Source organism: Caballeronia sp. LZ029, from assembly GCF_031451275.1.
GTDB classification, from domain to species: Bacteria; Pseudomonadota; Gammaproteobacteria; order Burkholderiales; family Burkholderiaceae; genus Caballeronia; species Caballeronia jiangsuensis.
This window is the reverse complement of record NZ_JARUXO010000004.1, coordinates 1,337,081-1,394,149: the sequence shown is the minus strand read 5'-3', so window position 1 is coordinate 1,394,149 and position 57,069 is coordinate 1,337,081. Positions and strand designations below refer to the sequence as shown.

54 protein-coding genes and 1 pseudogene (2 of these 55 only partly in view) are annotated in these 57,069 nt (G+C 57.6%); 27 read left to right on the top strand and 28 right to left on the bottom strand.

Going from position 1 to position 57,069, the window contains the following annotated elements; genetic code table 11:
• From QCE73_RS32395 to QCE73_RS32385, 3 genes are all read left to right on the top strand, one after another.
• Window positions 1-625: the 3' portion of a benzaldehyde dehydrogenase gene (locus QCE73_RS32395; RefSeq protein ID WP_309885091.1), read on the top strand. 839 nt of this gene lie to the left of the window's left edge; 625 of the gene's 1,464 nt are visible here — the last part of the coding sequence; the start codon falls outside the window, past its left edge; the stop codon is at window positions 623-625.
• A gap of 93 nt (window positions 626-718) precedes the next feature.
• Window positions 719-2,290 carry an indoleacetamide hydrolase gene (iaaH, locus tag QCE73_RS32390; protein WP_075583950.1) on the top strand — a complete coding sequence of 524 codons (1,572 nt, stop codon included), beginning with the start codon at window positions 719-721 and terminating at the stop codon, window positions 2,288-2,290.
• A gap of 248 nt (window positions 2,291-2,538) precedes the next feature.
• Complete coding sequence (locus QCE73_RS32385; RefSeq protein ID WP_309885090.1) at window positions 2,539-3,744, top strand: porin; 1,206 nt, start codon at window positions 2,539-2,541, stop codon at window positions 3,742-3,744.
• A gap of 222 nt (window positions 3,745-3,966) precedes the next feature.
• Here QCE73_RS32385 and QCE73_RS32380 read toward each other — a convergent pair whose 3' ends face one another.
• Window positions 3,967-4,626 (bottom strand): XRE family transcriptional regulator, encoded by a 660-nt coding sequence (locus tag QCE73_RS32380; protein WP_309885089.1) that lies wholly within the window; start codon window positions 4,624-4,626, stop codon window positions 3,967-3,969.
• A gap of 96 nt (window positions 4,627-4,722) precedes the next feature.
• On the opposite strand from QCE73_RS32380, the gene QCE73_RS32375 reads away from it, so the two are divergent.
• The 5 genes from QCE73_RS32375 (at window position 4,723) to QCE73_RS32355 (ending at window position 10,557) form a co-directional block, all read left to right on the top strand.
• Complete coding sequence (locus QCE73_RS32375; protein WP_309885088.1) at window positions 4,723-6,009, top strand: MFS transporter; 1,287 nt, start codon at window positions 4,723-4,725, stop codon at window positions 6,007-6,009.
• A gap of 21 nt (window positions 6,010-6,030) precedes the next feature.
• Entirely contained in the window at window positions 6,031-7,560 is a 1,530-nt protein-coding gene (locus tag QCE73_RS32370; protein WP_309885087.1) for an amidase, read from the top strand.
• A 2-nt stretch (window positions 7,561-7,562) separates the two neighbouring features.
• Window positions 7,563-7,916 carry a RidA family protein gene (locus tag QCE73_RS32365; RefSeq protein ID WP_035509096.1) on the top strand — a complete coding sequence of 118 codons (354 nt, stop codon included), beginning with the start codon at window positions 7,563-7,565 and terminating at the stop codon, window positions 7,914-7,916.
• Window positions 7,917-7,978: 62 nt separating this feature from the next.
• A complete protein-coding gene (locus QCE73_RS32360; protein WP_309885086.1) occupies window positions 7,979-9,211 on the top strand; it encodes an FAD-binding oxidoreductase in 1,233 nt (410 codons plus the stop codon).
• Window positions 9,212-9,399: 188 nt separating this feature from the next.
• Window positions 9,400-10,557, top strand: a complete 1,158-nt coding sequence (locus tag QCE73_RS32355) for a branched-chain amino acid ABC transporter substrate-binding protein (protein ID WP_309885085.1) — start codon at window positions 9,400-9,402, stop codon at window positions 10,555-10,557.
• A 119-nt stretch (window positions 10,558-10,676) separates the two neighbouring features.
• Here the strand turns inward: QCE73_RS32355 and QCE73_RS32350 are convergent, their stop codons facing one another.
• The 10 genes from QCE73_RS32350 to catA all read right to left on the bottom strand — a co-directional run bounded on the left by QCE73_RS32350 (window position 10,677) and on the right by catA (window position 20,065).
• Window positions 10,677-12,014: an MFS transporter gene (locus QCE73_RS32350; RefSeq protein WP_309885083.1), complete on the bottom strand. Its 1,338-nt coding sequence runs from the start codon at window positions 12,012-12,014 to the stop codon at window positions 10,677-10,679.
• Window positions 12,015-12,080: 66 nt separating this feature from the next.
• Entirely contained in the window at window positions 12,081-13,634 is a 1,554-nt protein-coding gene (locus QCE73_RS32345) for a dynamin family protein (protein WP_309885082.1), read from the bottom strand.
• Window positions 13,631-14,641, bottom strand: coding sequence for a hypothetical protein (locus QCE73_RS32340; protein WP_309885081.1), 1,011 nt, complete (start codon window positions 14,639-14,641; stop codon window positions 13,631-13,633). Before QCE73_RS32340 ends, QCE73_RS32345 begins: the two co-directional genes overlap by 4 nt.
• Window positions 14,622-14,816: a GTPase gene (locus tag QCE73_RS39480; RefSeq protein ID WP_404989833.1), complete on the bottom strand. Its 195-nt coding sequence runs from the start codon at window positions 14,814-14,816 to the stop codon at window positions 14,622-14,624. Before QCE73_RS39480 ends, QCE73_RS32340 begins: the two co-directional genes overlap by 20 nt.
• 103 nt (window positions 14,817-14,919) lie before the next feature.
• The gene (locus QCE73_RS32335) at window positions 14,920-15,318 is read right to left on the bottom strand and encodes a RidA family protein (protein WP_035509083.1); all 399 of its coding nucleotides are present in this window, start codon (window positions 15,316-15,318) and stop codon (window positions 14,920-14,922) included.
• 31 nt (window positions 15,319-15,349) lie between these two features.
• A complete protein-coding gene (gene benD / locus QCE73_RS32330; protein WP_309885080.1) occupies window positions 15,350-16,126 on the bottom strand; it encodes a benzoate diol dehydrogenase BenD in 777 nt (258 codons plus the stop codon).
• A complete protein-coding gene (benC, locus tag QCE73_RS32325) occupies window positions 16,107-17,144 on the bottom strand; it encodes a benzoate 1,2-dioxygenase electron transfer component BenC (RefSeq protein WP_309885079.1) in 1,038 nt (345 codons plus the stop codon). The genes benD and benC overlap by 20 nt, the downstream gene beginning before the upstream one ends.
• Window positions 17,145-17,180: 36 nt before the next feature.
• Complete coding sequence (benB, locus tag QCE73_RS32320; RefSeq protein ID WP_309885077.1) at window positions 17,181-17,669, bottom strand: benzoate 1,2-dioxygenase small subunit; 489 nt, start codon at window positions 17,667-17,669, stop codon at window positions 17,181-17,183.
• The gene (locus tag QCE73_RS32315) at window positions 17,666-19,024 is read right to left on the bottom strand and encodes a Rieske 2Fe-2S domain-containing protein (protein ID WP_309885076.1); all 1,359 of its coding nucleotides are present in this window, start codon (window positions 19,022-19,024) and stop codon (window positions 17,666-17,668) included. Before QCE73_RS32315 ends, benB begins: the two co-directional genes overlap by 4 nt.
• 105 nt (window positions 19,025-19,129) lie before the next feature.
• Window positions 19,130-20,065: a catechol 1,2-dioxygenase gene (gene catA / locus QCE73_RS32310; protein ID WP_035509065.1), complete on the bottom strand. Its 936-nt coding sequence runs from the start codon at window positions 20,063-20,065 to the stop codon at window positions 19,130-19,132.
• A gap of 175 nt (window positions 20,066-20,240) precedes the next feature.
• On the opposite strand from catA, the gene QCE73_RS32305 reads away from it, so the two are divergent.
• The 4 genes from QCE73_RS32305 to QCE73_RS32290 all read left to right on the top strand — a co-directional run bounded on the left by QCE73_RS32305 (window position 20,241) and on the right by QCE73_RS32290 (window position 23,968).
• Window positions 20,241-21,164 carry a LysR family transcriptional regulator gene (locus QCE73_RS32305; protein ID WP_035509063.1) on the top strand — a complete coding sequence of 308 codons (924 nt, stop codon included), beginning with the start codon at window positions 20,241-20,243 and terminating at the stop codon, window positions 21,162-21,164.
• Between the two features lie 104 nt (window positions 21,165-21,268).
• A complete protein-coding gene (locus QCE73_RS32300; protein WP_309885299.1) occupies window positions 21,269-22,396 on the top strand; it encodes a muconate/chloromuconate family cycloisomerase in 1,128 nt (375 codons plus the stop codon).
• Window positions 22,397-22,467: 71 nt separating this feature from the next.
• A complete protein-coding gene (gene catC, locus QCE73_RS32295; RefSeq protein ID WP_035509151.1) occupies window positions 22,468-22,746 on the top strand; it encodes a muconolactone Delta-isomerase in 279 nt (92 codons plus the stop codon).
• A gap of 16 nt (window positions 22,747-22,762) precedes the next feature.
• Window positions 22,763-23,968, top strand: a complete 1,206-nt coding sequence (locus QCE73_RS32290; protein WP_404989845.1) for a benzoate/H(+) symporter BenE family transporter — start codon at window positions 22,763-22,765, stop codon at window positions 23,966-23,968.
• Between the two features lie 106 nt (window positions 23,969-24,074).
• Here the strand turns inward: QCE73_RS32290 and QCE73_RS32285 are convergent, their stop codons facing one another.
• Window positions 24,075-25,118 carry a helix-turn-helix domain-containing protein gene (locus QCE73_RS32285; RefSeq protein ID WP_309885074.1) on the bottom strand — a complete coding sequence of 348 codons (1,044 nt, stop codon included), beginning with the start codon at window positions 25,116-25,118 and terminating at the stop codon, window positions 24,075-24,077.
• Window positions 25,119-25,441: 323 nt separating this feature from the next.
• Between QCE73_RS32285 and QCE73_RS32280 the strand changes: the two genes are divergently transcribed.
• The 4 genes from QCE73_RS32280 (at window position 25,442) to QCE73_RS32265 (ending at window position 29,579) form a co-directional block, all read left to right on the top strand.
• Window positions 25,442-26,485, top strand: a complete 1,044-nt coding sequence (locus QCE73_RS32280; protein ID WP_309885298.1) for a carbon-nitrogen hydrolase family protein — start codon at window positions 25,442-25,444, stop codon at window positions 26,483-26,485.
• A 384-nt stretch (window positions 26,486-26,869) separates the two neighbouring features.
• Entirely contained in the window at window positions 26,870-27,349 is a 480-nt protein-coding gene (locus QCE73_RS32275) for a porin (RefSeq protein WP_309885073.1), read from the top strand.
• A 1,157-nt stretch (window positions 27,350-28,506) separates the two neighbouring features.
• Window positions 28,507-29,016, top strand: a complete 510-nt coding sequence (locus QCE73_RS32270; RefSeq protein WP_081818362.1) for a PRC-barrel domain-containing protein — start codon at window positions 28,507-28,509, stop codon at window positions 29,014-29,016.
• 245 nt (window positions 29,017-29,261) lie between these two features.
• Window positions 29,262-29,579, top strand: a complete 318-nt coding sequence (locus QCE73_RS32265) for a hypothetical protein (protein ID WP_029672548.1) — start codon at window positions 29,262-29,264, stop codon at window positions 29,577-29,579.
• A gap of 156 nt (window positions 29,580-29,735) precedes the next feature.
• Here QCE73_RS32265 and phoU read toward each other — a convergent pair whose 3' ends face one another.
• From phoU to QCE73_RS32235, 6 genes are all read right to left on the bottom strand, one after another.
• Window positions 29,736-30,443 carry a phosphate signaling complex protein PhoU gene (gene phoU, locus QCE73_RS32260; protein WP_029672547.1) on the bottom strand — a complete coding sequence of 236 codons (708 nt, stop codon included), beginning with the start codon at window positions 30,441-30,443 and terminating at the stop codon, window positions 29,736-29,738.
• Window positions 30,444-31,054: 611 nt separating this feature from the next.
• On the bottom strand, window positions 31,055-31,261 hold the full coding sequence (locus tag QCE73_RS32255) for a hypothetical protein (RefSeq protein ID WP_029672624.1): 207 nt from the start codon (window positions 31,259-31,261) through the stop codon (window positions 31,055-31,057).
• Between the two features lie 254 nt (window positions 31,262-31,515).
• Window positions 31,516-32,640, bottom strand: coding sequence for a VIT1/CCC1 transporter family protein (locus QCE73_RS32250; protein ID WP_309885072.1), 1,125 nt, complete (start codon window positions 32,638-32,640; stop codon window positions 31,516-31,518).
• 229 nt (window positions 32,641-32,869) lie between these two features.
• A complete protein-coding gene (locus QCE73_RS32245; RefSeq protein WP_309885071.1) occupies window positions 32,870-33,403 on the bottom strand; it encodes a cytochrome b in 534 nt (177 codons plus the stop codon).
• 301 nt (window positions 33,404-33,704) lie between these two features.
• Window positions 33,705-34,181, bottom strand: coding sequence for a hypothetical protein (locus QCE73_RS32240; protein ID WP_145944660.1), 477 nt, complete (start codon window positions 34,179-34,181; stop codon window positions 33,705-33,707).
• Between the two features lie 313 nt (window positions 34,182-34,494).
• A complete protein-coding gene (locus tag QCE73_RS32235) occupies window positions 34,495-36,171 on the bottom strand; it encodes an ATP-binding protein (RefSeq protein ID WP_309885069.1) in 1,677 nt (558 codons plus the stop codon).
• Window positions 36,172-36,637: 466 nt separating this feature from the next.
• Here QCE73_RS32235 and QCE73_RS32230 point away from each other — a divergent pair, with 466 nt between their 5' ends.
• The gene (locus tag QCE73_RS32230) at window positions 36,638-37,015 is read left to right on the top strand and encodes a PleD family two-component system response regulator (RefSeq protein WP_062255550.1); all 378 of its coding nucleotides are present in this window, start codon (window positions 36,638-36,640) and stop codon (window positions 37,013-37,015) included.
• A gap of 897 nt (window positions 37,016-37,912) precedes the next feature.
• Here QCE73_RS32230 and QCE73_RS32220 read toward each other — a convergent pair.
• The 3 genes from QCE73_RS32220 to QCE73_RS32210 form a co-directional block, all read right to left on the bottom strand.
• Window positions 37,913-38,419 (bottom strand): YetF domain-containing protein, encoded by a 507-nt coding sequence (locus QCE73_RS32220; protein WP_309885297.1) that lies wholly within the window; start codon window positions 38,417-38,419, stop codon window positions 37,913-37,915.
• 56 nt (window positions 38,420-38,475) lie between these two features.
• A complete protein-coding gene (locus QCE73_RS32215; RefSeq protein ID WP_309885068.1) occupies window positions 38,476-39,069 on the bottom strand; it encodes a ParB/Srx family N-terminal domain-containing protein in 594 nt (197 codons plus the stop codon).
• 674 nt (window positions 39,070-39,743) lie between these two features.
• A complete protein-coding gene (locus QCE73_RS32210) occupies window positions 39,744-41,525 on the bottom strand; it encodes a hybrid sensor histidine kinase/response regulator (RefSeq protein WP_051627279.1) in 1,782 nt (593 codons plus the stop codon).
• 378 nt (window positions 41,526-41,903) lie between these two features.
• Between QCE73_RS32210 and QCE73_RS32205 the strand changes: the two genes are divergently transcribed.
• Window positions 41,904-43,493 carry an ATP-binding protein gene (locus QCE73_RS32205; RefSeq protein ID WP_309885067.1) on the top strand — a complete coding sequence of 530 codons (1,590 nt, stop codon included), beginning with the start codon at window positions 41,904-41,906 and terminating at the stop codon, window positions 43,491-43,493.
• A 696-nt stretch (window positions 43,494-44,189) separates the two neighbouring features.
• Here QCE73_RS32205 and QCE73_RS32200 read toward each other — a convergent pair.
• On the bottom strand, window positions 44,190-44,573 hold the full coding sequence (locus tag QCE73_RS32200; RefSeq protein ID WP_035511334.1) for a hypothetical protein: 384 nt from the start codon (window positions 44,571-44,573) through the stop codon (window positions 44,190-44,192).
• Between the two features lie 222 nt (window positions 44,574-44,795).
• Between QCE73_RS32200 and QCE73_RS32195 the strand changes: the two genes are divergently transcribed.
• The 3 genes from QCE73_RS32195 to QCE73_RS32185 all read left to right on the top strand — a co-directional run bounded on the left by QCE73_RS32195 (window position 44,796) and on the right by QCE73_RS32185 (window position 45,960).
• On the top strand, window positions 44,796-45,236 hold the full coding sequence (locus tag QCE73_RS32195) for an Hsp20/alpha crystallin family protein (protein WP_309885066.1): 441 nt from the start codon (window positions 44,796-44,798) through the stop codon (window positions 45,234-45,236).
• A gap of 9 nt (window positions 45,237-45,245) precedes the next feature.
• Complete coding sequence (locus QCE73_RS32190) at window positions 45,246-45,653, top strand: Hsp20/alpha crystallin family protein (protein WP_035511321.1); 408 nt, start codon at window positions 45,246-45,248, stop codon at window positions 45,651-45,653.
• A gap of 175 nt (window positions 45,654-45,828) precedes the next feature.
• Complete coding sequence (locus tag QCE73_RS32185) at window positions 45,829-45,960, top strand: hypothetical protein (RefSeq protein WP_309885065.1); 132 nt, start codon at window positions 45,829-45,831, stop codon at window positions 45,958-45,960.
• 587 nt (window positions 45,961-46,547) lie between these two features.
• Here the strand turns inward: QCE73_RS32185 and QCE73_RS32180 are convergent.
• A complete protein-coding gene (locus QCE73_RS32180; protein WP_238295087.1) occupies window positions 46,548-46,691 on the bottom strand; it encodes a hypothetical protein in 144 nt (47 codons plus the stop codon).
• 231 nt (window positions 46,692-46,922) lie between these two features.
• Between QCE73_RS32180 and QCE73_RS39475 the strand changes: the two genes are divergently transcribed.
• Window positions 46,923-47,345: a response regulator gene (locus tag QCE73_RS39475; protein WP_035511736.1), complete on the top strand. Its 423-nt coding sequence runs from the start codon at window positions 46,923-46,925 to the stop codon at window positions 47,343-47,345.
• 165 nt (window positions 47,346-47,510) lie between these two features.
• Here the strand turns inward: QCE73_RS39475 and QCE73_RS32175 are convergent, their stop codons facing one another.
• The 3 genes and pseudogenes from QCE73_RS32175 to QCE73_RS32165 form a co-directional block, all read right to left on the bottom strand.
• Window positions 47,511-48,476, bottom strand: a complete 966-nt coding sequence (locus QCE73_RS32175) for an alkaline phosphatase family protein (protein ID WP_309885064.1) — start codon at window positions 48,474-48,476, stop codon at window positions 47,511-47,513.
• A 475-nt stretch (window positions 48,477-48,951) separates the two neighbouring features.
• Window positions 48,952-49,155 carry a cold-shock protein gene (locus QCE73_RS32170; protein ID WP_309885063.1) on the bottom strand — a complete coding sequence of 68 codons (204 nt, stop codon included), beginning with the start codon at window positions 49,153-49,155 and terminating at the stop codon, window positions 48,952-48,954.
• A gap of 241 nt (window positions 49,156-49,396) precedes the next feature.
• Window positions 49,397-49,870: pseudogene (locus tag QCE73_RS32165) on the bottom strand (DUF29 domain-containing protein).
• A gap of 1,422 nt (window positions 49,871-51,292) precedes the next feature.
• On the opposite strand from QCE73_RS32165, the gene QCE73_RS32160 reads away from it, so the two are divergent.
• Window positions 51,293-51,691, top strand: a complete 399-nt coding sequence (locus tag QCE73_RS32160) for a hypothetical protein (protein WP_309885062.1) — start codon at window positions 51,293-51,295, stop codon at window positions 51,689-51,691.
• 246 nt (window positions 51,692-51,937) lie between these two features.
• Here QCE73_RS32160 and QCE73_RS32155 read toward each other — a convergent pair whose 3' ends face one another.
• Both QCE73_RS32155 and QCE73_RS32150 read right to left on the bottom strand, forming a co-directional pair.
• On the bottom strand, window positions 51,938-52,600 hold the full coding sequence (locus QCE73_RS32155; RefSeq protein WP_309885061.1) for a TetR/AcrR family transcriptional regulator: 663 nt from the start codon (window positions 52,598-52,600) through the stop codon (window positions 51,938-51,940).
• Window positions 52,601-53,170: 570 nt separating this feature from the next.
• Window positions 53,171-53,569, bottom strand: coding sequence for a response regulator (locus QCE73_RS32150; protein WP_309885060.1), 399 nt, complete (start codon window positions 53,567-53,569; stop codon window positions 53,171-53,173).
• Between the two features lie 248 nt (window positions 53,570-53,817).
• Here QCE73_RS32150 and QCE73_RS32145 point away from each other — a divergent pair, with 248 nt between their 5' ends.
• The 4 genes from QCE73_RS32145 to QCE73_RS32130 all read left to right on the top strand — a co-directional run.
• Window positions 53,818-54,255 (top strand): Hsp20/alpha crystallin family protein, encoded by a 438-nt coding sequence (locus QCE73_RS32145; protein WP_062255562.1) that lies wholly within the window; start codon window positions 53,818-53,820, stop codon window positions 54,253-54,255.
• 12 nt (window positions 54,256-54,267) lie between these two features.
• The gene (locus QCE73_RS32140; RefSeq protein ID WP_309885059.1) at window positions 54,268-54,675 is read left to right on the top strand and encodes an Hsp20/alpha crystallin family protein; all 408 of its coding nucleotides are present in this window, start codon (window positions 54,268-54,270) and stop codon (window positions 54,673-54,675) included.
• Window positions 54,676-54,963: 288 nt separating this feature from the next.
• Window positions 54,964-56,559 carry an ATP-binding protein gene (locus tag QCE73_RS32135; protein ID WP_238295083.1) on the top strand — a complete coding sequence of 532 codons (1,596 nt, stop codon included), beginning with the start codon at window positions 54,964-54,966 and terminating at the stop codon, window positions 56,557-56,559.
• A gap of 423 nt (window positions 56,560-56,982) precedes the next feature.
• Window positions 56,983-57,069 carry the start of a DUF6723 family protein gene (locus QCE73_RS32130; RefSeq protein WP_309885058.1) on the top strand. 237 nt of this gene lie beyond the right edge of the window, so the window shows 87 of its 324 coding nt (coding positions 1-87); its start codon is at window positions 56,983-56,985; the stop codon falls past the right edge of the window.

Sequence of the window (57,069 nt, the reverse complement as noted above, 5' to 3'; positions counted from 1 at the left end):
GTTCCTGCATCAGGGCCAAATCTGTATGCAGACGGGCCGGCACCTCGTGCATCGTTCTATCGCCGAGAAGTACGCACAGCGGCTCGCCGAGCGTGCTCGCAACCTAGCGGTTGGGAACCCTGCCAAGGAGCAGGTACATCTGGGGCCGCTGATTAACCAGAAGCAGCGTGACCGAATCGACAACATCGTACAAACGAGCGTGAGCGAAGGGGCGACCGTTCTGGCTGGCGGGTCTTATAGCGGCCTCTTCTACGAGCCGACAGTCCTGGCAGGTGTCAAACCCGGAATGCCCGCTTACGAACAGGAAATATTCGGACCCGTGGCACCTATCACCGTCTTCGATAACGACGAAGAAGCGGTGGAACTTGTCAACTCATCCGAGTACGGGCTAGCCGCCGCCATTCACACGCAATCGATGTCGCGTGGCCTCGCAATCTCGTCGCGTATCCGTGCCGGGATGGTCCACGTCAACGACCAAACGGTGAACAACGAATTCCACGTTCCGTTTGGCGGGATGGGCGCGTCCGGCAATGGTGGACGCTTCGGCGGACCGGCAAACGTGCACGAGTTCACCCAAACGCAATGGGTCAGCCTCACCGACAAGCCCATCCAATACCCGTTCTAAACCCGCTTGTGAAGCATGGCAACCCGCCCGGACCTCGACGCCTGAGGCGGGACAAACAACACAGCTTGAAAGCTGTAGACTTGGAGACGGTCAATGAAGAAGTCCACATCGATGAGCCGGCGTACCTTCGTCGCCCGCGTGGGTTCGCTCGCTTTAGCACCTGCCGTCGGGGCGGGCTTCTCGGCATGCGGTGGAGGAAGCGACTCGTCGCCCCCCTTGTCGACCGACCAATCACAGCAGTTGTCATTGACGGCAACGCAAGCCGTCTCTGCGATGGCATCCGGCCAGCTTTCTGCTGAGACGTATGTCCGTACATTGCTGGGAAGGGCCAGTTCCCTGTCCAACCTTCACGCTTTTATCACGCTCAATCAAGGTGCAATCGCCTCTGCACGCGCGGTCGATGCCGCACGTGCTGCTGGGCAAAAGCTGCCGCCATTGGCCGGCCTGCCAATCGTCGTCAAAGACAACATCAACACAAAGAATCTTCCGACGACCGGCGGCACGCCGCGTTTGCAAAACTTCCAGCCGAATAACGACGCGGTCGTTCTGCAACGGCTACTGGCTGCGGGCGCTATCGTGCTCGGCAAAGCCAACATGCATGAACTCGCGTTCGGCATCACGACCACGAACTTCTCACCATTTGCTGGGTTCGCGCGAAATCCCTATGACACGAATCGGATGGTTGGCGGCTCTTCGGGTGGAACCGGCGTCGCAATCGCCGCCAGAATGGCGCCAGTAGGTTTGGGCACAGATACGGGCGGCTCTGTCCGTATCCCTGCAGCATTGAACGGAATCGCGGGACTGCGGCCCTCCGTTGGCAACGGCGGTACGGAGCGTCGTTATGACGGGACGGGGGTGATTCCGCTGAGCCATACTCGTGACACAGTGGGCCCAATGGGCCGAACCCTCGAAGACGTCGCGCTTCTCGACGCTGTCATCACCGGCACCGACGTGCCGGCGGCGACTTCGCTGAGCGGATTGCGATTCGGTATCCCGGCGACGTACTGGGACGTTGTGGACAACGAGGTGCTGCAAATAATGAATGCAGCAAAAGCGAAACTTCAGGCTGCTGGCGTGACCTTCGTCTCTGTCGACCTGCCCACCATTCGCGACTTGGGTGCGAAGGTTGGTTTCACCGTGGTGTTCCACGAAGCCTCCCTCGAGATTCCCAGTTACCTCGCAGCCAGTGGTGGCAGCGACATCACGCTCGCCCAAATCTCCGCAGCGATTGCCAGTCCTGACGTCAAAGGCGGATTCGCGAACGTCGGTTCCGCTGAATCGGCAGCAGCATACCCGGACGCTGTGAACGTTTACCGTCCTCAGATGCGTTCATTGTTTGATGCATATTTCGCTTCGAACCAAATTGACGCCATCTTCGCGCCGATGACACCCTTGCCCGCTGTGCCCATCGACCCCGTAAACGGGTCGTCGACTGTCAGCGTCAATGGCGGGCCTCCGGTCGACGAGTTCGGCACCTTTATCAGAAATGCCGACCCTGGCAGCATCACTGGCATACCGGGTGTCACGGTTCCCGCTGGACGCACCGCCTCAGGCCTCCCTGTCGGATTGGCCCTGGACGGTCCCGTTGGAAGCGATAAGAGACTGCTCTCCATCGGCATGGCCGTCGAGAAGTTGCTCGGCGTCTTGCCGGCACCAAACGTCTAAATTCCCGTCCTTGGGATGAGGACCCCATTGCGACGAGGCCCGCCCTCGTCGTGATGCACGATGCATTTCTACCGCCGGCGAAACGCGTAGCGGCTAGTCACGCAAGCGACGCTGAGCTTAATGAACCTTCCCTGATTGGACTTTGGGAAGGCGGCTCGCGGGTACTCCTGCGTCGAACCCTTTATCGAAAAACTCTAGCCGTACTCGACGGCGGGACCAGCATTTATTTCTTTTGGAGACTAGATGTGATGAAGAAGATGGCACTCATAGTTGGCTGCTTGACCGTGTTCACCGCGTCTGCACACGCACAAAGTAGCGTCACCTTGTACGGCATCCTCGATGAGGGTTTCAATTGGAACTCCAACGCTGGCGGCAAGAACCTGTACAACCTGACGAGCGGAGTGATGCAGGGTAGCCGTTGGGGCCTGAAAGGTGCGGAGGACCTCGGGGGTGGCTTCAAGGCCATCTTCGTTCTCGAAAACGGCTTCGATGTGAGTAACGGCTCGCTCGGGCAGAGAAACTATCGAGGGAGCACACAAGGTCTAATGTTCGGCCGGCAAGCATACGTCGGCGTATCAAGCACCTATGGAACGGTCACACTCGGACGTCAGTACGAGTCCATCGTGGACTATGTTGGTCAGTTCGAAGCCGCAACGCAGTGGGGAGGATTTATCTCCTCACACCCGGGCGACCTTGATAACTTCAACAACCTGTATCGAGCGAATAACGCGGTCAAGTTCACTAGCGTCAATTACGGCGGATTGACCTTCGGCGGACTTTACAGTCTCGGTGGTGTCGCGGGCGATACGACTCGCAATCAGGTTTGGTCGGTCGGTGCAAATTATGCGCGAGGCCCAGTCTCGTTCAGCGCGGCGTATTTGAACGCGCGAAACCCGAACGTTGGATTCTTCGGCGACAACGGTGCGAGTACAGCGGTGACGCCTGCCGCATCCACTATCGCATCGCCGGTCTACAGCGGATATGCATCTGCTCATACCTATCAGGTCATCGGCGCGGGTGGTTCGTACAACTTCGGCGCGGCCACCATCGGCGCGACGTACTCCAACATCCAGTTCAAGAACCTCGGCGATACGGCCACATCGGGCCCTAATCCTCTTGGGTACCAAGGCAATGCGAAGTTCAATAACGCAGAGGTGAACTTCAAATACCAGTTCACGCCGGCCCTTCTCGTGGGCGCAGCATTCGACTATACGAAGGGCGACAGCGTAGCGACGGCGGCTGGCTCGACAGGCGGCGTCAAGTATTACCAAGGCGCTCTGGGCATAGATTACTTCCTGTCGAAGCGCACAGATATCTACCTGATTGGGGTTTATCAAAAGGCGTCGGGTACAGATTCGACTGGCGCGACGGCAGTGGCGTCCATCACTAATCTGACGCCGTCGACAAGCGACCGACAGAGTACCGTGCGTGCGGGTATCCGTCACAAGTTCTAAGGTCGCCGCGCAAGTGGACAACGGGCCGGCGTCGCGACGTTCAAAGAGTCGCGACTGCGAAGCGACGTTGGACTGCAGAGGGTGGAATCGTCAACTGATACTCGGATGGAGTGGGCTTGATTGCGGCAAAACGAACGTTCTGCCGCAATTCTTTTTATCGAAATCACTTGGCCGTCCAGCTTCCGTTTCGCCAAGGCACGCCGGGGAATCCAAACGGCACGTTCAGAGCGTTCGCGGCGGACGATGGTCGTCGGTGTCGACGCAACACACGAGAACCTCGGCGTCTTTGGCTCCGGTGCTGATGTAGACATGACCCTGGGCGCTGTCGAAGTACAGACTGTCGCCTTGTTCAAGCTTGAAGACGGACCCGTTCTCGAAATGAAGTTCGAGCTTTCCCTGCAAAAGGAACACAAACTCTTCCCCGCTGTGCCGGATGTAGTCAGGGAAATCGTCGAGCGCATGGGCGCGGATATGTGCACGCATCGGCACCATGCGTTTGCCGACGAGGTCGTTGGCAATCATGCCGTATTCGTAGTTGGGTGTGTCGTAAATCAGCTGCTTCCCGGAGCGGGTCAACGTAGGCTCAATCGGTCCGGCCTCTCGGCTGAGCGCGCGCCCGAAAATCGTGTCGAAATCGAGATTAAGGGCGTGCGCAAGCGCGACGAACTTGTCGTAGGTGAGAGCAATGTCGCCGCGTTCAGCTTTCGAGATGGTCGAGACCGCGATTCCCGAACGCTCGGATAGCTGCATCAAGGTCAGCTCGCGAGACTTGCGTGCTTGACGCAGTCGCGTGCCGACGGCCTTGTGGTCGATATGAAAGGAAGTTCCTTCCGTTTCGGTCGAGGGGGCCGCGTGATTGCGGTGTGCTCCGGACTTTTGCATATGTCGTCCTGAATTCGGGTTTTGTCGTATACGAGAATTATTTTTTTCTCGTATATGATAACTCTCATACCGTCGTTCATCTGAAGGAGCAGCATCGTGGCATCACTCGCACTTGAGAAGGCTGGTCTCTCGAAGACTCAGGTTGTTGCTGCCACTACCCTTGGGACAGCCCTTGAGTACTACGACTTCACCATCTATAGCTTCTTCGCAATCCAGATTGGGAAGCTCTTTTTCCCATCCGCATCCCCGGTCAATCAGTTCCTTCTTTCGATTGGGGTCTTTGGCGTTGGCTTCGTAGTGCGTCCGCTTGGCGGCGTTGTCATCGGCGCCTATGCTGACCGCGTGGGGCGAAAAAAAGCGATGGTGCTGACCATCATGCTGATGGCGCTGAGTTGCGCGCTCATCGCGTTTGCGCCAACGTACGCAGTGGCGGGCATCTTTGCACCGCTTGTTGTCCTTGCAGCTCGTCTCATTCAAGGCTTTGCTGCCGGTGGGGAGTTCGGTCCGGGGACGACACTGCTCGTGGAATACGCCACCGACAATACGCGTGCGTTCTTCGCTAGTTGGAATTTCGCAGCGACCGCTCTCGGTCTCGCGCTCGGTGCCGTGGTCGCCACGCTGGTGAACGTAACGATGCCCAAGGAGGTCGTTGACGATTGGGGATGGCGCCTTCCGTTCTTGCTGGGAATCTTCGCGGCCCCCGTCGGAATGCTAATCCGGCGCCGTCTCGAAGAAACCCTCAGCGGTGCGTCGACTCATGGTCAAAAGAAGAGTAGCGCGCTGAAAGCGGCGCTCACGACTCACCTCAAGCTGACCATCCTGGGAACGTTTGCCGAGCTGGGTGGCTCGGTGTCGGTGTATATCACAGCGTTTTTTCTTCCGAACCACGCGGTGCGGACGCTACATCTGTCACCGACCGCATCGGTCATCTCGGGAGTCGTCAGCTCATTAACGCTATTCATCGCGGCGCCTATCGCGGGCAGGCTGGCAGACCGCTTTACCCGCAAGCGTGTGCTGGTTATCTCGCGGGTCATCCTGCTGGCAACGGTCTATCCCGCGTTTTTGCTCCTGAGCGCGCAGCCTTCGATACTCCTACTCTGCGCGGTCTCCGCCTTTCTCGCCATCTTCGTTGCCGGACAGATTGTTCCAGTGCTGGTGATGATTCCGGAGCTGTTCCCGCGCGAAGTGCGTGCGACAGGAATCGCATTAACGTACGTGGTAAGTGCATCGTTTTTTGGTGGATTTTCTCCTCTGATTGCAAGCTGGATTGTCGAACGTACAGGCAATCCCCTGGCACCAGCATGGTATGTGGCAGCAGCCTGTGCGATTTCGCTGGTCCCGGTCATCTGGCTGCGCGACCGCACTGGCGAAGCCATCAACTGACGCCGAATTCAGGAAAAGACAATGACCTCCGCTAACGAAGAACTGGTGACCCAGTCTGCCGAAGAGCTCCGAAGACTCATCGGCATCAAGCAGATTTCGCCAGTCGAATTGGTCGACGCCTGTATCGACCGTATCGAAACGCTCAATCCAGCCGTGAACGCAGTCACGGCGACCTGCTTCGATGCGGCGCGACGCGAGGCGAAGGTCGCCGAACAACGCGTGATGGATGGACAAGAATTGGGACTGCTCCACGGCCTGCCCATGGGCGTGAAAGACCTTGAAGACACGGCTGGCCTACTCACCACCTACGGTTCGCCCATGTCTCGGGGCAACGTGCCGACGCGCGATGTGGTGCTGGTCCAGCGCCTGCGCAAACAGGGCGCAATCCTGCTGGCAAAGACGAACGTGCCGGAGCTGGGTGCTGGTGCGAACACCCGGAACCCAGTATGGGGTGCGACGGGCAACCCGTTCAACACCGCGCTGAACGCGGGGGGTAGCTCGGGCGGTTCGGCGGCAGCGCTCTCGTGTGACATGTTGCCGGTCTGCACCGGGTCCGATACCGGTGGCTCGCTGCGCATTCCAGCGTCAAAGTGTGGCGTGGTCGGCTTTCGACCATCACCTGGCCTTGTACCCAACTCGCGCCGTTTATTGGGATGGACGCCGATTTCGGTGGTCGGTCCGATGGGACGTACCGTCGCCGAGGCCGCGTTGCAGCTCGCAGCGACAGCAGGCGAGTCGGTGGGCGACCCATTGAGCTACTCGGTCGATGCACCGGGATTGAATCGGACTGGGCACATCGACCTTGCCAAACTCCGAGTCGGCTATACCGAGGACTTCGGCTGTTGCGACGTTGATGAGTCGATTCGAGAAACGTTCAGGTCGCGAGTGACTGCCATCAGAGGCATGGTTCACACGTGTGAGCCTGTCGATTTCAAACTCGGCGAAGTGCATCGGTGCTTCGACGTCATTCGGGCCGAAAGCTTCGTCGCCGGTCTACGCACGGCGTACGAGCGCGACCCGAGCGCCTTGGGTCCAAACACACGCGCGAATTACGAGATGGGCGCGAAAATGTCGCTTGCGGATTCCGCATGGGCCCAGTGCGAGCAGACCCGAATCTTCCAGCGTTTCCAATTGGCGTTCTCTCATTACGACGTCATCGTCTCGCCGACAACGCCGGTGTCGCCCTTCCCGTGGACGGAACTTTACGCTTCTACCGTGCAAGGCAGACCGCAGGAAAATTACTACCGGTGGCTCGCGCTCACCTATGTCGTCACACTCGCGACCAATCCAGCACTTTCCCTGCCGTGTGGCGTGGACGAGGCAGGTATGCCGTTCGGGCTGCAGATAGTCGGACCGTTCCGTGGCGACTCGCAGACGTTGGCGATTTCCCATGCGTTTGAACAAGCATTTTCCGGGTCGTCGACGCTGCGTCGTCCCCGCCCGAACCTGTCGCATCTACGCGAAGCCAATCCAGCGCTCAAGTCTCTCGTCACCTCACCTCCGATTTTTAACCCGTCCGGAAGCGATGCATCCGGCTTATCAATGGTGTAACTATGAGCCAAGAAATCAAACGCCTGCAGACCAACGCTCGCATGAGCCAGGTCGTGGTGGCCAACGGTGTTGTCTATCTGTCGGGGCAGGTTCCTGACACGGCGGGCGCCGCTATCGATGTGCAAGCTACCGAAATCCTCACCCGCATCGACAGACTGCTCACGTCGGCAGGAATCGACAAAACTCGCTTGCTCACGGCCAATGTGTGGCTGAGCGACCCGAAGCACTTTGATGCGTTTAACGCTGTGTGGGACGCATGGGTCGAAGAGGGGCACGCTCCGACACGTGCGTGTGTCACGTCGATTCTAATGAAACCGGGTCTCGATGTTGAGATTGCAGTAACGGCGCTCGCCTGACCGCCCCGGTCATCGATGGACAATCAAGCAACTCGCATGGTGCGTACGAAAGGAATATCGAGATGAAGTTTGATGCAATGGTTCTCGGCGGCGGCATCGTCGGCACGTCTGTCGCTCTGCAGTTGCAGCGTCGGGGCGTCAAAGTCGCGCTTATCGACCGCAAGGCGCCAGGCAACGAGACTTCACTCGGCAACGCTGGACTTATCCAACGCGAGGGCGTGTATCCGTACGCGTTCCCTCGCGACTTTGCGTCGCTCGCGCACTATGCGGGCAACCGCGCGACGGATGTGCGCTATCACCCGACGGCGATGCCGAAACTGACGCCGTTCCTCTTGAAGTATTGGCACAACTCCCGGGCAGACCGTCATGCACAGATTGCGAAAGCCTATTCAACGCTGATAGAGCACAGCGTTTCGGAGCACCGAGACTTGATTGAAGCAGCTGAAGCACAAGCCTTGCTCAGAACAACCGGCTGGATAAAGGCGTTCCGTACGGGAAGTGCCTTTGACGGCGCCGTCGCAGAAGCGTCGCGCTGGAAAGATGAATACGGAGTCGAGTTTGAAGTTTTGGAAGGCGACGCGCTCCACCAAACTGAGCCCTCGTTAAGTTCAGTTCTTCGCGCAGCAGTTCGTTACTCGTCGTCTAACTCGGTGAGTGACCCGGCCGGCCTCGTCGGCGCGTATGCGAAGCTTTTCGAGCGACTCGGCGGCAGCGTGCTGATTGGCGACGCTTCTACGCTGGAAGATGGCTGGCGCGTTTGGACCGAGACTGGTCTCGTGGAGGCCGAAACAGGCGTCATCGCCATGGGCCCCTGGTCCGGCGACCTGACCAAAAGGCTCGGCTATGAGCTGCCACTCGAAGTGAAACGTGGCTACCACATGCACTACGCGGCCAAACCAGGTGCGACGCTGAATCAGCCAGTGCTCGATGCCGAAGTCGGTTACATGATTACGCCCATGGCTCGAGGAATTCGACTCACGACGGGTGTGGAGCTCGGATTGCGCGATTCGCCCAAGACGCCGGTACAACTGGAAGCGGTGGAACCTGTGGCGCGCGAAGTCTTTCCTCTCGGAGAACGGGTCGACGCGGAACCGTGGCTCGGCTGCCGTCCGTGTACACCGGACATGATGCCAGTCATTGGGCCCGCACCGCGCCATAGAAATCTTTGGTTCGCGTTTGGACATGCGCACCACGGCCTGACGCTTGGACCCATCACGGGACGTTTGATTGCGGAGTCGATGACGGGGGCTCACCCGACAGTCGACCTGACACCGTTTCGTGCTGACCGATTCTAATTGGCCGAGGCCTGAGATAATTATTCTCAGATACGAGAATTTATTTTGACTCGCATATGATGTTCTGCACATAGGACGCGGACGGGGAGTCAAGTGACAGAGCTGCTACTGGCTTTTAATTAAGGACACCGAAACGTAGTTCCATTCAGATGTTTACTGAAACGGCTGGAATCTCTTGGAGAAGCAACATGTCTCACCAATCTCGCCTTCACACTTCACTCGCGGCTACGTGTATCGCTGCCGTCTCGGCATTGGCAGCAACGACTTCATATGCAGATGACGTGGTAGCAAAGATTGCCGTCGCGGGGCCGACCACTGGGCAACTGGCAAGCCTAGGAAAAGACGTTCAGAACAGTGGCGAACTAGCGATTGACGCGCTCAATTCCAAGAACATCGTGGTTAACGGTAAGCGCGTTCGCTTCGAGCTTGTCGCGGCGGACGACGGAGCCGACCCTCGAGTTGGCACCATTGTCGCCCAGCGGCTGGTTGATGACCATGTCATCGCCGTCATAGGCCACATCAACTCCGGCGTCGCGATTCCCGCTTCGCGCATTTATAGCCAGGCTGGGATTCCGTTCATTTCGAGTGGCGCATCAAATCCCACGCTGACTGCACAGAACCTCAAGAACACGTTCCGCGTCGTTGCCGACGACAACGCACAAGCTGCGGGGATGGTGCAGTTCCTCAGTCGTCGATTAAAGGCGAAGCGCATTGGGCTGGTGGACGACCGCACCGCATACGGGCAGGGCTTGGGCGACCAAGTGGCGAAGGATGCAGGTGAGTCGGGCATTGCCGTCACCAGAGAGTTCACGAACGATAAGGCCGTCGATTTTCGGGCCATTCTCACATCCCTTAAATCGAGCCAGCCAGACGCCATCGTGCTGGCCAGCACCGACGCCATAGCGTCACCCTTCGTCAAGCAGATGAAGTCGCTTGGTATGACCCGCGTTCACTTCGTCGGAGGCGATGGGATTTGCACGGAGAACTGGGTTCGCGTCGCGGCCTCTGCTGCGGAGGGAGAATACTGTACACAAACTGGCGCGCCGCTCGACCAACTGCCGGGTTCCAAGGATTTTGTTCAAAAGTATCAAGCGCGCTTCAACCAGCCGCCGCAATACTTCGGGCCCTACACATATGACAGCGTGATGGTGGTTGGTGAGGCAGTACGGAAAGCCGGTTCGCTCGACCCGCTGAAGGTCATCGACGCGCTGCATTCCGTCGACTACACGGGCGTGACGGGGAGAATCGAATTCGATAGTAAGGGGGACCAGAAGTACGCTGCAGTCTCCGTCTATCAGGTTAAGTCGCAAAAGATTACGTCGCTGGGCGTTATTGGAAAGATGTAATGCTTTTAGCGCGTCGTTGAGACGCGCTTGAATGCGCGCGGACCGATACCGGGACAGACTATCGGTCCGCGCCCTGTTACTGGGAGCGAGCGACGAGTCAACGAGTGCTTCGACGAATCTTAATGCACGGGCGCGAAGTCCTTGTCCTCTGCGCTATTCGACGAGCGAATCAGCATGACAGACAGCAGCGCAACGAGCAGAGGCAACGCAAGGGCTGCGTAGAATCCGGCCGGTCCGCCGAATTCGAGAACACTTCCGCCAATCGCGGAGCCAAATATCGCTCCAAGCCGTCCCATCCCAATTGCCCATCCAGTTGCAGTTGCGCGCAGTGTCGTCGGGTAGGCTTCAACCGTCAAATAGTTAAGGACGATTTGCTGTCCGCCGATGCCCAGCCCTGCGGCACCGACCAACAAAAAGACGGCGGTCCACGACGCCCCAGAGACCGAAAGTCCAATCGAGAGCGCAATTCCCAGCGCCATGAGCGCAACCAGAATTAGCCGCGTGCTTACCCTAGGTAAGAGGAGCGACAGCGGGACGGCACACACGATGAATACCGCGTTCACCGTTACGGTTCCCATCGGAGCTTGGGTTGCCGGAAGCCCCGTCGCCTTCAGAACCGTCGGCAGCCAGGAAAGGAACATGAACCATGCGACCCAGTTGCAAAAGTAGACGCACCAAATTGCGACGGTATTGCGCGACTTTCCATCGCCGAACAATGCTCGCACGCTCGCTCGGGCCGTGTTGGCAGGAACGGCGAAAACCGTGTCGGCAGGAACCTGGATTTTCAGAACCCTCGAAACCAACCTGCGCACAGAATCGGTGTTTCGGCCTCGCACCTGACTGATGGAGAAGCTCAGTGATTCGGGCAATACGAAGAACAGCACGACGAGCAAGCACAGCGGCGCTGCACCGCCCGCAATGAAGACGCTTTGCCAGCCGAGGGACGGCATCATTTTCGATGCGAGGAGAGCTCCGACCATGGCGCCTGCGGGAAGTCCCAGAAGTACGCCAGTCATGACCGCACCACGGTGACGAGCAGGCCAGAATTCAGCTGCAAGGGCCAAAAGCACGGGCGTGCAACCACCCATCCCGAGACCTGCGACAAATCGAAGAACAAGTATGAGGCTGGTGCTCTTCGCAAAAGCTGTGAGCAGCGACGCCACGCTGAACAACGCGACTCCGCCCAGCAAAGCGGGGCGTCGCCCGACGCGGTCGCCGAGCAGCCCCAGCGTCATGGCTCCCACGGTCATTCCAAGTGTGCCAGCAATGAGTATGGGCGCCAGTTCGCTCGGGCGGAGGCCAAATGCGGCAATGATTGCGGGACCTGTGTACCCAATCGCCTGCGTGTCGAACCCATCGAACAGGGTCGTCAGGAAACACAGTGCGAATATAACCCACTGAAATGGGCGTACAGGCTCCTTATCGATAAGGGAAGGAATGTCACACGTTGCGCTCATGGAGGCTCCTTTTTCTATTTAGGCAAACCCAGTCGTTCGGGCATCACCCCTTGCTCAAACTTAAAATCAATCGAATTCAGACCGCAGGTTGCGCTTCAAGAAAAGCAACGTTTCCTCATGCGTAAGGAAACATGCCTCTAGGCCCTGCGTGAGCTTCTCAAAGCGCGATAGCGCAGTCCGGCACTGACCGACTACCTCGCCGCTCAGCCGTAGCACAAGATTGCCAATTGCTTTTGTGAGCGCTTCGTGAAGCCGCTGATAGTCGAGCGCAAAACGCTCGTCGCCGTCTCCGCTCCAGACCGGAACATCGAGTTGCAATTCCAGTTTCGAATTTATGACGCTCAAGTCAGCGACGTACCCGGGCAGAAGCGTGCGCACCTCTAGCGAGAGGGCATCTCTCGTCGATTCAGACAGTAGATTGACGAGCCCTCTGAGGTCGCGGGTCGCGGAGTACTTCTCGAGCAGCCTGGGTAGCTCTGGCACGACTGCACGCCACAGGGCATTGGCGAGCCGCTCTTGCGTGGCTTCCAGCATGTCTCTTTCAGCCTCGGACGCGGAACCAATCTCCTGCAGCAAGGACGCGACCTCACTATTGAGGCCGCCAATGACGCTCTCTTCTAAATGATGCAGCAGGACTTCCGCCTGTTTGCGACGCTTGTATGCAAGTGTCGGCTCGGCAATGGCAACGAGTGTGGCGAAGAGTCGGTCGAACCCGGCTTCATTCATCGCCGCTTGCGTTTGGCCCTGCTCGCAAGCCAGATATGTGGAGATGGATACGGGTGATTTCAGCAGGTCAACTGCAACTCCCATTTGCTTGAGCTTCTCGGCTGCGCGTGCGTTGACGTCACCCTCTTGCTCCGCACGGTTCACTGGCGATTTGCTGCGCAGTACCTTGCAAATCTCGCCGTCGACCTCGTCTTCTTCATAGACGTCGCTGCGAGTGATGACCGGAAGCAACGGTTTGTTGCGATGCAGTTCGCGTCCAAGCTCGTCTAGCTCCTGGACCTGTCCCGGCGACGTCGAACTCGTGAGCCATAAAACGCCGTCTGCGCTGTCCGCAAAGCGCTGGGTGAGTGCCGCGTTCTCTGGCGTAACCGAATGCAGTCCGGGTGTGTCCACTAAGACTAGCTTCCCAGCAAGCCGAACGCCTTGAAGCCGGGAGGTTGTCTCCGTCACACCCTCGTTGAAACGTTCCGGCGTCTCAACGATTCGGCCTTCATCGAGGTAGAAGTATCGGACCTCTTTTCCATGGGCAGCGAAGCGGTCGGCGAGAAGGTTGCAGAACGAGCTCTTTCCGGCATTGAATTTTCCAAAGACAAGCAGCAATACCTTGTCGTCAAAAGAATCAGCAAACGCGCGAGCCGGTTCGTAGCTCTGCCATTGCTCGACGCATGCGGCCATGCCTTGGTCGACCGCAGTGTTAATCGCTTTCGCTTTCCACGCGAGTGCGTTGCACTCATTCAAACCGCTCCACGTCAGACGACTTACCTGGAGATGGGAATTCAAGCCCGCGAGCCACTCCTCCATCGAATCAACGATGGTCGTTACATCGTGCGTGATGAAATCGAATGCGTCGACATCAGCGATGAAACGGTGCTCGTTGCTTGGGTCCGCCTTCATGCCGTCACTTCCAAACCGTTTAGAGAGGCTAACGCTGTACGAAGAGCGTCGATTGCAGCCTCCGCGTCCGCAACACGCGTAGCCAGTGCCTTTCGGTCGTTCGAAATCTCATAGTAGTGAGTGAAGTCACGCCGCATTCTTTCGCGACCTGCTTCCGTGCAGAACATTCGGCGGAGGTCCTTCCTGAACTTAACCGAGACACCCATCACCGCAATCATGACGGTGTTGAGGGCACGTGCGACGGTTTCCTGCTCGGCCGGCAGCCCAATAACGCCATGCCCCGCTAGAAAGCTGTCAATTTCGATGCACGCACGCGAGTACGCAATCTGAATGTGGGCGCGTTCACGTTTGCCCGCTGTGGAGGCATACGCGTCTTTCGCGGTGTCCGGGATAGATGCATAGTCTTCGCCTAAACCGTCGAGCATCACCTCGATGTCGGAACTAACCTTCCCGGTGACGGCCTCGAGCCCCAGGTCAAATTCCTGCCGTTGCTGAAGTTGCAAGGCACGTAAGATTTCCAGGGACGCCTGATTTTGACGAGCAAGGGAGGCAAGCTCGTCTCGGATTTCTTCAAATAACAATGAGATTTCGAATGCGCGAGCGGCCGGCACTTGGTCGAGCGCTTTATCCAGCTCCGCATGCAACGAAGGAATTCCGCTTTTTTCAACAAAAAGCTTCTTGCCTTCGTCGAGGCCTTTACGGTGCCGGGCCGAAGAAACCGCGTTCAAGGGAGTGTCAGGGAGCTGAGCGGTGATGGCGCCGCTCACCTTTTGCAACTCGGCATCGCTGGGAAGCTGGTCGACTTGGGTCAACACGACGAGCGTTTGTCGCCGCGTCCGTTCCGTGTCTTTACGAAGTTCTTCCAGGAGCGCCAATTCCTTTGCATCGAACTCGCCTTCTTTTGCGGCGTGCACGAAGAGGCGGATGTCCGCGTGTAGCCATGCGGCGTGCATGGCGTGGCGGTCATCTTCCGTGCCAACATCGGCATCAAGGCCTGGCGCATCCAACCATCGAACGCCCTGATGGACCCTCCGAGAGCTTCACCGTTTCGCGTCTGTCCGCGACGGCAAATGCTTCCTGACCGATGAGCTCGTTCAGGAGGCGACTTTTTCCGTGGTTGTACTTTCCGATGACCGTGACGATGGGCTCTTCGTGTCCGAGCAGAATATCCAAGCGCGCCATGTCGTCAGCTCGACCCGGAAGTACTGCAACAACATCGTGAATTGCTTGTCGGCGAGTTTCGCTAGGCACACCGGTTCCTTTTTAGAATCTGGGAGGGGCACGCTTAGTCAGCCAACACTGCAACAGCTTTGATTTCGACAATGTAGCCGGCGGCACCACCCAGCATGTGCGCCCCCACAGCGGTCCATGCCGGCAAGGGATGTGCGTTAAGGTATCGGTCACGCACTTCCATAAAAAGTGGAAGGTCGCGCATGTCTGTATGGAAAGTGGTTACATCGACGATATCGGCGAGCGTCCCGCCTGCCGCTTCGAGCACTGCCTTCAAATTCTCGAAGGCCTGCACAATCTGTGCTTCGCGCTCAGCCACCAGCTTCATGTTGGCATCACGGCCAATCTGACCTGAGACGTACACCGTCTTCCCGACCTTCACCGCAGGGGCGTAGCGAATCTTTTCGTACACCGCTTCCATGCCTGCGGGAACAATGGCTTTGCGTTCGTTCATTGTGGCGTCTCCTACTCGTTATTTTTTGCGACTAGCCGTTGTCTCCGCCCGCGACGGGCAACACGGCTCCGGTGATGTAACCTGCTTCGTCAGATGCGAGGAAGAGGATGGGTGCGATTTGCTCGTCGAGCGTTCCGTAACGTTTGAAGAAGGTCGATTCAGTGACCTGCTTGACCGCATCGCCCATCCACGTCTTCTCTTGCGCGCTGTCGCCGGCGGCGTTGCGGGGCACGCGTCGCGGAGGTGCTTCTGTCCCGCCGGGTGCCGCAGCGACTACGCGGATGTTCTGCTCGCCATACTCCATTGCGAGGGACTGGGTCATCGCGTTCACTCCGCCCTTCGCGGCCGAGTATGGTACGCGGCGGATACCGCGCGTGGCGTTGGATGAGACGTTGACAATCGTTCCCCGACCTTGCGCGAGCATATGCGGAAGCACCGCGTGACATGCATACAGGGTGGGCATCAGCGAACGGCGGATTTCAGCGTCAATCTGCGTCGGCTCGAATTCGGCGAAGGGCCGCATGCGAATCGCACCGCCAACCCCATTCACCAGAATGTCGATACGGCCAAACTTCTGCACGGCAAAGTCGATTGCAGACGCTGCGCCTTCGTACGTTTCTAGGTCTGCGACGAATCCCGCGGTGTCGGCGCCAGTCGCTTCGGCGGCGACCTCGGAAACGAAGTCGGCGCGGTCGACAAACAATACCTTCGCGCCTTCTGCAGCCGCGCGCAGAGCGACGCCACGGCCGATGCCCTGCGCGGCCCCCGTGACGACCATAACCTTGCCTTCAAACCTTCGAGCGTTCATGAGTCACCGGTGATACGTTGGGAGTGAACTTCTCATAGTGGAAGCTGTTTGGCTTCACACCGTTGTCGTCGAAATATTTACGCACAGCGTCGACCATCGGCGGCGGCCCGCACAGGTACACGTCAACATCGCCGTCATTCAGGCATTCAGCGGGCATGTGTTGCGTCACCCAGCCCTTACGGGGGTGGCTAGACTCAGCTTCTGCAACGACGGTACTGAACGTGAAATTGGGCAGTTTCTCTGTGTACGCCTGGATGGCTTCGACCAGCACGAGGTCGAGGTCTCGCGTCACACCGTAGATTAGGTGCACTCGCTGCTGGGAATTCGCACGAACCAGCACTTCCAGCATCGACAAGAAGGGCGCTAGGCCCGTACCGCCTGCAAGGAACAGCAGCGGTCGCTCGACAGCCCGCAGATAGAAGATTCCCATCGGCCCCGTCAACTCGACCTTGTTGCCCGGCTGTGCCGATTCGAGCCAAGTGCTCATCACGCCACCCGGAATCTTTTTAATCAGAAAGCTGATTTTCGACGCGCCTGGTGTGGACGAGAACGAGTACGAGCGATGCTGACCGCTTCCGGGCACGTCGATGTTGACGTACTGACCGGCCAGGAAAACCGGCGGAACGCCGTCCACGTCCATCTCGAGCACAACCGCTGCGTCTTTGTGCTGCTCGACTTTCGTGACCGTTGCAGCGAACTTGTTGTGCTCCGTTTTGCACGAGGTCGACGAGGCCGGGACCGCAATGACGCAATCGCTCTGGGGGACCATTTGACAGGTAAGCACGAGGCCGCTCTCCTTTTCGTCTTCGGTCAGTGCATCCTCAATGTAGTCATCGCCCAAGTCGTAGCTGCCGCTCTCGGCGCGGCACTTGCAAGTACCGCATACGCCATCTGAGCAATCCATTGGGAGGTTAATCTTTGCACGAAAAGCGGCATCGAGGACCTTTTCGCCGGCTTTGCATTCGACGAAGCGAGTCACGCCGTCTTCAAAGTTCAGTGCAATGTTGTAACTGGACATGTTGCCTCCTACTTCGTTTCCTGGTCCGGCCGAGCATCAGACGTGGTAGACGTCGAGCACCTGGCGGATATAGTCGTTCTTCAGCGCTATCTTCTTGCTCGAAATCAGCAAGCGGTCGCTAACTGCGCGGAAGGTGACGTAGATGGTGCCGAAGAACTGGTCCGTTACCTTGTAACGATGGTTCAGCGTGTTGAAGTTGTACCGGACATCCACTTCGTTATCACGCTCGGCCAGCACTTCCACATTGGTGACGTTGTGGCTAGTACGCGGTTCCGGCATCGAAGCGCCGCTTCGCTCCGTCTTAATGCGGAACACGCGGTCTTCGAGCCCACCTCGGTCCGGGTAATACATCAGCGAGATTTGGCTATGCGGGTCTTCGGTGAGCTTGTCATCATCGTCCCAGGCTGGCATCCAGTAGCTGACGTCTTCGGTGTAGCAGGCGAGCCACTCGTCCCACTGGCGGTCATCGAGAAAACGCGCTTCTTGGTAGAGCGCATTGCAAATCGTGTGATATTCGAAGCTCATACCGTCGCCTCCGCCTGTTCTTTCCGAAGGGCTTCCCGCATCACCTTCGCCCAGTATTCATGCTGAACGACGAAAAGACCTTCGTCTTCGCTGCGCTCGCCAGAGATGAGCGGATTCAGGCCCATGCCCTTAGCGTTGTCATCAGGCCCATGTACCCAAAGCGGCGCACCACGCGACATGTCGTTCCACATTGACGTGGTGGGACCGTAACCGGCTTGGCAAGCACGGAATTCCTCGAGGTCGTCGCTGGTGCCCATCCCCGAAACGTTGAAGAAGTCTTCGTACTGGCGAATGCGAACAGCGCGGCTCTCTGCGCTTTCACCTTTCGGCGCGAAGCAGAAGATGCTGACCTCAGTCTTGTCAACGCTAATCGGACGGACCACGCGAATCTGGGTACTGAACTGGTCCATCAGGAATACGTTCGGATAAAGACACAAATTTCGCGTCTGATTGACGATGTATTTCGCCTGGTCTTCGCCGACACGTGCGGCGATTTCATCACGATGCTGATAGACCGGACGCACCTCTGGGTTCATCGTCTTGGTCCACAACAGGATGTGGCCATGCTCGAAGCCGTACACGCCGGCGACAGATTTGCTCCAGCTGTTCGCATCGACGGCCTTGGTACCTTCGACCTTGCGACGACCCATCGTCGCGGCGTAATTCCAGTGAACGGTGCTGACGTGGTAGCCGTCACAGCCATTCTCCATCTGCATCTTCCAGTTGCCCTCGTAGATGTACGAGGAGTTTCCGCGTAAAACTTCGAGGCCATCCGGCGCTTGGGAGACGATTTGGTCGATGATGACCTTCGTTTCGCCGAGATAGTCTTCAAGCGGCAGCACATCAGCGTTCAAGCTGCCGAACAAGAAACCGCGATAGTTCTGGAAGCGCGCCACCTTCTTCAGGTCGTGCGAGCCTTGCTTGTTGAACTGCACCGGATACTCGGTGGTCTTTTCGTCCTTAACCTTCAGAAGCTTGCCGGCGTTCGAGAAGGTCCAGCCGTGGAACGGGCAGGTGAAGCTGCCTTTATTGCCGTGCTTGCGGCGGCACAGCATGGCGCCCTTGTGTGCGCACGCATTGATGACAGCGTGCAACTCGCCAGCCTTGTCACGCGTGATGACAATCGGCTGGCGACCGATATACGTGGTGTAGTAGTCGTTGTTGTTCGGCACTTGGCTTTCGTGCGCGAGGTACACCCAATTGCTCTCGAAGATGTGCTTCATCTCGAGTTCGTACAGGTCGGCGTTCGTGAAGATGTCGCGACGGCAACGGAAAACACCGTTTTCCTTGTCGTCCTGAACGGCGTTGGCGAGCAATTCGTCCAGTTGTCGTCCTTTTTCGATGATTGCGGACATGAGTCGTCTCCCTATGCGGACTCCGTGAGGAAGCCCTCTGCATCGGTTCAGATAGTTCGTGTGAGGGCGGCTGCTAGTTGACTGGCTAACCGCCTACTTGAGCAATTACGCCGTCGCTGATACGCGGGGGCGATTAACCAGCTGGTTGTCCTTGCCTTGAACCAGCGGAGTCAACTCGATGTTGAACTCAATTTCTTTGTACGCGTCGGCCTTGAGGCCGAGCGCTGCGCCGCCGGTCTTCTCGACCACATGCGGCACGAGTTCTTCACGAGTCGCGTAAGCGAAGTCATCCCAAATGAGCGGGTCGCCCTCGATGTTGATTTGCGTCGTGAGCTTGCGGGTCGTTTCGCTGGTCACGAAAAAGTGCACGTGCGCCGGACGGTTGCCATGGCGAGCAATCGTGTTGAGCAGTTGCTGCGTGGCACCGTGCGGCGGGCAGCCGTAGCCCACAGGCATGAGCGTGCGGAACTCGTACTTGCCGTCGGCGCCGGTTTTCACCGCGCCGCGAAGATTGAAGTCGTCTTGCGCGCCGGTCGGGTCGAAGTGCGAGTAGAAGCCCTTCGAGTTCGCGTGCCAGCACTCAACCACCGCGTCTGCGACGGGCTTGCCGTCGGGCCCAGTGACCGTGCCACGGATGATGAGCGGGCCCGCGTCTTCGTCGGCGTTCAGGTCAATCTTGGAGACGCCATCACGGACCGGGGCGCCTGCAACATACAGCGGACCTTCGATAGTGCGCGGGGTGCCGCCATGAATTTCGGCTTCCCGGTCTGCTGCATCCATGCGGATGTCGAGATACTTTTCAAGGCCGAGACCAGCCGCGAGAAGCGCAGCCTCACCGTCTTGACCAAGCTTGTTGAAGTAATTTACGCCAGCCCAAATCTCATCGGGTGTCATGTCGAGGTCGTCAATGGCCTTGAATAGGTCGCTCAGCAAACGGTGAGTAATCTGCTTAGCCCGCTCGTTGCCATCATTGCTCCCGAGGTTCGCGGCTGCTTTGAGGAGGTCTTGTACTTCCTTCGATTCGAACACTTTGACGCTCATGTCTGCTCCTAACTCTCTCTATATTCTGTGGGGGTTAACCCTTGTTTTGCCCCGCTTCCGATATGCTCCGAAGGTATAATGCGGGCTGAAACAAAGCATGAATCGGAGAATAGTGGCGTTAAAGAGCCCAGTCCAAGACTGATTTAGTATCGGGCTATATCGAGGAGGTATTGAGATGGAGTTGCGGCATCTTCGCTACTTCGTGGCCGTCGCCGAGGAGCGCAATTTCACGCGAGCAGCGCAGCGACTCCATATCGCGCAGCCGCCGTTGAGCCGACAAATACAGCAACTTGAAGAAACGCTGGGTGTGCAACTGTTCGAGCGCAACTCCCGGCCGCTTAAACTAACCGAGACGGGGAAGTTCTTCTACTCGCACGCCGTTCAGCTAATAGCCCAAACGAGCGAGCTGGAATCCATGACAAGGCGAGTTGGCAATATTGAGCGGAGCCTGTCGGTGGGTTTCGTCGGCTCGACGCTCTACGGGATGTTGCCGAAAATCATCCGGCGGTTTCGCGACGAGAACAAGACAGTTGAACTGAGCCTTCACGAGATGTCGACGATGGACCAGATTCGCGCACTCAAGGACGGTCGCATCGACGTAGGCTTCGGCCGCATTCGCCACGAGGATGCCAACATCCATCGAGTCATTCTCCGCGAAGAGAAGATGATTGTCGCGCTTCCCGATGGTCATCCGCTCTCGGTTTCGAAGCCCGTGCTTACGCTGCGAGACTTGGTTCATGAAACACTCATTATTTTCCCTAAGACGCCCAGGCCTAGCTACGCGGACCAAGTGCTCTCTGCGTTCCAGGACCGCGCGCTCACGCCTCATCGCATCTATGAAGTACGCGAGTTGCAGATTGCCTTGGGTCTTGTCGCGGCCGGCGAAGGGATTTCAGTGGTCCCAAGCAGCGTATATGGTCTGAAGCGCGACGATGTGAGCTATAAAGAGCTGGATGACCCGACCCTTGTTTCGCCAATCATTATGAGTAAGCGGGCAATGGACGAGTCGCCCGACATTGCGGAGATGCTGGAGCTGATTTATCGCCTGTATGAGGAGGAGCGGATTCCCTACGTGCCACGCGCCGACAAAGGGCGGTAGGCCTCTCATACCTCGAGAGTATGGCACTAGACGTCGATGGTCTTGGACAGCAGATTATTGCCCGCGCAATACTTCGGCAACTCACCCACTTTGCCATCCCAAGTATGAACGTCCAAATCACATCCGTCGAAGCGATTCTGGTCGACCTTCCGACCATTCGCGCGCATCAGCTGTCCATGGCGACGATGCAGCAACAAACCATGGTTATCATTCGCCTGCGTTCGAGCGACGGCATCGAGGGCATCGGCGAAGCCACGACCATCGGTGGCTTGTCTTACGGCGAGGAAAGCCCCGAAGGTATCAAGCTGACCATCGACACATACCTTGCGCCGGCGCTGGTTGGGCAGGATGCAAGGAACGTCAACGCGGCCATGCTCAAGCTTAACAAGGTAGCGCGTGGAAATCGAATCGCCAAATCGGGCTTAGAAACGGCGCTGTTGGACGCACAGGGCAAGCGCCTCGGTGTTCCTGTCTCTGCGCTGCTCGGTGGCGCCGTTCGCAAGACGCTCCCGGTACTTTGGACGCTGGCGAGCGGCGATACGAGTCGCGACATCGAAGAAGCTGAAACGCTTCTCGCTGAACGTCGCCACAACGTGTTCAAGCTGAAGATTGGTCGTCGCAGCGTGCGAGATGACGTGGCGCACGTGTCGAAAATCAAAGCGGCACTCGGTGACCGAGCAAAGGTGACGGTTGACGTCAATCAGGCGTGGAACGAGGTCGATGCAGCCTTGGGTATCGAAACTCTGGAGGCCGCGGGTATCGACCTCATCGAACAACCCACGCCGCGCGAGCAGCGGGGGGCGCTTGCCCGGCTCGCGGCGCGCTTCACCGTTCCCATCATGGCCGATGAAGGAGTCACGGGTCCGGAAGATGCGCTTGAGCTCGTACGCGATGCGTGTGCTGATGTATTCGCGCTAAAGATTGCTAAGTCCGGTGGCATATACGGCATGATGCGCACGGCTGCCGTCGCCGACGCAGCGGGGGTGTTGCTGTACGGCGGGACGATGCTCGAAGGTAGCATCGGGTCAATTGCTTCGGCACACGGCTTCAGCGCGCTTCCGCAGCTGGCGTGGGGTACGGAGCTTTTTGGACCGCTGCTGCTCAAGGACGACATCGTTACGGCCCGTCCGCAGTATCGCGACTTCGACCTGCATATTCCGGAAGGTCCGGGACTCGGATTGCAAATCGACGAAGAAAAGCTCGCGTTCTATCGTCGCGACAAGAACGCCTGAGCGCGCGCCAACAAGAATATCGACATGACGCTCCGTCCTGCGTGCAGGGGGAGTGCACCACAGGAGGAAACATGCTGTATCTCGTAAAAATGGACGTACATCTACCGCACGACATGCCGGCGGCACAGGCTGAGGAAATCAAAGCGCGTGAAAAAGCCTACTCGCAGGAGCTGCAGCGGGCGGGAAAATGGCAGCAGTTGCATCGCATCGTAGGTGAGTACGCGAACTACAGCGTCTTCGATGTGGAGTCGCATGACGAGCTCCATACCATCCTGTCGGCCTTGCCCTTATTCCCGTATATGAGCATGCAAGTGACGCCGCTTGCACGTCATCCGTCGTCCATTCGCTGAGGACGCGGGCCGCTTCATGTGCCAGGACAGGAATGGGACGTTGGATTCGGTCGCGTCTAAGCGCGCTTGGTCAGTATCAGCAGTTACGGCGGGATTACTCGCCGTCATCATCTCTTACGCCGGCCCGCTCGCAATCTTCTTCCAGGCGGCCCACACCGCCCACGTGGGTAATGACGTGGTCGCCTCCTGGGTATGGTCGATATCGATGGGTGCGGCAATATCCGGACTGGCGCTGAGCTGGTGGCTGAAGCAACCCATCATCACGGCGTGGTCCGCGCCCGGAACGGCGTTGCTCGTGACGCTCTTTCCGGGCATGCCTGTGAGCGACGCCATTGGAGCGTACATTGTCGCTGGCGCATGCATCCTTGCGCTCGGCGTTTCGGGGCTCTTCGACCAGATTACGAAGCGCATTCCCCAAGGGATTGCCTGCGGGATGATGGCGGGAATCCTTTTCCAGTTTGGCACCAACGTGTTCAAGTCAGTGGCCATCAATCCATGGCTCGCATTCGGCATGCTCGGTAGCTATCTGGTTTTTCGTCGCTGGGCAGCGCGCTACTGTTTGATTCTCGTGCTCGCATTCGGCTGCCTGCTCGCAATGGCGCTCGGTTTGACGCACTTTGACACCGTTAGCCTCCAAGTGACCCACCCGGTATTTACGCTGCCCACCTGGAACTGGCAATCGATGATTAGTCTGGCCGTGCCACTTGTCATCGTGAGTCTGACAGGACAGTTTCTGCCCGGGTTCGCTATCTTGCGAGTCTCCGGATATGAGACGCCGAGTCGGCCTGTATTAGTGGGAACCGGCCTTGCGTCGATTCTTGTCGCGTTCACAGGCGGAATAACAATTGTCATCGCTGCGATTACGGCAGCGCTATGCACGGGCTCGGATTCGCATCGTGACCCGCAGCGTCGATACGTTGCAGGTATCGCCAATGGACTCTTCTACCTTATCGGCGGAACATTCGCCGGAACGGTGGTCATGTTGTTTGCCGCGCTTCCTAACGCTTTCGTGGCAGTTCTAGCTGGGCTGGCTCTCTTGGGAGCAATCGCCACGAATATCGTAGGGATAGTCTTGGATGAACCTCATCGCGAAGCATCGTTCATCACCTTCATCGCAACAGCCTCGAATATGAGTTTTCTGGGCCTGGGTTCCGCGTTTTGGGGAATCGTCTTGGGAACAGCGGCGCATATTGTGTTGCGAAGAACTGCCAAGACGCGTTGACTGGCGGTCGGTAGAGCGCTTGTTGGTCCGGTAGCTCGCCCTTTTCATTCTGGGTGCCTAGCGCCCACCGGCGCCTCGCGCACAGTTCGACTCGTTCGCGTTCTCGCTAAATGTCCTCAGCTACCCCGGCGGCGGCCGTCAACACCTTTGACGAGCCTCGCCGTGACGAAGGATGACTCCAGCTTGCCCGATATTCTCGCGGACTTTCCCCATACTGCTGACGGAACGTTCGGCTGAAATGTGCTGCATCCGAGAAGCCCGAATCGAAAGCAATCTCTTTAATGCTTTTGTTCTCAAGCGCGCGATTTCTGAGGGCGATAGAGGCAATCTTCAATCTCTCATACCATAACGCCTCTGCCGCGGAAACGCCCTGAGATGCGAAGGCCCGATACAGCGCACTCACCGACATCCCAAGGGCACTGGCGACCTTCGGAATCGTCAGTTCAGAGTCTCGGGCGTTCTCCCTAATGTAGGCTTTGATTCGTGCTTCGTGATACCGCTGCCTCTTGGAAGCCTCCGGTGCTTCTGAAGGTCTAAGAGCGCGAAGATTCGCGGCTATCAGGTCGGTGACGGATTCAGCCACACACGAAAGGGTCTCTCCGTCACACTCATCGATGGTCGCCGGCAGTTCTGCTATCACGTTGCTCAGGAGCCGACTGATAGGACGAGCCCCGGCCATCCTATGTGCGGTGAGGTCCTGGGCGAGCGGGACCTGCATTCTCAGTTCCTCGCGCGGGACCCTGATAACGAACTGTTGAAAATCCCCCGGGAAGTCCAGCACATATGGTCTGGTCGTGTCGTACATCGTGAAGTCACCGGGAGCCAATTGTACCAATCGGTCGTCCTGCATCACGTCACCCGAGCCCGCAACCTGCATCACGACGAGAAAGAATTCTCCTTCGTTGTCGTGAGACCGTTGCTCCCCCCGTCTAAGAGTTTGCCTCGTCGAGGAAACAAGATGGGTGTCTAGACCCGCCAGCGGGCGATGACTAATCGTGGCTTGCAACTCGCGGTCAGCTAAGCCATCACTCGGCTCGTATTCGAGCGTCACGAACATCTCACTGAGGAGCTGAAGCCACGCGTCGACTTTTTGACCGCATGTAAGGTCCCTATTTACTGAATAATCTGCCACAGCGCCCTCGCTCGTCACGTCCCGCTCCGTAAGCAAAGAATAGCGGGGACATAAATACAGTGGAAGTTGTGCTAGCACTGACTCCATCGTTTTCGGCACATTGGCGGTGTGAGAGCGTCAGTCAAGTAATGCGGCAGTATCAGGCAACAGACGTTTTTTTTGCCCACCTAGGATATCTGCATGACATCGGAGCATCTGGGGCAGCGCAATAGAGCGCCTCTATATTCGAAAATCGATTTGATGAATATTTAGAGAACCTGTCGCTGGCTTCGGCTCGCGACGGCTCCGAGTCGTCTTATGTTTATCCAGCAGGTTTACGGAGCGCGTTAAGAGAGGCGATGATGAAGCAGAATCTGAAAGCGAATTATAAAGTGGCCGCAGTTCAGGCTGCTCCAGAGTTTCTGGACCTGGATAAAGGTATTGCCAAGGCCGTTGCACTCATCGAAGAAGCGGCCCGTGCAGGAGCATCGCTTATTGCGTTTCCCGAGGTCTGGCTTCCGGGCTATCCGTGGTGGATTTGGCTGGACTCGCCAGCGTGGGGTATGCAATTCGTGCGTAGGCACTTTGAGAATTCCTTATCGCTCGAAGATGAACGCTTTGAGACCATCAAGTCGGCGGCTGCTAGAAACGGTATTTACGTTGTACTGGGATTTTCTGAGCGCTCTGGTGGCTCGCTGTATATCGCGCAGGCGATAATCGACGACCACGGGCAGTTGATTGCTACTCGACGAAAGCTCAAGCCCACTCACGCCGAACGAACCGTGTACGGCGAGGGGGATGGGAGTCATCTCGCAGTGCACGACACTTCAATTGGACGTCTCGGCGCTCTTTGTTGCGCCGAGCACATCCAGCCGCTAACAAAGTTCGCAATGTACGCACAGAACGAACAGGTTCACGTCGCATCATGGCCAAGCTTCTCCGTTTATCGCGGTGCGGCTTACCAGCTTAGCGCGCAGGCAAACAACGCGGCAAGCCAGGTCTACGCGCTCGAGGGCCAATGCTACGTACTCGCGCCGTGTGCGACAGTTTCAAAAGCAATGGTTGACATGCTGGTCGACACCGAGAACAAGCGAGTGCTTCTGACCGAGGGGGGCGGCTACGCCATGATATACGGTCCGGACGGGGCGCCCCTTTGTGAGCCGTTAGGGGAGACGGAAGAAGGACTGCTCTTCGCAGACGTCGACTTAGGCGCAGTGAGCATGGCAAAGGCCGCATATGACCCAGTGGGGCATTATTCTCGACCGGATGTGTTCCGCCTTCTCGTCAACCGCAAACCTGCACAACTTGTGGCTGAATTTGAGCACGAAGCGATGGCGCAAAAAGAACCTGCAAAGACATCAAACGGAAACGGCGGAAACGAAAGCTTGGCATCTGACGCTCCGTAACGCGGGTTACGCATTTCTCGCAGCGAAGAAACACTCACACCGCCTCGATGCGGCGCTTCAGGCGGCATATTAGTGGGCACAGCTGAGATGTCTGTATTGCGAATTAGATAGCGTTGTGTAGTCGGACATCTCTCGCGTGCTCAGCACGTTATCCATGTCACGGTCCGTGGCATCTCCGCACTCGCAAGAAGACGCCGCAGCGTCGAGGGCATCCGGCGCAAAAAAGCTCCGCAGCGCCACTCATTTGGACCTCAAGCTTCCGGACACTGCAGCCGTTTGTATAAACAGTAGTACAGATTACTTGGTTCGCATCGCCTTGGTTCGGTTAGCCCGGCAGGGTCTTCGCGTGCCGCGTTTTGCATCATTACCTTTCAGAAAACAGACATGAAAAATACCAAGAGAATGTGGCAAATGAGTAGCAAGGCGTTGGCGGTCCCTGTAAGCATGGCAATGTGTTCGTCTGTACTCGCACAGTCTTCGGTGTCTTTGTACGGTGTGCTGGACGCCGGTATCACGTACACTAGCAATATCTCAAACGCCAGTGGTCACGGAAGGGCAATCCAGTTTCAAGATGGAATTTTCCAGCCAACCCAGTGGGGTATGACCGGCGCAGAGGACTTGGGCGGCGGAGTAAAAGCCATATTCACGCTTGAGAATGGTTTCCAGCTTTCCAACGGGTCTTTGATTTCAAACGGTTCAATCTTCAACCGTAAGGCGTACGTTGGTTTTACAGGCCCTTGGGGCAAGATTACGCTCGGCCGAGATTTCGATTTCATAGGCGAGACGTTCGCAGGCTATTCAAACGCCGTGATAACGCCGTCGGGGCTGCTCGGGTGGGGCCACAACCTAACCGTCACGCGATGATGGTTGACGCACTTCTGACCAAGTGTCCGAACGTCATGGTTGGGTTAAGCAAAATAGCGGTTCGAGCGTCAGCGCTAACGTGAACGACACGAAAAATCGAGAGCAATTGGCGTTTGAAGCCGCCCAACGATAATGCCTCGGGTTTCATACTCTCAAATCGATGTATGCCGATTGCCCGGCATTCTCCGGGCGCGCTAACGAAATCCCCGTTCCCTAGCATAAAAACGAGGTAGCGCTTTGACGACGTCCCGGAACGCCGGCTGAGTCGCATAGAACGGGGCGTCCGATTGGCATCTCGCGGCGAAAGACTACTGCGACGATGACCGTTCGTCGATATGCCGGAGCAATCGTCGAAGCCGGTCTCGCTGCGCTGGTATCAAGCCCGGTGTCTCCAGCGCTTGCATCACTCGTTCGCGCCAATAGGTTTGTGCGAATGTTGAATGCGCGCCTTCACCCGCAAGAATGCGCTCTAAGTGTTCGATTTCGCCATCGAGGCTGAGCGCATGACATGCCCATAGGCCTCGAATCTGGCTCGACGCTCTTCTCATTGGCTCCCCCTGCATGCCGACGACAGGCCTGCGCAAACGTCGTTCTCGAAGCCGCGTAAATAGGTATTTAGTTTACATATTTTTGGACAAGTGCGGTGGCAGATTTATAGGGGTTTTTCCGGCTTGGAGAGCCGCTTTGTAAAGGAGTTGCCACGGTCACAAGAGCGACTGTCTGCGCCGCATATGAGTGAGGGACCTTCCTCTTGCCGAGATAAGCGAGAGTCCAAGCAATCGCCTGTCGAGGACGAACTACGAGCGATAGCCAAGAAGCTTCCTCGAAGAAGACTAAGCGTAAGGGTCGAATCGTAGAGGGACTCAAGTCAAAAGCGAATGCAGGTCAAAGGCTCCTCTGACGACGACGCTGTATGCCTTTCATTCCATCCTTCTGTTCCCTTCGTCCCTCGGTATCAGGCGGTCTGCTTCGGTGTCTTAGACATTGTCCATCAATGTCGAGGCGCGCCCCACGGTCTTTGCTGGAGGCCTAAGCGGCGGCATGCTCATTGCGCGCACGATAGGTCCCTTGCCCCGCTTGCCGCCCGACGCAGCGGCGCAACCAGCAGCCTTCTTATGGAAGGAGAAGAGCGGGCGATTTCACAGGAGACGACAATCATGACGACAAGCAATTTGACTGGGTCCGGCGCGGCGCAAGGCGGCGCGAACATCGTAGGCAGTGGCGTGGGTGACGGGCCCGGTCCCGATGTCATGGCAGCGTCCACGCTCGACAGCACGACGGTCATCACGTCGGACGGCGAGGACGTCGGGAAAATAAAAGACATCATGCTGGATGTGCGCAGCGGGCGTGTTGCATACGCCGTACTTTCAAGCGGCGGTTTTCTGGGCATGGGGGACACCCTAAGAGCGATACCCTGGAATGCTCTGACGCTCGATACGGACCAGAAGGTGTTCAGAGTCGACATCACTGCCGACCGCATCAAGAGCGAACCAGGCTTTGACAAGGACCACTGGCCAGCGATGGCTGACGTTAGCTGGGGAACCTCTATGCATCAGTACTACAATCGCCAGCCGTATTGGTCGACCGCCTCCGACCCGCTTACCGGAAGCGCTGACCCGTTGACGGGAACGAACCCGGTTACGGGCAGCCGCGACCCGCTTCTCTAAGCCCGTGCTTCGCAGACCGGGCCGCCTTCATCGCGAAGCCGCCCGGTCATAATCCGATGATTCGGCTCCGGCTCGGAACGGTCGTCGTCCTTGTCGATGTTGGAGCGCGCTGGCGCGACGCGGTTTTTGGCGGCAACCGTATAGGGAAACAAAGGGGAAGAACCCTTCGCCGACATCCGAAGGGCGGCCCGGATACCCTCATCGGTAGGTAGAATCCGAGATATCGAATACCTGCGGAGGACGCCATGCCTGAACTCTCCGGTAACGCAGAACTGCTAATCGTCGACGTGGAAACCCAAGAGGAGGAGCGCCTCGTATTGACGGAGAAAGACTTCCATCAAGAGAAGCGTTCCATGCTTGACGATGATGTTCTGCGCGAAGACGAAGAAGGCGAATTCGTGGCGGAGGCAAGTGCGCTGGGCTACGACTTCCGCGTAATCGCTACGCCACCGAACAATCTCGACATCGAGGACGACCCCGAAGAAATCCGGGTCGAGATTGTTGAGAACAATTTCGAGTTCGTTGAACCGTCCGATGACCAAGACGAAATCGAAGACCTGTGATGCCTTTAGGCAGGCTCGTGATGGCCGCATCGAAAACTGGTCGTGCACGCATCCCTGCATTTCCCGCAGGCCGCGGAAGGGCGAAAGAAAGCGCCGCCTACCTGTCGATGTGAGGCACGCCCCTTCGCCCGCTGGGGGCGACCTGAGACGAAGTTTTCAGTCTGAGAACGCCGCGCGTTCAAGCTCGTCCAAGGGGATATGGCGCACGTCGCGACCCTTGACGATAAACACAAGGAATTCAGCAATGTTCTTTGCGTGGTCTCCAATGCGCTCGAACGCTTTGCCTATGAATAAATATTCAAGCGCGACCGGAATGGTCCTGGGCGCCGCATTCATCTGCATGGCAAGCCTTCGAGACAACGCGCGGAACGCTTCGTCAATGACCTTGTCGTCTCGTACGATTTGCGCCGCGCTGACCGTATCCATTCGTGCGAATGCGTCAAGCACACGATGCAAAATTAAGTAGGCCAACTCGCCGCATTTCTTCAATTCGGCGGCGTGGAAGGTCGCCGCATCACCGCTTTCTGATATGCGGCGCATGCCTTTGGAAATCTTTCGCGCTTCATCACCTACACGCTCGAGGTTCGTCACGCATTTTGACATTGCCATCAGCAGCCGTAGGTCAGAGGCAGCGGGCTGTCGACGGGCGATGATGTGTTGTATCTCTTGGTCAATTGATTTCTCGAGCACATTGAGTTGGCGCTCACTGGCGCGGATGTCCGCAACGAGCGTCGGCTCGTATCGACTTATCAGTTGCAGGCAGCGCTCGATTTGCCTCTCGACGATACCCCCCATCTCGAGAAGATGCGTCGAGAGTGCGATGAGGGCGGCGTCGAATGCACTCGAAAGATGCTTATTTTGCATGGCGGTTTCCAGGTTCGTGCGCCCCTTGATGGATGCCGCGGTCCCGCGCGGCGTTCAGCCTGCGCTTATTCTAACGCGTCGACAAAAACGGTATATATCGTTTTTCGATGGTTGCCTAACGTTACGTTGGCGAATCACTACAGCCGCACACGCTCGCCGTCTAGACATGGAAAAGCGGCGGGCGTTTTTACACAAGCGAGACCAGCCCCAGGCGTCCGAAGGTCGTTCTTTTCGGACACGTTTGTTCCGTGTTTCTTGTGCCAGACTTTCTGCAGCGTTGCCATGTAATCGTGCATCGGACAGGGTGCAAACTTGTCGCGCTGGCCGCTTTACTGTCTAGAACAACAATCGAGGCTCGATACGAGTCCCGCATATGAGGAAGTTCCTGATTCGCACCTACCCGACTATCTATCAGAGCCTTGAGTCGCTCTGCCCAGGCGGCGAGCGCTTCGGGTGTGGCGATGGCTGGATTCCATCGTCGAAGGCCTCTCGCTGGAGCTTAAGGCAATCGCCACGGCAGGCGGCGTTAATCGTTTCAGTGTTATGCAGGTAGGCGAAGACGGGTCCTGGCGACCACAGTCTCTGGTCTGTTCGCTTGAACTGAGTCACGGTCACGGATTGATGAACGCCAAGAGTTCCGGCAGCTTCCACTCCTTCAGGCGTTCATCCAAAAGATTATCAAAGACTGAGTAATAGAGACTCACACACGCGGGATTCGTATGGTCGTAGACGCCAAACTGCGCCGCGACGAGCGCTTCAGCGGCCTGCTCGGCAGACTCAAAGGAGCGTCGCGCTTCTTCTCTACTAATAGGTTGCATGTCGGGCCTCGTCGAATTAAACGTTTGCTGAGTCCTAGGCATATCGGCACATCCGGGAATTTCTTTAATCTTCGCGGTCAAGCGTCGTACCGACATATCTCGGCTGCAACGCTGAACGCTTCACGAGCGCCATAGTGCCCAACAGCCGCGAACTTGTACGCGGCCAAGGAATCGTTACTCAAATCACTTTGCCGGCGCCCGCTCAACCGCTATCGAATCTGCGGAGCACCGCCTGCCAGCAGTGCCCGAGGGTCCTACGATGTCGCGACGCCGAGCACCCGCCCGACGCCGAATGTGAATGCGGCAGCGACAAGACCAACGAGAATTTGTCGAACCGCCGAAAAGCCCGCACTGCGACCATTGAACAGCGATGTGAACACGCCGATGGCGGCAAGGGCCAGCACACTGAAGCCAATGCACTGAACGATAGCAGGGGCCCCGGACGACCAAAGGAACGGCATAGCAGGGAAGATTGCGCCAACTGCGAACAAGCAGAATGAGACGCCCGCCGCTGACCACGGATTGCCGCCAAGCTCGGCTGGGTCTAGCCCCAGCTCCTCACGAACAAGCGCATCCAAGGCCTTGTCCTTGTCCTGCATGAGTTGCGCGGCGACTCGCTTCGCTTCTTGAGCGCTCAATCCCTTAGCCTTGTAGATAAGCGCGAGTTCGTGCTCTTCGGAATCGGGGCTATGCTCGAGCTCGTTCGCTTCCTTCGAGACTTGAGCCTGCGCCAACTCGCGCGCGTTGGTCACAGATAGCCATTCACCGAGCGCCATCGAGCAAGCGCCGGCAATGAGTCCGGCGAGCGCCGTCAGCAGAATAGCTTTGTTGCCGGTTCCTGCGCCGGCTACGCCCGCAATCAGGCAGAAGTTCGAGACCAGGCCGTCGTTGGCACCAAGTACGGCGGCACGCAGGTCGTTGCCCGAGGCAACTCCGCGATGCCATGATTCGGCCTGAGCGATGTCTGCGCCCTGAGCCGCTGCGGGCCTTCCCGCGTTCGCTAACGCCTGAACTACATTCGCGTGTTGGTGCTCGTCCTCCGACATGCGCGCGGTATCCGGATTGCCGGCATACTTGTTCCGGTCGGCAAACTCGGCGGCCGCGAGAGACGGAAGGACGAATCGCGGCCCGAGCAGATGCACGAGGCCCTTCATCAGATATGTCTTGGCGTTGAAGCCGGCCGGCGGCTTTCTGCCGTTGGCTCTCAGCTTGTCCGCCCAGACGCGTGCGTGCATGCGTTCGGACGCCGCGAGCTCACTGAACACCTGCTTGCGGAATTCATCTCGCTCAACGTGTGCCAGCGTCTCGTAGATTGCTGCACTGTGAAGTTCATCGGCGAGGTTTGCTCGATATTTTCGAAGCTCTTGCGCGGAAGCCATTTAATCATCCATTGCAGTGGTTCGATGACATGACGCCGTCGGCTCACCGCTAAAAATATGAGACGCCCAAGTCGCAGATGCGAATAAAAATACTTCTAAATCTGCTTGTTGCAACGGTTATCCCGACCGCATACGTGAAATCGGGCTGCCAGTCATTCGACTGGTAGCCCGAACTGAGAAACCCGATTGCGCAACGGCCGCGCCTGCCGCTCCACCTACGGACGCACAGTCACAGCATGCGTTTAAGCACCGAGTCACGGAAGACAAAGCGATGAAACAGCGCTGCTGCGATATGCAAAACAATCACCGCGAGCAACACCCACGCGAGCACGCTGTGAATGTCGCCCAGCGCCATCCCGGTGGACGCCCCTTTCGACGCTAGGGCCGGATAGGGAAGTACGCCAAGGAGATTCACCATCCAACCCCGTGCGGATGCGTTCGCCCATCCAGCAAGCGGTACGACCAGCAGCAGGGCGTATAGAAGCCAATGAGTTACGGTTGATGCGAACCTCAACTGCGGCGAGAGCTCAGCTGGTTCCGGCGCGTGCGTCATCCGCCAGATGATTCGAATCGCCATAACGGCGACAATCGCTGCACCCACGCTCAAGTGCCACGAAATCTCGCCAGTCGGCAAGGTATCGTGATGCACGTCTGGCATCGTCCAACCGATGATGAACTGAGCAAAGATGAGACCGGCAATAAGCCAATGAAGCACACGAGCGACTGGACTGTATACGCAACTCTGCGAATGATTCTCAACCACGATGGGTCCGGCTCCTGACAGAAACGAAGGGTGTCATGTTAGCGCGTCTGCGCTGAAGACAGCCTTAGGGGAGACGGATTACCTCAGGAATAAGTCGCTTCAACAATCCACGCCGACTTTGGCACCGACCCCAAGGGGGCGCCAGCGAATGCCGGCCGTTGGACGAAATGACCATGCTGACAGCAGCCTGAAACATAACCGGCGTTGTGCGTCTATTGCGCATGCTGGGCGAGGGTGCCTTCGAAAAGGCGACAGACGCTCCTAGGAAACGGGGAGACTGCGCCGCCGAAGACTACCCGAGTTAGTCGTTCTCTTCGTCAAGATTCTTGCTGGACGAGTTCGAGCCTTCGGTGTCGGGTTTGGTCGTCTCATCTTTACCAGATTCTGTTTTCGTCACCTTCAACTCGTCTAGCTTGCGGTCAATGGTGTCCTTCGTGCTCGGACTCACGTTTTGTTTGGTCGAATCGGTCGTCGCCATGTCTGCTCCAGTTCTCTTCGAAAGCGCGAAAGCGCGGGTTCCAGCAGTGGCCGCATGGGGCGTTCCTGCACGGACACGGCGGCGCGCAGCTAGTCGCGGCGGTCCGGACATCAGATAGCTCGCCTTTCGTACTGAAGGCCGTGCGCGCGCGAGGGAATGTGCTTTGCTAACAGATGTACACCCAGCACTTTTTATATCGACTATGGCAATCACCTCCTCATCCCGGCGCGCGAAAGTCGTCTTGTTCCCGACGAGAAAGGTGGTCGTTGCGAAGGCTGCCGACACGGAAGCGTCAATCACTGCAGTCGCCGTGCGAGGTGCTTCGGAGGGCTCCAGCGACGGCAAATCCGTCCATGAGGGACGTCGAAATATCAAGCAGAACAACCTCCGGTTTCCACACCTAGGCGGTCGCACTAAACGGCGCTCAACTTATGCTTGCTCATCTACAGGTACGCCGCGAGTGCATCGGCGCCGCTGCTATTGTCGTCAATGCCGAGCACGCGCGGTGAGCATCCTCTCCAGGAAAGCTGGGTGACGTTCATCGCCGGGCCTCATGGGCCGTTCGTGTCATTTGCACGCCAACCCCGCGAACCGTCTTTGCCGAAGGCGTTCATTAGTTTCTGGAGTCGAGCGCAAGGCGGACCGCTTTGGCGAGTTCATCGAGGCTATAAGGTTTAGCCAGAAGGGTGACGCCATCGTCGAGCCGTCCCTCATGGGAGATGATGTCGCGGGTGTACCCAGATGCGAAGACGACCGCGGCGCGATGAGGCGGTGCGCTTGCGATGGCTGCGAGTTCGCTGCTCCTTACGGTTCCTGGCATCACGACGTCCGTAAAAAGCAAATCAATAGCCGGACCTTTTTGCAAAACTGCCAGCGCTGAGTCGCCGTCGTGGGCGGACAAGACCTTGTAGCCAAGTTGCGCAAGCATATCGATTGCCGCAAGGCGCACGGCCGAATCGTCTTCTGCGACAAGGATGGTCTCTCCACCGTGGAGGGCGTGGGAATGTGTCGCGCGCTCGTCGGAGCTTTCTTCGCCGTCGCATGCTGGGAAGCACAGCGAAATGGTCGTTCCCTTCCCAAGCTCTGTCTCGACGTCGATAAATCCAGCACTTTGCGTGACAAAGCCAAATACCATAGAGAGGCCCAAGCCGGTCCCATGCCCCTCCGGCTTTGTGGAATAGAACGGCTCAAACATACGCGCTCGGACGGTCTCAGACATGCCTTTGCCATTGTCGGTCACCGAGAGCTTGACGTACTCTCCGGAGGGCAAATCAGAATCGGTCGGTAGGCGCTGTTCATCGGTGCAGTTGCGCACATCGACCTTTATCCGTCCGGACTTGTCGATTGCGTCTCTCGAATTGATGATTAGGTTCAATACCGCGTTCTCAAGCTGATTTCGGTCCACGTTTATATTCTGGACGTCCTCAGCCACTGTAACGGTGAGGGCTATTGACTCAGGAAGCGCTCGCAGCATGAGGTCAGACATTGAGTCCAATAGCTTTCTAGGACTGATGGTCCTTGGATTGAGCGGCTGCCGGCGGGCGAATGCAAGCATTTGCGACGCCAGTCTGCTTCCCCGGCTGATGGCCGAGGACATTGCCCCAAACCGGCTTTCGAGGTTCGGCGTCTGTCGCGTCGCAAGTCTAATGAGTTCAAGGTTCGAAGATAGTATCTGCAGCACGTTATTGAAATCGTGTGCTACTCCGCCTGTGAGATTCCCTATCGCTTCAAGCTTCTGCACTTGGCGGAACCGCTCCTCGGCTTGGACTCGTGCTGTGACCGCCTCGGCAACGCGCTCTTCTAACGTCCGGGTGAGCTTTAGAAGCTTCTCTTCGGCAATTTTTCTGTCTTGCTCAGCGAGAACCTTCTCCGTGGTCTCGAAGACAATTGCAATGACGCCGGCTGGCCGACCGTCGTCGTCGGCTACCGGAGAGTAGTGCAGGTCCATCCAGACCTGCTCGGGTGTTCCACTGCGCAGAAGGGTGAGTTCCTTGTCCTTATAAGACAACGTCCCGCCGGCAAGGCAGGTATCCACGACGTGTCGGTTGAAGTCTGCGACCTCCGGCCAGCCTTCTTCAACAGGCTTACCAAGCAGGAAGGGGTGGCGACCTCCGGCAAACACGGCGTACGCGTCGTTGTAAACCATTGTGCCGCGTCGGCCCCAGAGCATGACCAAGGGCAGCGGTGACGCCAGTACGAATCTGACTGCTGCCTGAAGGCTATGCGACCAGCGTTTAATCGGGCCCAGCTCGGTATCGCTCCATTCGAAGGCAGCGATGCGTCTCGCCATTTCGCCTTCCCAGCCTGCGCAATCGTACGAATCTACTGGCCAAGTCTCTCGCGTCTTCATTGCGCTTGCTTCCTGCAAAAGAGGAAGATATCCGTCTAGGGTTTGTCCATCGATGTAATGCTGACTTTTCGACAGCAGTAATTTAGAACATTTCTACGGCGAACCACAATGACAATAATCCAAGTCCGTTGTCCGAGGCGTTGGTCCAGCGTTACAAGCTTTCGCCGCCAGTGAAAAGCAAACGTTTCCGAACTCCGAATTGCATTCACTCTTCCCAGGCGCCCCACCAAGACTCGCCTCTTCTAATGCCCGCGTGCTCATCACTTTTCCTTTCCGGCGGACTGGCGTAATGTGACCGTTGAGCCGGTTTAAGCGCGTAGCGATGCTTACCGTGTTGGCGACGGAAGAGGGCGCGCGAGAATCGTCGAAAACTGTGCGTTGTTTGCAACTCCTTGGTCGAAATGAGATGTCTACAATCACCCGGCCTCCTACCGTCCTCCTCATTGATGACGAGGACGATACCCGCAGCATTTGGGGCATGGTCCTTGAGCTAGCCGGAATGAACGTCGTTTGCGCAGGAACCGGAGAAGAAGGCATATCGGCGGCCATAACGCACAGGCCAGACCTCATAATCACTGATTTCATGATGCCCGGGATTGACGGCATTGAAGTGTGCCGCAGAGTTCGCGCCGACGAGCGCCTGCGCGACGTCCGGCTCATTCTTTGGTCCGCCGCGCGAGGAATCGACGCTAAAGGGTTAGCGGACCTGGTCGTCGAGAAGCCAGTGCAAATCGACCTGCTGTTGCACCATGTGCGTCGGTTGTTGGACACCGGCCGATATTAAGGGCCGCTTCGTAGCTGCGGATGAGCGGCGGCGGTCCTTGAGATGCGACAAAATCGTCATCGCGTTCGGGTGGCAAACGCAGGGCGGCCAATTTCAGCTGACTGCAAGTGACGTGAACTGCTGAACGGACGCCAATGTTCCCTGGCGCCTAAGCGAGGCGATGCGTCGCGGTCGACCTCGGATTTCCTTCCCACCGGCTACCATTGATGCATCGGTCAGCCTTTGCCACTACTGCTCGGCGCGCTCGCCGCGGTTGATGCGCTGGCTGCTTTTGCCTTCTTTGTCGCTTCTTGAGCCAAATTCCGCAGCTAGCAGCGGCTCCTACGACGCCATGATTGCCCCGCAACGTGGCCGGCAACGCCGCCGACTGCAGCTCCTTTCCAGCAACCCTCGGCGTTTGCATTCAGTCTTAAGTGCACTAATGTTGAGAGCAACGCTGCGCCGAACAACTTTGTGGATTTCTGTAATTCTAATGCAAACGTCTCTCTTAGCGGAGCTCTCAGACGAGTCGCCGCTCGACCGTCGATTGTGTGAAGCGCAATCAAACGATGTCGAAGAAAAAGAAGATTCCCTTGGGAACCGACCCCGCGCTTCCCGTTTCCTTGTTCATTTCGGTATTTCCTGAGGTCGGCCTGCGCAGCGCTTACCACTCGTTCCGGGAGCAACGGCGGAGCATCAAAAGGGAGCTGGCGTCAGACTATGGGAGTCAAGCGTCTGCTTGGCTGCCCGTCATCGCGAGCTCGACTGGCTACCCTCCGACCGTACGGTCACCGTGCACGGTGTGCACGTCGACCGACGTTCGTTGCTCTCGATAAACCTCGTGATGGAACCGCCTGACCGAAATTCGTCGCTTCATGCTCGACCGTTGCAAACCGAGCGCATCAGCCTTCGGAGCGACTATTCGCTGTTGGCGGTCTTCGACTTGCGAATAAGGCTAACCTGTCCATTGCGTTCGAGAATCGCTGACTCGACGTCGTCAAGTCCCGTGCAATGTAGTTGCTGTCTCGCAGTCTCGAACACGTCGGTCTTCGTGATGAGCGCCGCTGACAGTTGCGAATCGTCGAACTTGCCGTCTTTGAAAACCTCCCGCTCTGCCCCGGCTATTAGGCGCTCCAGCCTCGGAAAATGCACGCACGCCCAGGCAAGGGCCCGATGTATGAGGACAATCACGAGCGATGCAGTGGCGGTGGGTATCGCCGGTGAGGCGCCCACGATGATACGGCTCAGCGTAGCGCCAAGCAGGATTGCGACTACGTAGTCAAAGGGCGAACGCTGTCCGAATGAGCGTCGGCCCGCGATGCGAATAAAGACTAACGCGCTGAGAAACACTGCGACCGTGCGCGCGGCCATCTGAAGGGTGTCGAGGTCTCGTCCTTCGCCAAAGATACGAAGCATTAGACTCATCCGTTCCTCCACTTCAAAGTACGTCGGCATGGCCTCGCCGTCCATCCACCTGGGCTTTAATCTTCCGGACCGATGTAACCGGGAAGACCTATAGCGGCCTTGCTCTTGGCCAGCTCAATCGCTTTTTTAACCAGCGATTGAAAATCCGCATCGCTGCCCGGCGGGGGCAACGTCCGTCGGAAAAAGTCGGCCCGACGGAATTCTTCCAGCGGGACGGAAGTCTTTTCATATCCCCCGGCGTCGCGAACGAACGCAGACAGGCTACGAAACTCGTCGTCTTCGAGGTCCCAGATGTGTTCGCGCATTTCAGAGAACGACACTCGGTCTCCCTTAGCGTTATAGGGGTACGCCCACCGATTGTTTTCCAGCGTGAGCCAAAACTCTGACCGCTTAAGGGGTGAGAGGTCTTTGACAAGCACGACCGGCACATTTTCGATTCTGATTCGCCAAAGGGCGGCGGCGATGTGGTGATGGTCGATAGCGTACGGGACGCTTCCAGGCCCGTAGACGATGGGAACGGGCTTTTCAGCTATAGCCATCTCTAGGTCGTGCCCTTTGAGCTTTCGGTACGTCTCAGCCTTTTCGCGGACTTCCCGTAGGCCATGTGTAAGCTGGGTCGGCCGCAGCTTGTCGATTTTTATCGTTTTCATGTGGTGCTCCAATCGCATACTCGGCGGCACTGCCGGACTCACAAGCCCGCGCACAACCCCGATGCAAGTATCGCGCCGGTGCTTGAGCATCAGCGCGCAAGGCCGTTGCGCCCGCTAGCTATGTTGAACCAGGTGGCGAAGGACGGGAATTCCCGGGAGGTCACTGGCGAGAAACGACGCTTGTTCTGTGCTTTGCGGACTCAGGATGGGTTTGTGCATGCTGCGACACACAATTCTCTTTGCAATGGCGAGTATGGCTGGCCGAGAGACTATGCCCGCAGTCCGCAGACGAAAGGAAGAATCGTGGTCCATGACGTCGAAGCAGCGGCGACATTACCGAACGAGTGGCCGGCCGAAATCTGGCGCGTCAGAGGCACCGAATCGCCCTCTGAACTTCCTGCGCGAGGGAGGACTCGAATTCACCCTGCTTCGCGGCTGCTCCCCCAAGCGGACGACGGGTGCGACGAGATGGAAGTCGAATGCTTTCTTTCAAAGATGGCTAGTGTGCACTACGGCTCGTTCGGTATCAACCGACCCTTGACCTTTCCCGATGGGACGCTGTTGGCCGCTGACTGCCGACGCACCGGTCGTCTCAGAACAGAGTTAGCGGCGCTGTCGGAGGCCACGATGCTGGTCGGTCAATTCGCTAGCTCGTGGTCAAAGGCAGAACGCCGTCAACTACCGTCAGCCAGTGGTCTCGGCGGCCGCCCGACTTGCAACACATGTTTCAGGTCCTCGAGCGCCGGCGGTTTCACGAGGTAGCAGTCGAACACTCCGTCTTGGCGTTCGGTCGGTGCAGTGTCTCCGGTAAGGGCCACGAGTCGAGTCATCGAACACTGGGGATGCTGCTTAAGCAGACCGGCGAGCGTCGGACCGTCCATCCCAGGCATGTGAACATCAATCAATGCGACGTCCGGTGTGAATGAATCAACGATAGCCAGTGCCTCGGAGCCGCTTTGTGTGCGCCGCACTTCGTGGCCATCAAGCGCCAGCAACATCGAGAGCGCCTCCGTCGCATCGCAATTATCATCGACCAACAAGATTCGAGCAGGCGGAATGCCGTGAGTGGTTGGAGCAGAATGCCCGATGCCGCTCTTGCAGACGATGGGCAGTCGCATTGTGACGCAGGTTCCTTTGCCTTCACCGTCGCTCGCAATTGTCACCGTGCCGTGATGCGCCTGAACGAGATACTTTACGACGGAAAGCCCTAAGCCTAAGCCACCGTCAGCACGCGTCCCGAGGTAGGGCGATTGCGCGTACAACTCGAAGACCCGCGGCAATAGGTCTGGTGCGATGCCGATACCAGTGTCGGTCACCGAGATGACGGCATCCCATCTTGATTGCTCGTCGCCGACCATCGCATCTGGGGCGGGCGCCTCAACGAGCAGGGCTATTTCGCCCCCCGGAGGCGTATATTTCACCGCATTGGACAGTACGTTGCAGACAATCTGCGTAAGCCGGGCCGAATCGGCATACACCGTCACGGGGGAAGCCGGCAAGGTTGCGCGCAAATGTTGCCTGCGCCTTCTCGCATCTTCGCCGACGGCAGCCATGGCGTCCTTGACAATATCGCCAAGCAGGCAGTACGCGAGGTTGACGCAGAGCTTGCCGTGCCGGACGCGCGATACATCGAGCAGGTCGCTTACGAGACGTTTCATCTGCTGAACTTGACGGTGCGCTAGGGCGAGCGCCGAAAGCACTGCGGGATTTCCGGCCGCGAGTTTCTGCGCCGCCTCTAGCGCTGCATCGATGGGCGCAAGTGGACAACGCAGTTCATGAGCCAATGTCGCGATGAAATTGTCCTTGTTGGCCTCAGCCTGCAGCACCGATTTTCTGGCCGCTTCAGCTTCCTCCGCGCGCGCTTCAGCGTCGGCCTTGGCGTCTGCGACCCTCAATGCCGCGAACGCGAAGTCGGCCAGGCTCGTCAGGATGCGACGATGCTCGCTGTCAAACTGTATCTCGGCATCATGGGAAAGGACCCAAAGCGCTCCTCTCGGACCGGCGGCGCCGGGGACCGGTACAACGAGCTCTTCGGTGATATCTGGCTCAATGACCGAAAGGCACGGGAAGACCCGCTTCGGAGAAGATATGAGCTGAGGCGCGCCTAAGCGGAACGCCAGCCCGCCGGGGCTCTCGTCGGCCGGGATGACGTGCCCTACGAGCTGAGCGCAGCGACCCGACACAGCAATCCAACGGAAAGTCTCCGGCTGACCTGGCTGGTGCTCGTGAAGGCTGATTCCAGCGCTGCCAGCGCGACATAGGGCAAGCGCGGTGTCGGCCAAAGTCTGGAACATCGCGCTGTGAGACTCCGTAAACGCTTTGGCCAGCGCGTGCAGCGCCGCACTTTCGCCGGCGTAGTCGGGAGAACGCCGGCGACGGGAGTCAAGCTTCGACGTGACGACCGAACCCGTGCGCTGGACGTGCTCGACCATGGGAATTTCAGACGGCTCCTGCATGTTTAGCTCTTATCAGGCTGAAGGCAGTGCGCGCGCTTTTAATTTTAGGCGTTGCGCAATCATTGTGCGGCGGTGAGTGCGTAGAAAGTCAACCAATATAGAGACCGGAGCCTGCACGGAACAGGTAGTCTCGCATGCCACATTTGTAGACTACGATGTCCGGGTTTCAGTGGAGCGCGGGCGGGTGCTGGTAAAACACGTCAGCGCGAAGGCCCTTTTCCACTGAAGCCCAGGCACGGCGATTGCTTCCATCGTTTCATCACGGCCACACCCTTCGGTCTCAGTCGTGCCACCGTGTCCGGTAGAAGGCTCGGCCCACGAGCGACGTCGGCTCGCCCCTGCGAACTTTGACTTATAAACCAACAACAGGGCAAAGTGATGAACGACGTCGACAGCTCGTCGAACTGGCATCCGGACGGGGGCCGCAACGGGACGCGAACTGAGGATGCGACGTTCAGGCTGCTCGTTAATTCGGTCCGCGAGTACGCCATCTTTCGGCTCAGCGAAGCTGGAATCGTTACCACGTGGAACCCTGGCGCCCAGCGAGTCAAGGGCTACTGCGCCGACGAAATCATCGGGCGGCACTTCTCCGTTTTTTACACACCGGACCAGCGTGCGAAGGGTCGACCCGAGGAGGTGCTGCGTCGCGCGCTCAGTAGCGGACAGTACTCGGAGGAGGGATGGCGTGTACGCAAGGATGGCTCTCTGTTCTGGGCCAACATTGTCATCTCCGTAATTCGTGACGGGGATGGCAAACTGCTCGGCTTCGCTAAAGTTGTCCGCGACATGACGGAGCGACGTAGGCTGGAGGAACTGGAGGCGTCAAGCCGTCGGATGAACGAATTCCTCGCCATGTTGGGGCACGAGCTGAGGAACCCGCTGGCCCCAATACGCAACGCAGTCGGGCTTCTCCAACAGCAGTCGCTCCCAACTGCAGACATCCTCGGCCGCACCCGTGACATCGTTGACCGGCAGCTCGCGCACATGACCCGACTCGTCGACGACCTTCTTGATGCCGGGCGGATTACCACGGGGAAAGTTCGCGTGACGCCGGCACCCGTTGCCATCCAAGACGTCATTGACCGCGCGGTCGAAGCTGTTCGGCCCAAGGTAGAAGCCAAAGACCAAACGCTCGATGTCCGTATGCCAGACGAGCCAGTTATCGTCAACGGCGACATGACACGGCTCGTCCAGGTTATTCACAACCTCTTAGACAACGCCTCCAAATATACACAGGCGGGCGGGCTCATTCAGCTCGAGGCGCTGCACGTGGACTGGATGGTTTCGATTTCCATCGAGGACAACGGTTGTGGGATAGCGCCCGAGTCACTGGACCTGGTGTTCGACCTGTTCGCGCAGGAGAGGCATCCTGACGCGCCCGTGGAAGAGGGTGGCCTCGGTATCGGGCTGACCTTGGCGCGCTCGCTTGTTGAACTGCATGGCGGTCGTATCGAGGTCCTGAGCGCAGGGCCGGGCCGCGGGACTGCATTCACCGTTTGGCTACCCGCGTACAAAGAGAACCCGAAGTTCGCAAGTCCTGAGGCAGCCCTTCCACGGCCGCACACAGGGCCGATAAAAGTTTTGGTGGTGGATGACAATCGCGACTCGGCGGACAGCATGGAGATGCTTCTGGAAGCCCTGGGTCACAACGCCTTGAAAGCTTATGGCGGTGCACAGGCAATAGACATAGCAGCTTCATTTCGTCCAGACTTGGTCCTACTTGACCTCTCGATGCCCTTGTTGACGGGTTACGAGGCTATAGGGCACCTGCGTGAAGTTGCACGCAACGACGCGCTTGTCGTTGCAGCAGTAACAGGCTTCGGGCAGGCAGAAGACCGACAAAGAACCAGAGATGCAGGCTTTGATGCGCACTTGACGAAACCGGTTGGCTTAGCCGAGCTAGAATCGGTCCTCGCACTCGCGGACGACAGGTTGCGAGAAAGCGTTCCGGCACGAGCCGCAGAGTGATTCTAAAGTCGACTGTCAGCCTATGTAGAAATAAACGTACGGCGTCCTCACGGAGCCGCGCGGACCGCTTGTTCGTTAGTCCGGGCGAAACGTGAATTCATTCGACTTTCGTTGCTGTCAGCGATGCACTTTGCTCATTGTGCGCATCATGCGATAGCCAAGTGATTCGTGCAGCACGGTTATCTTCGAGACGGTATCGAAGTGGCGTCACCCGTCGGTCCAAACGAGTGCGAGCCGCAGCTCTTTGTGCGGCGGCTCGCGGCGATACCAAAACAACTTGCCCCGACCAATGCCGGGAATATTGCCCAAACATGGGCGCGCTTTGCTCCAAGATAGAAGGCAGTTAGCCGACTGACTTGCCGGTACTGTCATGCCCTTGACGACCCAATTTCCTGTTCACTTTCGATAGACTTACCTCCCGTGAATTTTGCCAATGTTTCCTCGCATCCGCGAGCTTCGAATTCGCCTGGCCGACTACACGCCGAAATTTCAGCAAATGATTCTTCAAGAACTGTGTCGTCGCTTCCTCCAATGGACTCGACGCGTCTTCTTTGTACGGCATCCGATAGTAAAGCCGCGCAGCCGACCGTCGCTACATGACTGACCTTGACGAAGCAAAATTTAGTAACGAGGAAAGCATGCGTCAATAAGCATTCTCGAATAATTGGCGCGCGCGTCCATAAATGCACTTGTATGTCACTGTATAGGCGGCGCCGCGCCAAACTTTTCCGCCAGCATTCTCTCGTAGACGCCGAAATGCAAGTCGACGTCTTCCTGGGCGACCGTCTGCACAAAGATATTCACCTTCTCGGACGGCAGCCCCATCACTGTCGCTATTGCTGCTTCGAGCTGCGGCGCGCAAATGCGGTCTTCCGGCAAGGTTGAACCGACTGTGATGTCGTAGCTTTTCTCTTCCCGAAGTACGATGTCAACAACGCGCGCCCGTGCGCTCATGTTGTTATCAACGGCTAGTCGCGTCACATCTGCCAGTTGGTGCATGACTTCTGTCGGGAACCCCTTGGCCGAGCGGAGCCGAATGCGATGCTTGCCAAGCGTGCGCCAATCAGTGTCGAATTCCATGACGACCTCCAAGTAGTCCAGGTGCGCGGATAGTAGGACCCCAAGGCTGGTTTTTCAAGACATAAAATTTGGTGGAATGGGCTCTTGAAATGCCTCATCCAATTCCTATATTTCGCCTTGCACAGCAGTCGCGCGCACGCTGCGTGCTTCAACTTGATTAGTCGCGGGCATGAGGGCCTGATGAAGTGCAGCAGCCCGTCATGCCGCGAGAGGAGAGCGAAAATGAGTGATGCCTTCATTGGACCCGACCTCGTCACTGAGCTGGACCGGCTACAGCGCCAGATGTCCAGCCTGTTCGGCGGGTTTCCCACAAGCCTTCGTTCGACAAGAGCAGGGACCTTCCCGCAAATCAACATCGGGTCGACTGAGAACACAGTCGAAATCGTTGCCTTCGCCCCAGGTCTGGACACGAGCAAATTGGACGTGTCCGTCGACAAGGGCCTACTCACGATTGCGGGTGAACGAACGACCGGCTATACACAACCGCAGGAGGGTGCCCGACAGTATGCCCAGGAGCGCTTTTCTGGGTCCTTCCGCCGGATTATCGAACTCCCTCAACAAGCCGACCCGGACAACGTCCAGGCGAGGTATATCGACGGATGTCTCCTAATCTCTGTTGGTAAGCGGGAGACGTCCAAACCACGTTCGGTTACTGTTCAATGAGGTGACATCATGAGCGACAACACACAAATCACCGAACGCGACCAGGACGGCGTTGCTCGTCGGGACGCCGCGGACGCCCGCCGGCGACAAACATTAACGCCCGCTGTTGACATTGTCGAAGACGGCCACAGGGTCACCCTGTGGGCAGACCTGCCAGGCGTCTCGAAAGACAAGCTGGAAGTGAAGGTTCACGACGGCAACCTGACCATTGATGCTGAATCAGTGGTCCCGGTGCCGGCGAATCTGCAGCTTGCCCACACCGAAGTGCGCGCGCCTTATTTTTCTCGCACCTTCACGGTTAGCGAGGACTTCGATACGTCGAAAGTCGAAGCATCGTTGAAGGACGGCGTACTGACCTTGACGATTCCCCGACGTGAAGAAGCGAAGCCGCGACGGATTGAGGTGTCAGCAGGGTAGAGTTGGAGGGCGTACGGCGGCGAAGGAGTGCTTCGCCGCCGGCGCCGATAGAAAAAACGCTTGTCGGACTGGCGCGACACCCTTTCCTTTAGGAGTTCGTTGGTGGGCGTTCCGGCTACAATGAACTGCCCGTTCGAGTAAGTCGAAAATTACCGTCCCTCCAACGAAAGCCGCTATGAACAACGTGTTCAAGACTACTTTTGCTGTCCTCCTGATTGCAGCATTCGCGTTTCCGGTCGCAGCAACAGCGAAGACGCACCACCACAAGAAGCATCATCACCGTCACACCGTGAAGCCGCACGCTTGAGCCGGTGGCGGTCCAAAGAGGGAATCGCGCATTTCGGACGCCCCTGTGGGTCAGCGTCAAAGCAAGGGTTCTGAGCGGCCGAGGCAGGGTGAGCCTAGCCGTCCGGAAGCAACTCATCAGCTAGCTTTCCTGCCTGCGATGGGTAGTGTACAGCGGGACGTCAAGTGCGCCGCCGTGCTCCGGCTAGAATATCGCGGCACAGCCTGCGCGACTCTTTCGCGGTGACACGCTTGACGACAATCAGCAGGTCGCGCCACAAGGCTCCCATCCGCGCGCGCGGACTGTGTGACTAGAAGCACCTTGTCTACCGATGAGAGCTTTCGAGCACGAGCGCATTCTCGACTGCTAAGGGAAGAGACTCTAATAACATGAAAGTGTCGCAGTCTGCACGTGTGACAAGAGTTCTGATACTGATATAGCTCCTTGACCCACGGACGTAGACCCGGCACGGCGCGTCCCAGCCGGCAAAGAGTGCTGACACTGCGAGAAGCGTGGCTCGAGGCCACGTCGCTCCTATCGGTTTGCCGAAGTAGAACATGCGCCTTGTCGAGAGCAGCCGCAGCTTCAACCGGTCTGGACTTGCGTCTCTACAGTTGGCGAAGACGATTGAGATGCATCGTCTCGGCTTGTGACATCGCGGGGACGACAATTTTGAGGAATGAGCGCGAACTCAGCTCGTTCTCGCCGCTTTCAAGCCGTGCTGACACAGCTGCAATCACGGCTTGCAGCATTTGAACCTCCTCGATTTACCATGGAGCCCTGCGGATTCTTAGCGGCTGACGCAATGGCCGTACCAAATGCCTGTCCTCATTCAGCGCACCGAATTCAGCCGGAAACCAGACAGTTCTGAGAACCCTGAGCGAGCGCTATCGGTAATCATAAGTGCGGTTGACGGCATTCGAGCCTGACGGCCTCCATGCATAATCATGCTTTCGTGAGCAGGCGGCCAATGGGGGAGCGCGATGGTGACCGAACGCGGGAACTGGACGCGACGTCGCGTCGAGGTTGTGGAGCGGGTTCTCATTGTCGACGACTACCGGGGGGCCGCCGTCGCTACCGCTGAATGTCTATCATTAGAGCGGCTTCAAACGAGAGTAGCGGGAGGTTGCGCCGAAGCCCTTGAAATCATTCGACACTGGCTGCCAGACGTGGTGTTGCTTGACTTGATGATGCCGCAGCGAGACGGCTTTGCGACTGCGCGTGCCATCCGCGGAGATTCGAATTCGTCCACGACGTTCATTTGCGCGTACACATCGAAGGACGGTGAGTTCGTCGCACGCAGTCGCGAAGGAGCGCTCTTCGACGGATATTTCAGAAAGGGCGCGTCGCCTGACCGCCTCCTATCGTTCCTGCGCTGTTTATGCGTCTCTCATGAACTTCAATGAGTGACGGTGACGATAGCGAGACGCCGAGCCAGCAGTCGCTTCCCTCAGTGTTGACCCCTTTTTCTCCTTAACGACGCCCAGAAGACGACCGGAAGGTAGACGGCGCGCCCTACGAGCGTTGGACGCTTAACCGGCTTTGCCTCCGGTCGCCATCAGAACGCTGCTTCAACGGTGCGCATACAGCGGCAGAAATGGGTCCTTCGAACGCGGAGACCCCTCGCTCGATGGTCTGGACGCACCGGCGGTCGCGATGGGCGATGGGCACACGGGAACTTTCGTGCGAGGCGTCGAAAGACTTAGCATCTTTGTGAAGTCGTCGGCCGCGTGCACCCGCGCCGTCAGCTCGAGCAGTCCATTCAGTCCAAGCAAGTTGTCCGTTGTCTTCAGAATCGATGTGTGGTCGTAAAGTGAATGGTCGATGGTACCAGCCGGAACGAACGGAGAAACGACAATAGCGGGAACTCGTGCCCCCATCCTGTCGAATGAGAAGTTGTGGGTTTTCAAGCGGACGTTTTCGGTTGAGCCCGGCGGCACGGCAATCGGAGGTGTCACGTGGTCGAAAAAGCCGCCGTGTTCATCGAATACAACAAGCAACACGCTGCTGGACCATAGAGCCGACGCGCTGATAGCGTCGTAGACTTGCTTCAATAACATTTCTCCTTTGCGGACATCACCGGCTGGATGCATTGAATTGCCGTTTCGGAAGTCGTTCTTTGCGTCGTATGTTGGCTCGATGAAGATGAACTTCTCCGTGAGCGTGTTGGAGGCAAGCCGGGATACGAGCATATCGATGCCTACGAAGCGGCTGAGCAGATTCTGCATTCCGTAGATGCCGCGCGTCTGGGCGACATCACCCTGCACGATGAGCCACTCTGACGCCGGGAGTTTTGAGAAGACCGTTCCGTTCGGGAAAGTAAAAATTGGGGCATTGAAAAACACCGCTTCGAGAACTTGCGCGTCAGTGGGAGAATGGTCAAGGCCCGAGGATGTCCCCGCGACGGCGAAGAAGCGGTTGGGCCACGTTGGTCCTGGCATCGAGGCAAACCAGTTGTCGCAAACGCCGAACTGGCTCGCTAGGAAGTTCAATACAGGAAGTTGGTCGGGCGTGAAGGCGTTGAAGGCATCGGCCACTACGTCGGAATGGTCTTCGTATGTTCCCGCAAAGCCTGTCGTCGAGGTGTCTGTAGCGTACGGGGGGGTAGCCTGCCGCGCTGACAACGAGGGAGTCGTTGCGCACTGTGTCTGCGTTGGCGACCTGCAAGCCGCACAGTTGAACACAGACATCGGAGAATTCATGGCCCGGGTCGAAACCCAGTGCGTAGGGTGCCCCCTTACCGAGGTGGTATGACGTTCCGCTGCGTCCGAAGTTAACAATAGGCGCCACTGGGAGCCCGTTCGCGGTTGTCGCTTCGCCTGTGGGCGTCGTACCCGTCAACTGCGACCAGCCGAAGACGTTGTCGTAGGAACGGTTCTCAAGCATGAGAACGAAGACATGCCGTATGGCGGCCATGGTTACCTCCGCATCAATCTATGCCGCCACGTTCTGCATCCAAGACCGCGCCCAGTTCGATGACGAGAACGCGAGTGGACTTACAATGCGCGTCGGTCAGAGCGGGTGAATGTTGCCAGCTTGCTTTCCCTTGGCCCCTTCCTGCACGTCGAAGCTAACCTTTTGGTTCTCCGATAGCGATTTGAACCCCTCGATTCTCACTTCCGAGTAATGTGCGAAAAGGTCAGCCCCGCCGTCGTCCGGCGTAATAAAGCCATATCCCTTTGCGTCATTGAACCACTTCACCGTGCCGGTCGCCATGCTTCCCCCAAAGTTAAAGCTGTTGGTATAACTAAGAACATTAGAAAATCGACGCTGGTGCTTGATTACATCTACCGCCTAAAGGCTGACCGCTTTTCTTCAGAGTGGAAGGCTCTCGTCAGCGCTCGTGTCTACAATTTTTGTCAACCGAAAGGAGACTGTCAAGTGCGTCACAATCAATCAGATTGGCCGAAAGACACTGCCGATAGCGTCTAAGCGCGCAAACATGGCTTGAAGACCCTTACCGGCGACCGCTCTCCGCCTGGTTGAAGGCCTGGTTCTCCGGTGGACCGGGCCAAAACTTCCAGTCCAATGTCTGCTCGACGCTGTCAGGGCACATTTTCGGAAGAAGGCGTTCGTTGAGGCCGGTGCAAATGATGATTCGGTTGCGCGCAAGTGACCAAGCGTTGGCAAACTCTTCTTCCATGAAGAGCCGCAGAGCAGGGGCATCTTCCATGAGCAGTGGTATCGCCGAGCGCTCGTCGTGAATAGTAAGATACCATGCCGTGACTCGCGCGCCGTCTAGATACTCCCATTGCAGAAGGTTTTGCTGAAGCCGGGAAAATCGCTAGCCCAGTTCGCGTTTGAGGCCACGAGCGAGCGAGTCCATCTCGTCAGCAAGATTGCTCCTGTCAACCTTCGCCAGCTTGCCGGCGCGTAGCAGTTCGGCCTGCTCTTGGGCCCAGAGAAAGAAATCATTGTCGTATCCATGCATTCGTTTGCTCGCGTTGTTCTGTCGCTTTTCTTGGCTCTGCTGATTAGCGCAGGCGTTCGGAAAAGACGGATAGCTTGTTCAGTCAGGCGTAACGTTGATGGGATGTGCTTGCTTTTTGACTTACGGCTATGGACATTGACATCCGCCTCGTCCATGCGTTAATCCTTACCGATTTGATAAACAGTCAGACGATTAAACGCGGAGCTCCGCATGCTTCATTGTAATCAGTCTGAAACTCTCGGGCATCGATGCAAACACCAATAATCCCGGGTTATCGCTCCTCAGCACGGAATGCGAACCACTGTCGATTAACTGGCAGTGGCATGAGATGAAGGCAAGGCGCGCAGCACATGCATTCTATTTGCATGCCGGTCTATGACTTAATCAAATCGGAGGAGCAGGGCGACTAGGACTTTTCACCCGCTCGTCACGGCGTTTGCAGACTCCGGGTGACACATGTCAGTCGCGTGGAATCCAGCGTAGCTTCGAGCCGGATGGATTGCAACCCTAACGAAGTTATGTGTGAGCCTATCGACGATTCTTAGCCCATCATCGAAGAACGAAGACGGTGCCAATCAATCGAAGGCGGGCGTTATGGACTCTTTATCGATGAGGCATCAGGCTTACGTCAATTCAAAGAGAGACTTGTTTGACACACGCTTGTTAAAGGCAATGAGTTTAGGTGGCAGTGCCCTCTGCCTAGAAACATACGCGGGCCACGCGTTGTGTCGTCGGACCCGCGAGCGATGGTTCGAGTTTATCCACTCCTCTCGTTCAAAGCGGCAGGACTAGGTGTGAAATTTCTACGTATCCGTAGCTCGTCCCAAACGCTATGACTCGAGTTGTTCAACTCTCATTTCTGGTTGCGTTCGCAAAGGGGGAATGACGCTCCAGCCTCCGTCGGCTTGCTCAAAGAAAAAGAGCGCACGCCGCTCGGCTCCTCGGGTTGCTTCAACGCACACGTGGCGCTTTCGGTCCGCCGGCGAGCGACCATGCGCCGCCACTCGAGCGGTGATGCTTGAACCTGCGCCGAGCCACTTTTCCACCGCGCATCGTAAGGTTGTTTCTTTGTTGCGGGTCATCTTTTTCTCCGGCTCTGATGTAGCGGCGCGTTTCCGAAGTACCGCTGAGCGCATCCATGTCGATGCAACGTTCATGCCAATTTTCGTGCAGTTACGAGGGCGCCATGGCAGAGTCTCGACGATATCCCCTGATGCCCCGGATGAGACGCGGCACGCGCCTCCAGGTGAGCGGTGGAAGGAAACGTGTTACCCGGTGGCGCGTGGCTGACGCTGCGACGACGAGGCGTTTCTAGGCACTGGGCATCGTTGATGCAACTATCGCTCTGCGGTACGTTCTCCGGCGCGTGTCTCAAATTCCCGGCCGCGCGACTTGTCTTGCACAATTTCCGAGGACCTACCAATGAAGTCGGTCTACGAGAAATTCTTGATTGACACCTATCCGACCATCTACCAGTCACTCGAGCCTGCCGGTCGCGGCGGCGAACGCTTTGAGTGCGGTGATGGGTGGTATGAGATTGTCGAGGAACTTTCTGCGGAGCTTGAGGCGATTGCGACGGCGGGCGGCGCAAATCGCTTGAACGTTGTACAGGTAAAAGAGAAATTATCTGCACTCCGCGTCTACTTCGACCGTCCGGCTCCCGCTGCGGCGATAAAACTTGTTGATGCGGCCATTGAAAGAAGCCGCGTGACGTGCGAGTTGTGCGGTGGTCCAGGAGAGCTTCGCAGATATCGAAGAGGGTGGTTGAGAACCCTCTGTAAAGAGTGCGAAACGCAGGCGTCGACGAAAGTTCTGGCGTGAGTCTTCCTTTGACAACCCGACCGCGACGTTGCAGTAGGTGCTAAACCTCACGGCAAGACCGACGAGGGCTTTAAGTGTTTCCTCCTTGGCCGACAGTCGTTCTCCGCTGCGCGCTACATTGTCGCGAAAGCGCTGGGTCGTTGGCGACTATCGTCCGAGCGAGCGGAAGGACGAAGCACTGTGTGGTCGGAAGAGGGCTAATGTTGATGCTCAACCCGTAAGAGAGCAGACTTCAGCACGTTCTAATCACGACGCGTCGAGTGGGTCAGATGGCGCCTTCAGATAGGCGAGCAGCATACCGAGTTGCATGTCCGAGATGGAGTCTTGCGCTGACTGCTCCATGAAGTTCCGCCCGAGGAATTCTTCGAGGGTGAAACGACTGGAAACGACGTAAAAGCTCATGCCGACTAGCGTTACGTAGAAATTCAGCGCATCGACGTGTCGCTTGAATTCGCCCGTGGCGACCCCTCGTGCGAGGGTCGCGCGGAGCATTTCGACGACCGGCGAGAGTGTCTGCCTGAATGTGCTGGAGCCTTTGACGTAGCGACCTTGATGCAGGTTTTCGTTGTTGATAAGGCACAGCCAACCGGGATTTTCCCGTACGTACGTCCAGATGGTCTGCGCCAGCAACGTGATTGCGGCTGTCGGCGTGAGGTCGGCTAGGGCGAGTCCGGCTTCGCGACTTGCATAGTCGGCATACATTCCCTCGAGCACCGCGACGTACAGCCCTTCTTTGCTGCCGTAGTAATAATAGAGCATGCGCTCATTCGTATCGGCCGCCCGAGCGATAGCGTCGACGCGTGCACCCGCCAGTCCATGGCTTGTGAACTGCTCCGTGGCCGCCGCAAGAATCCGGCGGCGGGTACCCTCGGGGTCCCGTTTGACAAGAGGTGCGGAGGCTTCGCTCATCTGCAGGTGGCCAGTACGTTACGACGTCGGTGCATTTAAATCGATACTACGAACACTGGTTGCGATTATCAAGCAAGACGGAGTGCGTTTGTCTCATTCCGTCCGCTCGTTCCGAAAGAATTACATGTCACTGCCAGCGCGCCGCGAGCAGAAGCCCAACCATCGGCCATCCGTAAGTGCCACGGACGTGGGGAAGTTCCTCCGGCATATCGTCGAACTGAGGGCGCGTGCGCATAGCGGTATATCCACTCGCCTCCGCGACTCGCGGGGGCGAGTCTCGGCGAGCGGCAAAGAACCTTTGTGGCCGTTGTTTCCGCTCAAGCCCGAGTGTCGATGCCATTGAAGTAATTTTTGAAAAACGCCCTCACCCGACCGGCTTCAGGCATTCCTATGCACATAGCGCGGCCTTTCGCGTTCTCGGTGCCGAACGGGCAGCCGTGGCGTCGCGCGCAAGATGAGGTCGGCACTGACGAGTCCGAAAGTAGGCAACGCGACAGCAAGTTAGGCGATTGCCCAGTTATTCGACGCAGCCACGCATTTGTTGCTGCGGGCATCGTTGGGCGCAACGCCTTATTTCGACCGCGCGGCCGGTGGTGACGTGGCTACTGGATTGAGCCGAATCGTCGGAAGCTGCTCAGTGGCCGCAATAAGTTGATAAAAATCCACGGGCTTCGGCAAGAACGCGTCCCAATCTATCGGCGCGTCAGCCGGCGGTAGTCCGCCAGAGATGAGGATGATGGGGACACCAGCGAGCATCGGACGACACCTCAGTCGTCTGCAAAGCTCGATGCCGCCAAGCTGAGGCATCTCCATATCCGTGACGACTAAATCCGGTAAGTGTTTCGCTAATTGAGCAAGCGCGGCGTTGCCGTTCTCCGCCACGAAGACTCGAAAGCCGTGGACCTCGAACACGAATTGAAGGGCAGATAGGGATTCAGCGTCGTCGTCGACGAGCAGGACGGAGTGCATGTCGTTCGTCCGGTGTGTTCTCCCATTGCTTTGCAACGATTATGCCGAGCATGTCGATGTGAAATTTTGCAATCAGCCCCTTGAAACCCGTCTCGAAGAACATATCTCTGACTTCGCTCAGGCAGGTGTTCGCAGTCTTCTGTGACTGCGAGCTCTGCGTGTTTCAACCTTGTTTGTCAGCGGCATGGGCAATCGGACTGAAGCGCGTGCGCCGGTCCGTGTCCTTGCCGCTCGAGGAGAAAGCGACCATGAGTGACTTCTACTTCGGTACTGACCTTTTCAGCGAACTGGACCGCCTGCAACGTCAATTGTCCACGTTCGGCGGATTCCCTTCGAGCCTGCGGTCCAGTCAACTCGGCACGTTTCCTCATATCAACATCGGCACGACCGACGACTCGGTAGAAATTGTTGCATTCGCTCCCGGGGTCGACCCAGCAAAGCTCGACATTTCCATCGATAAAGGGCTGCTCTCCATTTCCGGGGAGCGGGCGACCCGACCGCAGCAGATGTCGGAAGGCACTCGACAGTATGCGCAAGAGCGCTTCGAGGGGCCGTTCCGGCGAATCGTTGAATTGCCGCAACAGGCCGACCCTGACCGGGTGCAGGCGCGCTATGTCGATGGTTGCCTACTGATTTCAGTAGGCAAACGCGAAGCGTCCAAGCCTCGAGCCATCGTCGTTCAGTAAGGAGAGGACGTCATGAACGAAAACACGCAAGTCGCCCAGCGCGATGAAGACGCAGTGACGCGTGCACAATCGGACGAAGCCCGTCGTCGCGCTACGCTCACGCCAACCGTCGACATCTTCGAAGACGCGCATGGGGTTACGCTGTGGGCGGACGTTCCCGGGGTCTCGAAGGAGAAGCTGGAAATCAAGACCCACGATGGACGGTTAACCATCGAGGCGGAGTCCGGTGTAGCGGTGCCACCGAATCTTCGGCTGTCACATGCTGAGTTGCGCGCGCCTTTCTTCTCAAGAAGCTTCACAGTAAGCGACGACTTCGACACATCGAGAATTGATGCAGTTTTGAAGGATGGCGTACTAAAGCTAATTATTCCTCGTCGCGAAGAGGCGAAACCGCGCAAAATCGAAGTCAGGGTAGGGTGAAAACGAATTGTGATAGCTCGACTCGGGGCCGGCGCATGGCCGGCCTTTCGAGGTCGTTTGCGCGACTTCCAACCTATACTGCTGACAGTCCCTCGTTTCTGCGCGCGCACACTTGGAGCCGCAAACATGTCAGGGTCGTCCAAGAGGCCTCCGGCAACCGCTGCTGAGCGGTTTGGGACCGTTGTCACTGCTGAGCTGTACGCACGCGCGGGCCGCTTGCCAGACTACGCAGCGGAAAACGAGGCGCTTCATGCGTTGGCGCGAGCATTCTCTGCGTCGGATTCGGCAATGCTTCAGCAATTGGTCGACACCGCGCTCGCATTGTGCGGTGCTGGTAGCGCGGGTATCAGTTTGCGCGAAGCCGAGGCCGGTGAGCCATGCTACCGGTGGGTGGCGGTCGCAGGGCGTTGTGCGCACTTGGTGACTCACATCATTCCCATCGACGACAGCCCCGCGGGCGTCGCAATCGCATCGAATGCACCGCAGCTTTTCTCTTTTCCGACGCAGCGGTTCCGCTGTTTGGCCGACGTTGCCCAGCAAGTGACCGAAGAACTGGTTGTGCCGATTCCCGGCAACCCCGAGGCGTTGGGCGCGCTATGGGTGATGTCCCACGACGACCATCGCTTCGATAGCGAACATCGCCGCATTCTTACGAGCTTAGCGACCTTCACGAGTGCCGCGCTGACCATCGCCGGAGCCAAGTCAGATGCAGAGGCGCGGGCTAAGGAGGCCGAGAAAGCGCGGAACGCACTCTCCGAAGCCGAGGAGGCGAAAGATAACTTCATTGCTACGCTCGGTCACGAACTGCGCGGCCCGCTAGGCGCGATTGACAGCGCTCTAGAAGCCGCCCAGAAGCTAGCCACTGGAAGTCCGGCGGTACTTTCCGCATTGGCCCTTGCCAACCGGCAGGTGCGGCAACTGAAGCGCATTGTCGGCGACTTGCTGGACGCTGCCAAGGGGCGGCACGGCAAGCTCTCGGTGCATCCCACTCACTGCTTGCTTGGCGACATCGTCAAAGACGCAGTCGGCGCCACAAGCGAGGAGGCTGAGCGGCGACATCATCAGCTCCATGTCAATCTCCCAGCATATCCGCTCACGGTATTCGCTGATGCTGCGCGACTGACTCAGGTCATTTCGAATGTTCTCGGGAATGCAGTCAAATACACACCGCCCGGCGGAGAAATCACATTGGAGGTCGACGCGCCGGACCCTAATACAATTCCGGAGCATGACTCAACGCCTCGCGAGGTTATTATCACGGTGCGCGACAACGGGATGGGAATCTCGCACGACCTGCTGCCGCGCGTCTTTGACCTGTTCTCGCAGTCAAAGTGTGCACGTATGGTCGCCGAGGGTGGGCTTGGTCTTGGCTTGTCGGTTGTGAAATATCTCGTTCAGGCCCATCAAGGGGAAGTGTCGATTTCGAGTGAAGGCCAAGGAAGAGGGACCGAAGTCGTGTTGCGGCTGCCCATCATCCGTCGCGGTGACGTTGAACACACTGGTCCCACGACCCACGGAATTCCGCCGGCTCGGATACTCCTCGTTGACGACAGTGCGGATGCGATGGAGGCGCTGTCGATGCTGTTGGCATTAGACGGCCATGAGGTGAGGCGCGCGTGCGACGGCCGAGCAGCCTTGTCGCTTGTCGAATCGTTCGTACCGGATGTCGCCTTGATTGACATCCACATGCCGGGCATGGACGGCTACGAGCTTGCCCGACAGTTAAGACAGCGGTCGCAATGTTCGTCGACGCGCTTGGTGGCACTGACGGGCTACATCGCCAACGACGCACAAAATTCTGAGAAAGTATTCGATTGCTACCTCGTCAAGCCGCCATCACTAGAGGACCTCGCGGACGAGCTGAAGAAATCCGAGCCAACTTGACGTCTGAGGAAGCGGACAGAGCGCGCCTTCCCTCTGCGATTTCACTCCCCAACAAAATCGGATGGTCGAAAACCGGTGCTTCGACTAATGCGAACTCACCCACGGCAAGCTCCGCGGCGGCTCGCGACCCGGCGTTGCAGCGGTCGCCGCGCGGCGGCGCGCTGTCACTTTGTCCTGCAAGCCACCTCCGAACACGATGGTCGTTGATAGATAGGTCGCGTCGTCCGACCCGCATGCAGGGCATGCTTTCCGATGCGGCGTCACGTCTGTGTAAAAAAGTTTCTTGCAGGTAGCACAGTGGATAATCATTCGGTCGCTCCAACACTTGAGGCGCATAGGCCGGACGCGACGCGCGACGCGCGGTTGCAGTGATACTTTCAACGCCTACCGCATTTTCCAGGCGCGCGGTTTGCTCTGCGAAACATGTACTTACTATGCCTCATTGCTCATACTATGGCAAATCGCACACGCCGAGCGAAAGTTGTGATTTTCCCGAATAGGCTCGCCGTT

Bases quoted from the DNA above. Each gene is read 5' to 3' on its own strand.
- QCE73_RS32155 (WP_309885061.1), bottom strand. From the start codon at position 52,600: ATGAGCGAAGCCTCCGCACCTCTTGTCAAACGGGACCCCGAGGGTACC.
- QCE73_RS32380 (WP_309885089.1), bottom strand. From the start codon at position 4,626: ATGCAAAAGTCCGGAGCACACCGCAATCACGCGGCCCCCTCGACCGAA.
- catA (WP_035509065.1), bottom strand. From the start codon at position 20,065: ATGAGCGTCAAAGTGTTCGAATCGAAGGAAGTACAAGACCTCCTCAAA.
- QCE73_RS32280 (WP_309885298.1), top strand. From the start codon at position 25,442: ATGAAGCAGAATCTGAAAGCGAATTATAAAGTGGCCGCAGTTCAGGCT.
- QCE73_RS32200 (WP_035511334.1), bottom strand. From the start codon at position 44,573: ATGGAATTCGACACTGATTGGCGCACGCTTGGCAAGCATCGCATTCGG.
- QCE73_RS32145 (WP_062255562.1), top strand. From the start codon at position 53,818: ATGAGTGACTTCTACTTCGGTACTGACCTTTTCAGCGAACTGGACCGC.
- QCE73_RS32140 (WP_309885059.1), top strand. From the start codon at position 54,268: ATGAACGAAAACACGCAAGTCGCCCAGCGCGATGAAGACGCAGTGACG.
- QCE73_RS32215 (WP_309885068.1), bottom strand. From the start codon at position 39,069: ATGAAAACGATAAAAATCGACAAGCTGCGGCCGACCCAGCTTACACAT.
- QCE73_RS39475 (WP_035511736.1), top strand. From the start codon at position 46,923: ATGGTGACCGAACGCGGGAACTGGACGCGACGTCGCGTCGAGGTTGTG.
- benC (WP_309885079.1), bottom strand. From the start codon at position 17,144: ATGTCCAGTTACAACATTGCACTGAACTTTGAAGACGGCGTGACTCGC.
- QCE73_RS32370 (WP_309885087.1), top strand. From the start codon at position 6,031: ATGACCTCCGCTAACGAAGAACTGGTGACCCAGTCTGCCGAAGAGCTC.
- QCE73_RS32190 (WP_035511321.1), top strand. From the start codon at position 45,246: ATGAGCGACAACACACAAATCACCGAACGCGACCAGGACGGCGTTGCT.
- iaaH (WP_075583950.1), top strand. From the start codon at position 719: ATGAAGAAGTCCACATCGATGAGCCGGCGTACCTTCGTCGCCCGCGTG.
- phoU (WP_029672547.1), bottom strand. From the start codon at position 30,443: ATGCAAAATAAGCATCTTTCGAGTGCATTCGACGCCGCCCTCATCGCA.
- benD (WP_309885080.1), bottom strand. From the start codon at position 16,126: ATGAACGCTCGAAGGTTTGAAGGCAAGGTTATGGTCGTCACGGGGGCC.
- QCE73_RS32230 (WP_062255550.1), top strand. From the start codon at position 36,638: ATGTCTACAATCACCCGGCCTCCTACCGTCCTCCTCATTGATGACGAG.
- catC (WP_035509151.1), top strand. From the start codon at position 22,468: ATGCTGTATCTCGTAAAAATGGACGTACATCTACCGCACGACATGCCG.
- QCE73_RS32205 (WP_309885067.1), top strand. From the start codon at position 41,904: ATGAACGACGTCGACAGCTCGTCGAACTGGCATCCGGACGGGGGCCGC.
- QCE73_RS32265 (WP_029672548.1), top strand. From the start codon at position 29,262: ATGCCTGAACTCTCCGGTAACGCAGAACTGCTAATCGTCGACGTGGAA.
- QCE73_RS39480 (WP_404989833.1), bottom strand. From the start codon at position 14,816: ATGGCGCGCTTGGATATTCTGCTCGGACACGAAGAGCCCATCGTCACG.
- QCE73_RS32355 (WP_309885085.1), top strand. From the start codon at position 9,400: ATGTCTCACCAATCTCGCCTTCACACTTCACTCGCGGCTACGTGTATC.
- QCE73_RS32250 (WP_309885072.1), bottom strand. From the start codon at position 32,640: ATGGCTTCCGCGCAAGAGCTTCGAAAATATCGAGCAAACCTCGCCGAT.
- QCE73_RS32235 (WP_309885069.1), bottom strand. From the start codon at position 36,171: ATGGCGAGACGCATCGCTGCCTTCGAATGGAGCGATACCGAGCTGGGC.
- QCE73_RS32220 (WP_309885297.1), bottom strand. From the start codon at position 38,419: ATGAGTCTAATGCTTCGTATCTTTGGCGAAGGACGAGACCTCGACACC.
- QCE73_RS32150 (WP_309885060.1), bottom strand. From the start codon at position 53,569: ATGCACTCCGTCCTGCTCGTCGACGACGACGCTGAATCCCTATCTGCC.
- QCE73_RS32170 (WP_309885063.1), bottom strand. From the start codon at position 49,155: ATGGCGACCGGCACGGTGAAGTGGTTCAATGACGCAAAGGGATATGGC.
- QCE73_RS32195 (WP_309885066.1), top strand. From the start codon at position 44,796: ATGAGTGATGCCTTCATTGGACCCGACCTCGTCACTGAGCTGGACCGG.
- QCE73_RS32345 (WP_309885082.1), bottom strand. From the start codon at position 13,634: ATGAAGGCGGACCCAAGCAACGAGCACCGTTTCATCGCTGATGTCGAC.
- QCE73_RS32300 (WP_309885299.1), top strand. From the start codon at position 21,269: ATGAACGTCCAAATCACATCCGTCGAAGCGATTCTGGTCGACCTTCCG.
- benB (WP_309885077.1), bottom strand. From the start codon at position 17,669: ATGAGCTTCGAATATCACACGATTTGCAATGCGCTCTACCAAGAAGCG.
- QCE73_RS32360 (WP_309885086.1), top strand. From the start codon at position 7,979: ATGAAGTTTGATGCAATGGTTCTCGGCGGCGGCATCGTCGGCACGTCT.
- QCE73_RS32385 (WP_309885090.1), top strand. From the start codon at position 2,539: ATGAAGAAGATGGCACTCATAGTTGGCTGCTTGACCGTGTTCACCGCG.
- QCE73_RS32270 (WP_081818362.1), top strand. From the start codon at position 28,507: ATGACGACAAGCAATTTGACTGGGTCCGGCGCGGCGCAAGGCGGCGCG.
- QCE73_RS32365 (WP_035509096.1), top strand. From the start codon at position 7,563: ATGAGCCAAGAAATCAAACGCCTGCAGACCAACGCTCGCATGAGCCAG.
- QCE73_RS32315 (WP_309885076.1), bottom strand. From the start codon at position 19,024: ATGTCCGCAATCATCGAAAAAGGACGACAACTGGACGAATTGCTCGCC.
- QCE73_RS32290 (WP_404989845.1), top strand. From the start codon at position 22,763: ATGTGCCAGGACAGGAATGGGACGTTGGATTCGGTCGCGTCTAAGCGC.
- QCE73_RS32210 (WP_051627279.1), bottom strand. From the start codon at position 41,525: ATGCAGGAGCCGTCTGAAATTCCCATGGTCGAGCACGTCCAGCGCACG.
- QCE73_RS32275 (WP_309885073.1), top strand. From the start codon at position 26,870: ATGAAAAATACCAAGAGAATGTGGCAAATGAGTAGCAAGGCGTTGGCG.
- QCE73_RS32160 (WP_309885062.1), top strand. From the start codon at position 51,293: ATGAAGTCGGTCTACGAGAAATTCTTGATTGACACCTATCCGACCATC.
- QCE73_RS32305 (WP_035509063.1), top strand. From the start codon at position 20,241: ATGGAGTTGCGGCATCTTCGCTACTTCGTGGCCGTCGCCGAGGAGCGC.
- QCE73_RS32135 (WP_238295083.1), top strand. From the start codon at position 54,964: ATGCTTCAGCAATTGGTCGACACCGCGCTCGCATTGTGCGGTGCTGGT.
- QCE73_RS32180 (WP_238295087.1), bottom strand. From the start codon at position 46,691: ATGCTGCAAGCCGTGATTGCAGCTGTGTCAGCACGGCTTGAAAGCGGC.
- QCE73_RS32350 (WP_309885083.1), bottom strand. From the start codon at position 12,014: ATGAGCGCAACGTGTGACATTCCTTCCCTTATCGATAAGGAGCCTGTA.
- QCE73_RS32255 (WP_029672624.1), bottom strand. From the start codon at position 31,261: ATGCAACCTATTAGTAGAGAAGAAGCGCGACGCTCCTTTGAGTCTGCC.
- QCE73_RS32335 (WP_035509083.1), bottom strand. From the start codon at position 15,318: ATGAACGAACGCAAAGCCATTGTTCCCGCAGGCATGGAAGCGGTGTAC.
- QCE73_RS32185 (WP_309885065.1), top strand. From the start codon at position 45,829: ATGAACAACGTGTTCAAGACTACTTTTGCTGTCCTCCTGATTGCAGCA.